At 71.1% G+C, this 56,827-nt stretch carries 50 protein-coding genes, 1 pseudogene and 1 riboswitch (2 of these 52 cut by a window edge); of the genes and pseudogenes, 33 read left to right on the top strand and 18 right to left on the bottom strand.

Annotation, left to right across the window (positions count from 1 at the left end; translation table 11 throughout):
* Window positions 1–107, bottom strand: partial view of a tyrosine-type recombinase/integrase gene (locus tag ACIQJT_RS24450; protein ID WP_402646750.1) — the 5' portion only. It extends 1,051 nt beyond the left edge of the window; only the first 107 of its 1,158 coding nucleotides appear in the window; the start codon lies at window positions 105–107; the stop codon falls past the left edge of the window.
* Window positions 108–236: 129 nt separating this feature from the next.
* Here ACIQJT_RS24450 and ACIQJT_RS24445 point away from each other — a divergent pair.
* The 3 genes and pseudogenes from ACIQJT_RS24445 to ACIQJT_RS24435 all read left to right on the top strand — a co-directional run.
* A pseudogene (locus ACIQJT_RS24445) lies at window positions 237–713 on the top strand (DNA-processing protein DprA); the annotation flags it as partial.
* Window positions 714–956: 243 nt separating this feature from the next.
* Window positions 957–1,799: an RNA polymerase sigma factor WhiG gene (gene whiG / locus ACIQJT_RS24440; RefSeq protein ID WP_053848449.1), complete on the top strand. Its 843-nt coding sequence runs from the start codon at window positions 957–959 to the stop codon at window positions 1,797–1,799.
* A 105-nt stretch (window positions 1,800–1,904) separates the two neighbouring features.
* Complete coding sequence (locus tag ACIQJT_RS24435) at window positions 1,905–2,462, top strand: TetR/AcrR family transcriptional regulator (RefSeq protein WP_402647028.1); 558 nt, start codon at window positions 1,905–1,907, stop codon at window positions 2,460–2,462.
* 46 nt (window positions 2,463–2,508) lie between these two features.
* On the opposite strand, the gene ACIQJT_RS24430 is transcribed toward ACIQJT_RS24435, so the two are convergent.
* Entirely contained in the window at window positions 2,509–3,156 is a 648-nt protein-coding gene (locus ACIQJT_RS24430) for a murein hydrolase activator EnvC family protein (protein ID WP_402646747.1), read from the bottom strand.
* 271 nt (window positions 3,157–3,427) lie between these two features.
* Here ACIQJT_RS24430 and rpsB point away from each other — a divergent pair, with 271 nt between their 5' ends.
* From rpsB to ACIQJT_RS24405, 5 genes are all read left to right on the top strand, one after another.
* Entirely contained in the window at window positions 3,428–4,330 is a 903-nt protein-coding gene (gene rpsB / locus ACIQJT_RS24425) for a 30S ribosomal protein S2 (RefSeq protein WP_365460613.1), read from the top strand.
* Between the two features lie 134 nt (window positions 4,331–4,464).
* Entirely contained in the window at window positions 4,465–5,301 is an 837-nt protein-coding gene (gene tsf, locus ACIQJT_RS24420) for a translation elongation factor Ts (protein ID WP_402646742.1), read from the top strand.
* A gap of 188 nt (window positions 5,302–5,489) precedes the next feature.
* A complete protein-coding gene (gene pyrH / locus ACIQJT_RS24415) occupies window positions 5,490–6,248 on the top strand; it encodes a UMP kinase (protein WP_365460616.1) in 759 nt (252 codons plus the stop codon).
* 148 nt (window positions 6,249–6,396) lie between these two features.
* Complete coding sequence (frr, locus tag ACIQJT_RS24410; protein WP_053848470.1) at window positions 6,397–6,954, top strand: ribosome recycling factor; 558 nt, start codon at window positions 6,397–6,399, stop codon at window positions 6,952–6,954.
* Window positions 6,954–8,123, top strand: coding sequence for a phosphatidate cytidylyltransferase (locus tag ACIQJT_RS24405; RefSeq protein ID WP_053848443.1), 1,170 nt, complete (start codon window positions 6,954–6,956; stop codon window positions 8,121–8,123). The genes frr and ACIQJT_RS24405 overlap by 1 nt, the downstream gene beginning before the upstream one ends.
* 134 nt (window positions 8,124–8,257) lie before the next feature.
* Here ACIQJT_RS24405 and ACIQJT_RS24400 read toward each other — a convergent pair whose 3' ends face one another.
* Window positions 8,258–8,479, bottom strand: coding sequence for a hypothetical protein (locus ACIQJT_RS24400; RefSeq protein WP_063790271.1), 222 nt, complete (start codon window positions 8,477–8,479; stop codon window positions 8,258–8,260).
* Between the two features lie 156 nt (window positions 8,480–8,635).
* Here ACIQJT_RS24400 and rlmN point away from each other — a divergent pair, with 156 nt between their 5' ends.
* From rlmN to ACIQJT_RS24375, 5 genes are all read left to right on the top strand, one after another.
* Window positions 8,636–9,742: a 23S rRNA (adenine(2503)-C(2))-methyltransferase RlmN gene (gene rlmN / locus ACIQJT_RS24395; RefSeq protein WP_365460618.1), complete on the top strand. Its 1,107-nt coding sequence runs from the start codon at window positions 8,636–8,638 to the stop codon at window positions 9,740–9,742.
* Between the two features lie 23 nt (window positions 9,743–9,765).
* Window positions 9,766–9,873: riboswitch (TPP riboswitch) on the top strand.
* Window positions 9,870–10,943: a thiamine ABC transporter substrate binding subunit gene (locus ACIQJT_RS24390; RefSeq protein ID WP_402646737.1), complete on the top strand. Its 1,074-nt coding sequence runs from the start codon at window positions 9,870–9,872 to the stop codon at window positions 10,941–10,943. (Overlaps the previous riboswitch by 4 nt.)
* 44 nt (window positions 10,944–10,987) lie before the next feature.
* Complete coding sequence (locus ACIQJT_RS24385) at window positions 10,988–12,589, top strand: ABC transporter permease (RefSeq protein ID WP_402646734.1); 1,602 nt, start codon at window positions 10,988–10,990, stop codon at window positions 12,587–12,589.
* Window positions 12,589–13,614, top strand: coding sequence for an ABC transporter ATP-binding protein (locus ACIQJT_RS24380; protein ID WP_402646731.1), 1,026 nt, complete (start codon window positions 12,589–12,591; stop codon window positions 13,612–13,614). Before ACIQJT_RS24385 ends, ACIQJT_RS24380 begins: the two co-directional genes overlap by 1 nt.
* Window positions 13,615–13,638: 24 nt before the next feature.
* Window positions 13,639–14,415 carry a maleylpyruvate isomerase family mycothiol-dependent enzyme gene (locus ACIQJT_RS24375; protein ID WP_402646728.1) on the top strand — a complete coding sequence of 259 codons (777 nt, stop codon included), beginning with the start codon at window positions 13,639–13,641 and terminating at the stop codon, window positions 14,413–14,415.
* 62 nt (window positions 14,416–14,477) lie between these two features.
* Here ACIQJT_RS24375 and ACIQJT_RS24370 read toward each other — a convergent pair whose 3' ends face one another.
* The 7 genes from ACIQJT_RS24370 to ACIQJT_RS24340 form a co-directional block, all read right to left on the bottom strand.
* A complete protein-coding gene (locus ACIQJT_RS24370; RefSeq protein ID WP_402646725.1) occupies window positions 14,478–15,176 on the bottom strand; it encodes an LAETG motif-containing sortase-dependent surface protein in 699 nt (232 codons plus the stop codon).
* Window positions 15,177–15,317: 141 nt separating this feature from the next.
* A complete protein-coding gene (locus ACIQJT_RS24365) occupies window positions 15,318–16,439 on the bottom strand; it encodes an LOG family protein (protein ID WP_365460628.1) in 1,122 nt (373 codons plus the stop codon).
* A gap of 37 nt (window positions 16,440–16,476) precedes the next feature.
* A complete protein-coding gene (locus ACIQJT_RS24360) occupies window positions 16,477–16,896 on the bottom strand; it encodes a VOC family protein (protein ID WP_402646722.1) in 420 nt (139 codons plus the stop codon).
* 85 nt (window positions 16,897–16,981) lie between these two features.
* Entirely contained in the window at window positions 16,982–18,337 is a 1,356-nt protein-coding gene (locus tag ACIQJT_RS24355; protein ID WP_402646719.1) for a hypothetical protein, read from the bottom strand.
* On the bottom strand, window positions 18,319–19,059 hold the full coding sequence (locus ACIQJT_RS24350) for an ABC transporter ATP-binding protein (RefSeq protein ID WP_402646716.1): 741 nt from the start codon (window positions 19,057–19,059) through the stop codon (window positions 18,319–18,321). Before ACIQJT_RS24350 ends, ACIQJT_RS24355 begins: the two co-directional genes overlap by 19 nt.
* A gap of 190 nt (window positions 19,060–19,249) precedes the next feature.
* Entirely contained in the window at window positions 19,250–20,614 is a 1,365-nt protein-coding gene (locus tag ACIQJT_RS24345) for an aspartate aminotransferase family protein (RefSeq protein WP_365460636.1), read from the bottom strand.
* 19 nt (window positions 20,615–20,633) lie between these two features.
* A complete protein-coding gene (locus ACIQJT_RS24340) occupies window positions 20,634–21,176 on the bottom strand; it encodes an Lrp/AsnC family transcriptional regulator (protein ID WP_365460638.1) in 543 nt (180 codons plus the stop codon).
* 182 nt (window positions 21,177–21,358) lie between these two features.
* Here ACIQJT_RS24340 and ACIQJT_RS24335 point away from each other — a divergent pair, with 182 nt between their 5' ends.
* The 3 genes from ACIQJT_RS24335 (at window position 21,359) to ACIQJT_RS24325 (ending at window position 24,049) form a co-directional block, all read left to right on the top strand.
* The gene (locus ACIQJT_RS24335) at window positions 21,359–22,798 is read left to right on the top strand and encodes a gamma-aminobutyraldehyde dehydrogenase (RefSeq protein ID WP_402646712.1); all 1,440 of its coding nucleotides are present in this window, start codon (window positions 21,359–21,361) and stop codon (window positions 22,796–22,798) included.
* 239 nt (window positions 22,799–23,037) lie between these two features.
* On the top strand, window positions 23,038–23,463 hold the full coding sequence (locus ACIQJT_RS24330) for an SRPBCC family protein (RefSeq protein WP_402646709.1): 426 nt from the start codon (window positions 23,038–23,040) through the stop codon (window positions 23,461–23,463).
* Between the two features lie 58 nt (window positions 23,464–23,521).
* Window positions 23,522–24,049 (top strand): hypothetical protein, encoded by a 528-nt coding sequence (locus tag ACIQJT_RS24325; protein WP_402646706.1) that lies wholly within the window; start codon window positions 23,522–23,524, stop codon window positions 24,047–24,049.
* Here the strand turns inward: ACIQJT_RS24325 and ACIQJT_RS24320 are convergent.
* Both ACIQJT_RS24320 and ACIQJT_RS24315 read right to left on the bottom strand, forming a co-directional pair.
* Window positions 24,042–25,241 carry a serine hydrolase domain-containing protein gene (locus tag ACIQJT_RS24320; protein ID WP_402646703.1) on the bottom strand — a complete coding sequence of 400 codons (1,200 nt, stop codon included), beginning with the start codon at window positions 25,239–25,241 and terminating at the stop codon, window positions 24,042–24,044. The two genes, ACIQJT_RS24325 and ACIQJT_RS24320, sit on opposite strands and share 8 nt — an antisense overlap.
* Before the next feature lie 185 nt (window positions 25,242–25,426).
* Window positions 25,427–25,825, bottom strand: a complete 399-nt coding sequence (locus ACIQJT_RS24315) for a winged helix-turn-helix transcriptional regulator (RefSeq protein WP_402646700.1) — start codon at window positions 25,823–25,825, stop codon at window positions 25,427–25,429.
* 81 nt (window positions 25,826–25,906) lie between these two features.
* Here ACIQJT_RS24315 and ACIQJT_RS24310 point away from each other — a divergent pair, with 81 nt between their 5' ends.
* Window positions 25,907–26,500, top strand: coding sequence for an NADPH-dependent F420 reductase (locus ACIQJT_RS24310; RefSeq protein ID WP_402646698.1), 594 nt, complete (start codon window positions 25,907–25,909; stop codon window positions 26,498–26,500).
* Here the strand turns inward: ACIQJT_RS24310 and ACIQJT_RS24305 are convergent.
* Together ACIQJT_RS24305 and ACIQJT_RS24300 are read right to left on the bottom strand one after the other, a co-directional pair.
* Complete coding sequence (locus ACIQJT_RS24305; protein WP_365460650.1) at window positions 26,497–27,192, bottom strand: glycerophosphodiester phosphodiesterase; 696 nt, start codon at window positions 27,190–27,192, stop codon at window positions 26,497–26,499. The two genes, ACIQJT_RS24310 and ACIQJT_RS24305, sit on opposite strands and share 4 nt — an antisense overlap.
* A gap of 76 nt (window positions 27,193–27,268) precedes the next feature.
* The gene (locus tag ACIQJT_RS24300; RefSeq protein WP_402646694.1) at window positions 27,269–28,309 is read right to left on the bottom strand and encodes an adenosine deaminase; all 1,041 of its coding nucleotides are present in this window, start codon (window positions 28,307–28,309) and stop codon (window positions 27,269–27,271) included.
* Window positions 28,310–29,089: 780 nt separating this feature from the next.
* Between ACIQJT_RS24300 and ACIQJT_RS24295 the strand changes: the two genes are divergently transcribed.
* On the top strand, window positions 29,090–29,746 hold the full coding sequence (locus tag ACIQJT_RS24295) for a DUF4190 domain-containing protein (RefSeq protein ID WP_402646691.1): 657 nt from the start codon (window positions 29,090–29,092) through the stop codon (window positions 29,744–29,746).
* Window positions 29,747–29,789: 43 nt separating this feature from the next.
* Here the strand turns inward: ACIQJT_RS24295 and ACIQJT_RS24290 are convergent, their stop codons facing one another.
* Complete coding sequence (locus ACIQJT_RS24290; RefSeq protein WP_402646688.1) at window positions 29,790–30,359, bottom strand: NADAR family protein; 570 nt, start codon at window positions 30,357–30,359, stop codon at window positions 29,790–29,792.
* Window positions 30,360–30,570: 211 nt separating this feature from the next.
* Here ACIQJT_RS24290 and ACIQJT_RS24285 point away from each other — a divergent pair, with 211 nt between their 5' ends.
* The 8 genes from ACIQJT_RS24285 to ACIQJT_RS24250 all read left to right on the top strand — a co-directional run bounded on the left by ACIQJT_RS24285 (window position 30,571) and on the right by ACIQJT_RS24250 (window position 40,240).
* Complete coding sequence (locus ACIQJT_RS24285) at window positions 30,571–32,106, top strand: gamma-aminobutyraldehyde dehydrogenase (RefSeq protein ID WP_365463323.1); 1,536 nt, start codon at window positions 30,571–30,573, stop codon at window positions 32,104–32,106.
* A gap of 54 nt (window positions 32,107–32,160) precedes the next feature.
* Window positions 32,161–33,408 carry a PotD/PotF family extracellular solute-binding protein gene (locus tag ACIQJT_RS24280; RefSeq protein WP_402646685.1) on the top strand — a complete coding sequence of 416 codons (1,248 nt, stop codon included), beginning with the start codon at window positions 32,161–32,163 and terminating at the stop codon, window positions 33,406–33,408.
* Window positions 33,405–34,571: an ABC transporter ATP-binding protein gene (locus ACIQJT_RS24275; protein WP_280849047.1), complete on the top strand. Its 1,167-nt coding sequence runs from the start codon at window positions 33,405–33,407 to the stop codon at window positions 34,569–34,571. Before ACIQJT_RS24280 ends, ACIQJT_RS24275 begins: the two co-directional genes overlap by 4 nt.
* Window positions 34,571–35,500 (top strand): ABC transporter permease, encoded by a 930-nt coding sequence (locus ACIQJT_RS24270; protein ID WP_365463317.1) that lies wholly within the window; start codon window positions 34,571–34,573, stop codon window positions 35,498–35,500. The genes ACIQJT_RS24275 and ACIQJT_RS24270 overlap by 1 nt, the downstream gene beginning before the upstream one ends.
* Window positions 35,501–36,301, top strand: a complete 801-nt coding sequence (locus tag ACIQJT_RS24265; RefSeq protein WP_365463314.1) for an ABC transporter permease — start codon at window positions 35,501–35,503, stop codon at window positions 36,299–36,301. It abuts the gene before it with no gap.
* A gap of 36 nt (window positions 36,302–36,337) precedes the next feature.
* The gene (locus ACIQJT_RS24260) at window positions 36,338–37,756 is read left to right on the top strand and encodes an NAD(P)/FAD-dependent oxidoreductase (RefSeq protein ID WP_402646680.1); all 1,419 of its coding nucleotides are present in this window, start codon (window positions 36,338–36,340) and stop codon (window positions 37,754–37,756) included.
* Window positions 37,757–37,875: 119 nt separating this feature from the next.
* Window positions 37,876–38,331: a hypothetical protein gene (locus ACIQJT_RS24255; RefSeq protein ID WP_365463308.1), complete on the top strand. Its 456-nt coding sequence runs from the start codon at window positions 37,876–37,878 to the stop codon at window positions 38,329–38,331.
* Window positions 38,332–38,434: 103 nt separating this feature from the next.
* Window positions 38,435–40,240: a chitinase gene (locus ACIQJT_RS24250; RefSeq protein WP_402646676.1), complete on the top strand. Its 1,806-nt coding sequence runs from the start codon at window positions 38,435–38,437 to the stop codon at window positions 40,238–40,240.
* On the opposite strand, the gene ACIQJT_RS24245 is transcribed toward ACIQJT_RS24250, so the two are convergent.
* Both ACIQJT_RS24245 and gabT read right to left on the bottom strand, forming a co-directional pair.
* A complete protein-coding gene (locus ACIQJT_RS24245; protein WP_365463341.1) occupies window positions 40,228–41,034 on the bottom strand; it encodes a phosphatase PAP2 family protein in 807 nt (268 codons plus the stop codon). The two genes, ACIQJT_RS24250 and ACIQJT_RS24245, sit on opposite strands and share 13 nt — an antisense overlap.
* Before the next feature lie 223 nt (window positions 41,035–41,257).
* Window positions 41,258–42,592: a 4-aminobutyrate--2-oxoglutarate transaminase gene (gene gabT / locus ACIQJT_RS24240; protein ID WP_402646673.1), complete on the bottom strand. Its 1,335-nt coding sequence runs from the start codon at window positions 42,590–42,592 to the stop codon at window positions 41,258–41,260.
* Between the two features lie 252 nt (window positions 42,593–42,844).
* Between gabT and ACIQJT_RS24235 the strand changes: the two genes are divergently transcribed.
* From ACIQJT_RS24235 to ACIQJT_RS24225, 3 genes are all read left to right on the top strand, one after another.
* Complete coding sequence (locus ACIQJT_RS24235) at window positions 42,845–44,980, top strand: ATP-binding protein (protein WP_402646670.1); 2,136 nt, start codon at window positions 42,845–42,847, stop codon at window positions 44,978–44,980.
* Window positions 44,981–45,091: 111 nt separating this feature from the next.
* On the top strand, window positions 45,092–46,744 hold the full coding sequence (locus tag ACIQJT_RS24230; protein WP_402646667.1) for a PucR family transcriptional regulator: 1,653 nt from the start codon (window positions 45,092–45,094) through the stop codon (window positions 46,742–46,744).
* Window positions 46,745–46,838: 94 nt separating this feature from the next.
* Entirely contained in the window at window positions 46,839–48,284 is a 1,446-nt protein-coding gene (locus ACIQJT_RS24225; RefSeq protein WP_402646664.1) for an aldehyde dehydrogenase family protein, read from the top strand.
* Between the two features lie 98 nt (window positions 48,285–48,382).
* Here the strand turns inward: ACIQJT_RS24225 and ACIQJT_RS24220 are convergent, their stop codons facing one another.
* A complete protein-coding gene (locus ACIQJT_RS24220) occupies window positions 48,383–51,238 on the bottom strand; it encodes a glycoside hydrolase family 3 C-terminal domain-containing protein (protein ID WP_402646661.1) in 2,856 nt (951 codons plus the stop codon).
* A gap of 327 nt (window positions 51,239–51,565) precedes the next feature.
* Between ACIQJT_RS24220 and ACIQJT_RS24215 the strand changes: the two genes are divergently transcribed.
* The 4 genes from ACIQJT_RS24215 to ACIQJT_RS24200 all read left to right on the top strand — a co-directional run.
* On the top strand, window positions 51,566–53,257 hold the full coding sequence (locus ACIQJT_RS24215) for an extracellular solute-binding protein (RefSeq protein ID WP_402646658.1): 1,692 nt from the start codon (window positions 51,566–51,568) through the stop codon (window positions 53,255–53,257).
* Window positions 53,257–54,306 (top strand): ABC transporter permease, encoded by a 1,050-nt coding sequence (locus ACIQJT_RS24210; RefSeq protein WP_402646656.1) that lies wholly within the window; start codon window positions 53,257–53,259, stop codon window positions 54,304–54,306. Before ACIQJT_RS24215 ends, ACIQJT_RS24210 begins: the two co-directional genes overlap by 1 nt.
* Window positions 54,303–55,229 carry a carbohydrate ABC transporter permease gene (locus ACIQJT_RS24205; protein ID WP_365463282.1) on the top strand — a complete coding sequence of 309 codons (927 nt, stop codon included), beginning with the start codon at window positions 54,303–54,305 and terminating at the stop codon, window positions 55,227–55,229. The genes ACIQJT_RS24210 and ACIQJT_RS24205 overlap by 4 nt, the downstream gene beginning before the upstream one ends.
* Before the next feature lie 126 nt (window positions 55,230–55,355).
* Window positions 55,356–56,827 carry the 5' portion of a 1,4-beta-glucanase gene (locus tag ACIQJT_RS24200; RefSeq protein ID WP_402646654.1) on the top strand. It continues 721 nt past the right edge of the window, so the window shows 1,472 of its 2,193 coding nt (coding positions 1–1,472); the start codon lies at window positions 55,356–55,358; the stop codon falls past the right edge of the window.

Below are 56,827 nucleotides of genomic sequence, written 5' to 3'. Positions count from 1 at the left end.
AGAAGGTGCCGGAGCCATTGGTCGACGATCGGAACTACGTGGAAGTGGTCGTCGACCACCGTCCAGTAGCGGACACCGGACGGCATCTTCACGGGGAAGGCCCGCATGTGTACCCCTTGCGCTGAAGCGAATGCAACGATCCGCCACAGAGCCACACCCCTACAGATCGAAGCCGCGAGGCTCAACGAGGGGAGTCAGAGCAACGTCACACCACGGCGGCCGTTCCCCCAAAGAACGCCGCCCTCACCCGCGGCACCGTGGTGGTCGAGGCCGCCCACCGCAGCGGCTCCCTGGTCACCGCCCGCGCGGCACAGCGTCTGGGCCGGCACACGATGGGGGTGCCCGGGCCGGCCACCAGCAGCCTGTCCGCCGGGGTGCACGAGCTGCTGCGCGGGGACGCCACGCTGGTCACGGACGCCGCGGAAGTCGTGGAGCTGGTCGGCGACATGGGGGAGCTGGCGCCCGACCGGCGCGGACCCGTGCTGCCGCGCGACCTGCTGGAGCCGGCGGCGCGCAGGGTCCTGTCCGCGCTGCCCGGACGGCGGGAGGCAGGCGCGGACGAGATCGCACGCGGTGCGCAGACGACGCGGGACGACGCCGTCGCGAGACTGTACGAACTCCGTGCACTTGGTTACGTCGAACGACACGGCGACGGCTGGAAGTTGACACGCCAGGCGATGATCTCCGTCCGGGGCGGCCGCAGCCCGTGCTGACCGAGCGTGTTCGGCCGTCCGGGCTAACCCCGACACCCTTGGGAAATCTCGCAGTTGGGGTGTTCCGTTGATCACACAGAGCGACGAATCCGCCTCGCGGAAGCGGCCCGCGGAACGCGTCCGCGCGCGGGTCCCGGCACGCTGTTTGCGCACTGCGACGCTTCAGTCACGCTACGCTCACGGGGATTCCGACGCACTTCACGTACAACGCGTACTTCACGGCAGAACGGCACAAGGCGACGAATGCCCCAGCACACTTCCGGGTCCGACCGGGCGGCGATCCCCGCGGCCGCCCGTGACGGTGGCAGCGTGCGGCCGCCCGCTCCCTCCACGCTCGAGGAGCTGTGGCGGTCGTACAAGGCCACGGGAGACGAGCGGCTGCGAGAGCAGCTCATCCTGCACTACTCACCGCTCGTGAAGTACGTCGCCGGGCGGGTGAGCGTGGGCCTGCCGCCCAATGTCGAGCAGGCGGACTTCGTCTCCTCGGGGGTCTTCGGGCTCATCGACGCGATCGAGAAGTTCGACGTCGACCGGGAGATCAAGTTCGAGACGTACGCGATCACCCGGATCCGGGGCGCGATGATCGACGAACTGCGGGCGCTGGACTGGATCCCGCGGTCCGTGCGGCAGAAGGCGCGCAACGTCGAGCGGGCGTACGCGACCCTTGAGGCGCGGCTGCGGCGGACGCCGACGGAGGGCGAGGTGGCCGGCGAGCTGGGCATCGCGGTCGACGATCTCCACGCGGTCTTCAGCCAGCTGTCGCTGGCCAACGTGGTGGCGCTGGAGGAGCTGCTGCACGTCGGCGGCGAGGGCGGCGACCGGCTCAGCCTCATGGACACGCTGGAGGACACCGCCGCGGACAACCCCGTGGAGGTCGCCGAGGACCGCGAGCTCAGACGGTTCCTGGCGCGCGCCATCAACACGCTGCCCGAGCGGGAGAAGACCGTCGTGACCCTCTACTACTACGAGGGCCTCACGCTCGCCGAGATCGGCAACGTGCTGGGGGTGACCGAGAGCAGGGTCAGCCAGATCCACACCAAGTCCGTGCTCCAGTTGCGGGCGAAGCTGGCCAGTTTCGGCCGCTGACCTGGCCTGACGGGCTCCCGGCCGGGGTTGGTCGCAGGGAGTGACTCCCGTCGGCACCGGTCCGTCCGTACAGTGGTTGACGTGCCAAGGATTCGAGCGGCCTCCGTGGCCGAGCACCGGTCGATGCAGCGAGCCGCCCTGCTGGACGCGGCTCGCTCTCTGCTGTCCGAGGGCGGTACGGAGGCGCTGACCTTCCCGGCCCTCGCCGAGCGGACGGGACTCGCGCGGTCGTCCGTGTACGAGTACTTCCGGTCGCGCGCCGCCGTGGTCGAGGAGCTGTGCGAGGTCGACTTCCCGGTGTGGGCCGCGGAGGTGTCGGCCGCGATGGAGCGGCAGCCCTCGCCCGAGGGCAAGGTCGAGGCGTACGTGCGACAGCAGCTGGCGCTGGTGGGCGACCGGCGGCACCGGGCCGTCGTCGCCATCTCCGCGAGCGAGCTGGACGCGGGGGCGCGGGAGAAGATCCGGGCGGCGCACGGGGGCCTGGTGGCGATGATCGTCTCGGCGCTCGAGGAGATGGGGCACGCGCAGCCCCGGCTCGCCGCGATGCTGGTGCAGGGGGTCGTGGACGCGGCGGTGCGGAGGATCGAGCTGGGGGCGGCGGAAGAGCCCTCGGCGATCACCGAGGCCGCGGTCTCCATGGCGCTGCGGGGCGTGCGGGGCTGAGCGCGGGGTGGGCCCGCTCGCCGGCGCTCGCCTGGTGCCACAGTGCTCACCTGCGCCACCCCGGCGGCACCACAGCCCGCAGCTGCGGCAGCGGAACCCCCAGGACGGGGAGCAGCCTCGACGGCCCCCTGCGCAGGAGCCAGGGCGGTAGCAGGGACAGGGGGTCCAGGTAGGTCTCGCCCCGTCTCAAACCCCAGTGGACGCAGGCAGTCGTGCAGTGGGAGCCCGTCGGGTCCACCGTGCCGATCACCTCGCCCGCCTCCACCTCGGCGCCCTTGTCCACCGACGCCGTCACCGGTTCGTAAGTCGTGCGGAGGTCCGTCCCCGTCAGTGCCACGGACACCGCTCCCTTTCCCGCCACCCGGCCCGCGAAGGAGACCCGGCCCGCCGCCACCGCCCGAACCGGGGTGCCCGCGGGTGCCGCCAGGTCCACGCCCCGGTGACCGCGGCCGTACACCGTCGCCGGGGGTTCCCAGCCACGCAGGACCGCGGGGCGGGAGCCCACCGGCCAGGTGCGCCCCACCACCGGCACCGAGGTGTCCGTGCCCGCCGGCTCCAGCGGGGTCGCCGGGGCCGGCGGGCGCGGCGGCAGCACCGCCAGGACCAGCAGCACTCCCAGCACCGGCAGCAACCCCAGCGCCGCCAGGACCGGCGGCAAGCCCGGCCCGTACCCCGCACATCGTTTCGCTCGCATCCCCGAACCGTGCCGCAACCGGCCGCGGAACGGCGGGGACCTGTGGAGTACTTGCGGGTTGTGGACAGCGGCGTCACCCGGTGCCCCGCCGGTCCCGTACACTTCTTCTGGCGATCCGGGTCACCGGGTCGACTTCGCACGCCCCGACATCAGGCCGTCAGCGGTCGGTGTCAGCGCCTCTCGGTCCTTTGCGGCAAGGCGCGTCGCGGGCGTCAGGCGCGGGAGCCCTCCGGTTCCCGCGGTACAACCGAGAAAACCAAGGAGAACGGCCATGGCCGTCGTCACGATGCGGGAGCTGCTGGAGAGCGGCGTCCACTTCGGTCACCAGACCCGTCGTTGGAACCCGAAGATGAAGCGCTTCATCTTCACGGAGCGCAACGGCATCTACATCATCGACCTGCTCCAGTCGCTGTCGTACATCGACCGCGCCTACGAGTTCGTCAAGGAGACCGTCGCCCACGGCGGCACGGTCATGTTCGTCGGCACGAAGAAGCAGGCGCAGGAGGCCATCGCCGAGCAGGCCACCCGCGTCGGCATGCCCTACGTCAACCAGCGCTGGCTGGGCGGCATGCTCACCAACTTCTCGACCGTCTACAAGCGTCTGCAGCGCCTCAAGGAGCTCGAGCAGATCGACTTCGAGGACGTCGCCGCCTCGGGTCTGACCAAGAAGGAGCTCCTGGTCCTCTCGCGTGAGAAGGCCAAGCTCGAGAAGACCCTCGGTGGTATCCGCGAGATGCAGAAGGTGCCCAGCGCCGTCTGGATCGTGGACACCAAGAAGGAGCACATCGCGGTCGGCGAGGCCCGGAAGCTCAACATCCCGGTCGTCGCCATCCTCGACACCAACTGCGACCCCGACGAGGTCGACTACAAGATCCCGGGCAACGACGACGCGATCCGCTCCGTCACCCTGCTCACCCGCGTGATCGCCGACGCCGTCGCCGAGGGCCTCATCAGCCGCTCGCGCGTCGCCACCGGTGACAAGGGCGAGAAGGCCGCGGGCGAGCCGCTCGCCGAGTGGGAGCGCGACCTGCTCGAGGGCGGCGAGAAGAAGGCCGAGGAGGCGCCCGCCGCCGAGGCGCCCGCCGCTGCCGAGGCCCCGGCCGCCGAGGCTCCGGCCGAGGCCGCTGCCGAGGCCCCCGCTGAGGCTCCCGCCGCCGAGGCCGAGCAGGCCTGATCAGTCAGCGTTGACGGCGGGAGCGGCCGACATCCGGTTCGCTCCCGCCGTTCACCCATAGGTTCGCGATCCACACCTTCCCGTGGATCGTGGATCGGGCAGATCTCCCGACTTCGAGAAAGATTCACAGACTCATGGCGAACTACACCGCCGCCGACGTCAAGAAGCTCCGTGAGCTCACCGGCGCCGGCATGATGGACTGCAAGAAGGCGCTGGACGAGGCCGAGGGCGACGTCGAGAAGGCCGTCGAGGCGCTCCGGATCAAGGGCCAGAAGGGCGTCGCCAAGCGCGAGGGCCGCTCCGCCGAGAACGGCGCCGTGGTCTCCATCATCGCCGACGACAACTCCTCCGGCGTCCTCGTCGAGCTCAAGTGCGAGACCGACTTCGTCGCCAAGGGCGAGAAGTTCCAGGCCGTCGCCGACAAGATCGCGCAGCACGTCGCCGCGACCTCCCCGGCCGACCTGGAGGCCCTGCTCGCCTCCGAGATCGAGGTCGGCAAGACCGTCCAGGCGTACGTGGACGAGGCCAACGCCAACCTCGGCGAGAAGATCGTCCTGGACCGCTTCGCGCAGTTCGCCGACGGTTACGTAACCGCGTACATGCACCGCACGATGCCCGACCTGCCCCCGCAGATCGGTGTCCTCGTCGAGCTGGACAAGCCGGACGCCGAGACCGCGCGCGGTGTCGCCCAGCACATCGCCGCCTTCGCGCCGAAGTACCTCTCCAAGGAGGACGTGCCGGCCGAGGTCGTCGAGTCCGAGCGCCGCATCGCCGAGGAGACCACCCGCGCCGAGGGCAAGCCCGAGGCCGCGATCGCCAAGATCGTCGAGGGTCGCGTCAACGGCTTCTTCAAGGACGCCACGCTGCTCGGTCAGCCGTACGCGCTCGACCCCAAGAAGTCGGTCCAGAAGGTCCTGGACGAGGCCGGTGTCACCCTGAAGCGCTTCACGCGCATCAAGGTCGGCATCTGAGTCCGTACCGCGAGCGACGCGCGGGCCCTATAGGGTCGTCAGCAGTCGTCCGGTACGCCGCCACGCACGCGCGTGGCGGACGACAGCAGATCTGACGAGGAGGCCATTGCCGCGCATGGGATGCGAACCAGTTCCCACCGGCAGTGGCCTTCTTCGTATGTGCAACAGGTGAAAGAGGCGGGATCCCCATGACCACCAAGGCCCAGAAGAGCGACGACGGCAAAGTACGCGGCCGGTTTCTGCTGAAGCTGTCCGGAGAGGCGTTCGCCGGTGGCGGGGGCCTGGGTGTGGACCCCGACGTGGTGCACAAGATCGCCCGCGAGATCGCCGCCGTCGTCCGGGACGGCGCCGAGATCGCCGTCGTCATCGGCGGCGGCAACTTCTTCCGGGGTGCCGAGCTCCAGCAGCGCGGCATGGACCGGGCCCGCTCGGACTACATGGGCATGCTCGGCACCGTGATGAACTGCCTCGCCCTCCAGGACTTCCTGGAGAAGGAGGGCATCGACAGCCGGGTGCAGACCGCCATCACCATGGGCCAGGTCGCCGAGCCGTACATCCCGCTGCGTGCCGTGCGCCACCTGGAGAAGGGCCGCGTGGTCATCTTCGGCGCCGGTATGGGCATGCCGTACTTCTCCACCGACACCACCGCCGCGCAGCGCGCCCTGGAGATCGACGCCGAGGCGCTGCTCATGGGCAAGAACGGCGTGGACGGGGTCTACGACTCCGACCCGAAGGCCAACCCCGACGCCGTCAAGTTCGACGCCCTCGGCTACGGCGAGGTCATCACCCGTGACCTCAAGGTCGCCGACGCCACCGCCATCACGCTGTGCCGCGACAACAAGCTCCCGATCCTGGTGTTCGAGCTCCTGGCGGAGGGAAATATCGCGCGAGCCGTCAAGGGTGAGAAGATCGGCACGCTTGTGGGTGAGCAGGGCAGCCGGGACTGACCCGGGGATGTCCCCGGTCCCTGACCGGGGGATGGACAATGTCCTGCCGGTCGGGAACCGTGCAGGAAGAAGACGCGACGCAGCCGGCCGCCGCCCCCACGCACATGGAACAGCAGCCGGGCCTACTCAAGACACGCAGGAGCAAGTGGTGATCGAAGAGACCCTCCTCGAGGCCGAGGAGAAGATGGAGAAGGCCGTCGTGGTCGCCAAGGAGGACTTCGCCGCGATCCGTACCGGGCGGGCGCACCCGGCGATGTTCAACAAGATCGTGGCCGACTACTACGGCGCGCCGACGCCGATCAACCAGTTGGCCTCGTTCTCCGTGCCGGAGCCGCGCATGGCCGTGGTGACCCCGTTCGACAAGTCCGCGCTGCGCAACATCGAGCAGGCGATCCGCGACTCCGACCTGGGCGTCAACCCGAGCAACGACGGCAACATCATCCGAGTGGTGTTCCCCGAGCTCACCGAGGAGCGCCGCCGCGACTACATCAAGGTCGCCCGGGGCAAGGCCGAGGACTCGCGCGTGTCCATCCGCTCGGTCCGCCGCAAGGCCAAGGACGCGATCGACAAGCTCGTCAAGGACGGCGAGGTCGGCGAGGACGAGGGCCGCCGTGCGGAGAAGGAGCTCGACGACGCGACGCACAAGTACGTCGCTCAGGTGGACGAGCTCCTCAAGCACAAGGAAGCGGAGCTTCTCGAGGTCTGATGAACGACTCTTCCTGGGCGACGCCGCCCCACGCCGGGTACTGGGGGCCGTCCGACCAGGGGCCTGTCCAGGGGGCCGCCCCGGCGGGTCCCGCGTACGATGCGCATGACGCGCAGCACACTCGGCCCATGCCCATCGTGCCCGACGGACCCGCCGTACCCCCGTACGGCGACGCCCAGGATGACGACCGGGGGGCCGCTCGGCTGAGTGGTCCCTTGTTCCGCGACGAGGCGTCCCGCCACGGGACGTTCCGTGAAGACACCGCATCGGCGCAGCCCTACGCGGCGGCACCGCAGACGCAGAATCCGGAGCCCATGCCCGACTCCTCGCAGCCGGCGCCCGCGCCGCAGAAGAAGAGCGCGGGGCGGGACCTGGGTGCGGCCATAGGGGTCGGTGTCGGACTCGGCGTCGTGATCATCGCGTCGCTGTTCTTCGTCAAGGCCGCGTTCGTCGGCGTGATAGCGGTCGCCGTCGTGGTCGGGCTGTGGGAGCTGACGAAGCGGCTGGAGGAACGCAAGGGCATCAAGGCGCCGCTCGTGCCGCTGGCGCTCGGCGGGGCCGCGATGGTCGTCTCGGGGTACGTCCGGGGCGCGGAGGGCGCGTGGGTCGCCATGGCGCTCACGGCACTCGCGGTCCTGGTCTGGCGGATGACGGAACCGCCGGAGGGTTACCTCAAGGACGTCACGGCGGGCGTCTTCGCGGCGTTCTACGTCCCGTTCCTGGCCACCTTCGTCGCGATGATGCTGACGGCCGAGGACGGGGCCGCACGCGTCCTGACCTTCCTGCTCCTGACCGTCGTCAGCGACACCGGCGCCTACGCGGTCGGCTGGCGCTTCGGCACCCACAAGCTCGCGCCGCGCATCAGCCCCGGCAAGACCCGGGAGGGCCTGGTCGGAGCGGTGGCGTTCGCGATGGCCGCGGGTGCGCTGTGCATGGAGTTCCTGATCGACGACGGCGCGTGGTGGCAGGGCCTGCTGCTCGGGCTGGCGGTCGCGGCCAGCGCGACGCTGGGTGACCTCGGCGAGTCGATGATCAAGCGGGACCTCGGCATCAAGGACATGGGCACGCTGCTGCCGGGCCACGGCGGCATCATGGACCGCCTGGACTCCCTGCTGCCGACGGCGCCGGTGGTGTGGCTGCTGCTGGTGCTGTTCGTGGGCTCGGGCTGACTCCGTCCGTACTGCTCTTTGGCCCCCGCCCTGTTCTCAGGGTGGGGGCCGCGTCGTCAGGCCCGTCTTCCCCGGGGAGAGCGCCCGCGCCTCGGCGGTACTGCGACGCCCGGCAGACCGGCACCGGCGAAGGCCTACGCGAACGGGGACAGCCCCTTGCTCTCCAGGTGAGCGAGCAACGCATCCAGGCATGCGTCCGGCCTGGCCAGATCGGCACGGAAGAAGGAGTCCTCGCCGAGGGCCCCTCCGCTGACGATGACCATCCATGCCGCCCGGCGCTCCACCATGCGGTCACCGTCGACCTTGAACACGGTCGTGACGCCGCGCTCGGCCAGCCACTCCATCAGTTCGAGCATGTCCACCCGCACCCCTCCGGAGCGATCATCCCACCCGCGGGCACGCCCCTCGGGCCGTCCGAGCCGGCCAACGCCGACGGTCCGCACCCCCAGGTGACCACCCCCACCCCGCTCCGGCCCGGGCTCCCCGCATTGATCTGCCACACTGGAAGGGTTATGCCTGCACCCGGAGAACTCACTTTCGTCGCCCCCCGCGGAGCCAAGAAGCCGCCGCGGCACCTTGCTGATCTCACTCCTGCCGAGCGCAAGGAGGTCGTGGCGGGGATCGGGGAGAAGCCGTTTCGCGCCAAGCAGCTCTCGCAGCACTACTTCGCTCGGTACGCGCACGACCCGGCGGAGTGGACGGACATCCCGGCCGGTGCGCGCGGCAAGCTCCAGGAGGCGCTGCTTCCCGAGCTCATGACCGTCGTACGGCATCTGTCGACCGACCAGGGGACCACGCGCAAGACGCTGTGGCGGCTGTTCGACGGGACGCTCGTGGAGTCGGTGCTCATGCGGTACCCGGACCGGGTGACCATGTGCATCAGCTCGCAGGCGGGGTGCGGGATGAACTGCCCCTTCTGTGCCACCGGGCAGGCGGGGCTGGACCGGAATCTGTCCACCGCCGAGATCGTCCACCAGATCGTGGACGGGATGCGGGCGCTGCGGGACGGAGAGGTTCCGGGCGGGCCCGCGCGGCTGTCCAACATCGTCTTCATGGGCATGGGTGAGCCGCTCGCCAACTACAAGCGGGTCGTCGGAGCCATCCGCGCGCTCACCGATCCCGCCCCCGACGGGCTCGGGCTCTCCCAGCGCGGCATCACCGTGTCGACGGTGGGGCTCGTGCCCGCCATCCAGCGGTTCTCCGACGAGGGCTTCAAGTGCCGGCTCGCGATCTCCCTGCACGCGCCCGACGACGAGCTGCGCGACACCCTCGTCCCCGTGAACACGCGGTGGAAGGTGCGCGAGGTCCTCGACGCCGGGTTCGAGTACGTCGAGAAGTCCGGGCGGCGGCTCAGCATCGAGTACGCGCTCATCCGGGACATCAACGACCAGGCGTGGCGCGGGGACCGGCTCGGGCGGCTGCTCAAGGGCAAGCCCGTGCACGTCAACCTCATCCCGCTGAACCCCACTCCGGGGTCGAAGTGGACGGCCTCCCGGCCCGAGGACGAGAAGGCGTTCGTCGAGGCCATCGCCGCCCACGGGGTGCCGGTGACCATCAGGGACACCCGTGGGCAGGAGATCGACGGGGCCTGTGGTCAGCTCGCCGCCACCGAGCGGTAGTCTGACGTCCGTACGTACATCTTCATATCCGACAGGGGAGCGCGACAGCGCTGAGAGTGCGGCGATCGGGCCGCAGACCCTCTGAACCTCGCCCAGGTCATTCTGGGTAGGAAGTTCGGTCATCACCGTGAACAACAAGAAGTTCTTCGCTGCCGTCGTCGGCCTCGGCCTTGTCACGCTGTCCGCGTGCGGGTCCTCGTCCGACGACGACGACACCGGCTCCGAGTCCAAGACCGTCACCCTGGTCAGCCACGACTCCTGGGCCGTCTCCAAGAACGTCCTCGCCGACTTCGAGAAGAAGTCCGGCTACAAGGTCAGGGTCCTGGAGGACGGCGACGCCGGGCAGGCCGTCAACAAGGCCATCCTCACCAAGGACAACCCGCAGGGCGACGTCTTCTTCGGCGTCGACAACACCCTGCTCTCCCGCGCGCTCGACAACGGTCTCTTCCAGCCGTACGAGGCCAAGGGCGCCGACACGATCAAGGCGGGATACCGCGTCGACGGCGACAAGGTCACGCCCGTCGACACCGGCGACATCTGCGTCAACTACGACAAGGCGTACTTCACCGAGCACAAGCTCGCGCCGCCGACGTCGTACGACGACCTGGTCAAGCCCGCCTACAGGAACCTCCTCGTCACCGAGAACGCCTCCACCTCCTCGCCGGGTCTCGGCTTCCTGCTCGGGACCGCCGCGAAGTACGGGGACGACGGGTGGGAGGGCTACTGGAAGAAGCTCAAGGCCAACGGCGTCAAGGTCGTCGACGGCTGGGAGCAGGCATACAACGAGGAGTTCTCCGGGTCGGCCGGAGGCAAGAAGGCCAAGGCCGACCGGCCGCTCGTCGTCTCGTACGCCTCCTCGCCGCCCGCCGAGGTGATCTACGCCGATCCGAAGCCGAAGACCGCGCCCACCGGGGTCGTCGACGGCACCTGCTTCCGGCAGACCGAGTACGCCGGACTGCTGAGCAACGCCGAGAACAGCAAGGGCGGCAAGGCGTTCCTGGACTTCCTGCTCACCAAGGAGTTCCAGCAGGACATGCCGCTCAACATGTTCGTGTACCCGGTCGTCGAGGGCGCCCAGGTGCCCGCCGAGTTCACGCAGTACGGTCCGCAGGCCAAGGATCCCGAGACCATGGACCCGGCGAAGATCGCCGACCACCGTGACGACTGGGTCAAGTCGTGGACCTCGCTGGTTCTGAAGTAGGGCCCCGCAAGCCGTTCCACAACGCGGCGGCGCGGCTCGGTCTGATGGCCGTGCCCGTCGCGTTCTTCGCCGTCTTCTTCGCCTACCCCGTCGCCGCGATCGTCACCCGGGGGCTCAAGACCGGCGGGACCTGGCAGTTCGGCAGGATCACCGAGGTCCTCGCCCAGCCGGACATCCGGCACGTGCTGTGGTTCACCACCTGGCAGGCGCTCGCCTCCACGGCGCTTACGCTCCTGATCGCGCTCCCCGGCGCGTACGTCTTCGCGCGCTTCGACTTCCCCGGCAAGCAGGTCCTGCGGGCCGTGGTCACCGTCCCCTTCGTGCTGCCCACGGTCGTCGTCGGTACGGCCTTCCTGGCGCTCGTCGGCCGGGGCGGACCGCTCGACGAGTGGTGGGGCGTACGGCTGGACACCACCGTGTGGGCGATCCTGCTCGCGCACGTCTTCTTCAACTACGCGGTCGTCGTACGGACCGTCGGCGGACTGTGGGCGCAACTGGACCCGCGCCAGGAGGAGGCCGCGCGGATGCTGGGCGCGTCCCGGCTCAGGGCCTGGCGGACGGTCACCCTGCCCGCCCTCGCACCCGCCGTGGCCGCCGCCGCGCTGATGGTCTTCCTGTTCACGTTCACCTCCTTCGGAGTCGTGCAGATCCTCGGCGGGCCGACCTTCTCCACCCTCGAAGTGGAGATCTACCGGCAGACCTCCGAGATCTTCGACCTGTCCACGGCCGCCGTGCTGACGCTCATCCAGTTCGTCGCGGTGGGCGCGGTCCTCGCCGTGCACGCGTGGACCGTGCGGCGCCGGGAGACCGCGCTGCGGCTCGTGGACGCGTCCGTGACCGCCCGGCGGCCGCGCGGGGCGGGGGAATGGGGGCTGCTGGCCGCCGTCGTGGGCTGTGTCGCCGTACTCCTCGTGCTGCCGCTCGCGGTGCTGGTGCAGCGGTCCCTCGACGCCCCCGACTTCGGCTACTACCGGGCGCTGACCCACGGCGACGGCGGGGTCTTCCTCGTCGCGCCGATCGAGGCGGTCGGGAACTCCCTGGAGTACGCCCTCGCCGCGACCGGCATCGCGGTGGCGGTCGGGGGGCTCGCCGCGGCCGCGTTGACACGGCGGGACGCGGGGCGGTTCGTACGGGGCTTCGACGCGCTGCTGATGCTGCCGCTCGGGGTGTCCGCGGTGACCGTGGGCTTCGGGTTCCTGATCTCCCTGGACGAGCCGCCGCTGGACCTCAGGCAGTCCTGGATCCTGGTGCCGCTCGCGCAGGCGCTGGTCGGGGTGCCGTTCGTGGTGCGGACCATGCTGCCCGTGCTGCGGGCCGTGGACCACCGGCTGCGGGAGGCCGCCGCCGTGCTCGGGGCCTCGCCGTGGCGGGTGTGGCGGGAGGTCGACCTGCCCATGGTGCGGCGGGCGTTGCTGATCGCGGCGGGCTTCGCCTTCGCCGTGTCGCTGGGCGAGTTCGGGGCGACCGTGTTCATCGCGCGGCCCGACAACCCGACCCTGCCGGTCGCCGTGGCCCGGCTGCTCGGGCGGGCCGGGGACCTCAACTACGGCCAGGCGATGGCCCTCTCGACGATCCTGATGGTGGTGTGCGCGGTGGCGCTGCTGGTGCTCGAACGGCTGCGGACCGACCGGACCGGGGAGTTCTGATGCTGCTGAGCCTTGCGGACGCGACGGTCCGGTTCGGCGGGCGGGCCGTCCTCGACGGGGTCGGTCTGGACGTCGCCGAGCACGAGATCGTGTGTGTGCTCGGGCCGAGCGGGAGCGGGAAGTCGACCCTGCTGAGGGCCGTGGCCGGGCTCCAGCCGCTGGACTCCGGGCGGGTGTTGCTCGACGGGCGCGACCAGGGCGGGGTGCCCGCGCACAAGCGGGGGGTGGGACTGATGTTCCAGGACCACCAGCTGTTCCCGCAGCGGGACGTGGGTGCCAACGTGGCCTTCGGACTGCGGATGCACGGGGTGTCCAGGGCACAGCAGGACGAGCGGGTACGGGAGTTGCTCGCCCTCGTCGGTCTTCCTGGCGCTCCCCGGCGGGCCGTCGCCTCGCTCTCCGGTGGTGAGCAGCAGCGGGTCGCGCTGGCCCGGGCGCTCGCCCCCCGGCCCCGGCTTCTGATGCTCGACGAACCGCTCGGGCAGTTGGACCGGTCGCTGCGGGAACGGCTCGTCGTCGAACTGCGGGAGTTGTTCGGGCGGTTGGGCACCACCGTGCTCGCGGTCACCCACGACCAGGGGGAGGCCTTCGCGCTCGCCGACCGGGTCGTGGTGATGCGGGAGGGCCGGATCGCCCAGTCCGGCACGCCTCTGGAGGTGTGGCAGCGGCCGGCGGACGAGTTCGTGGCCCGCTTCCTCGGCTTCGAGAACGTCGTGGAGGGGACGGTGACGGGCGAGGCTGCGGACACGCCGTGGGGCAAGGTGCCGGTGCCCTCCGGAGCCGCCCAGGGGGCCCGGAGCGTGCTGGTGCGGCCCGCGGGGGTACGGCTCGTGGCCGCCGACGAGGGACTGCGCTGCACGGTCGCCGCGCGCACCTTCAAGGGCACGCACGTCGCCGTCCACCTGCACCCCGTGCGAGGCGACGGGCCGCGGCTGGAGGCCGCGTGTGCGCTGCGGGAGGCGCCGGAGGTGGGGGACGAGGTCGGGGTGGGGTTCGACCCGGCCGAAATCGTGGTGCTGGACTGACGGGGGCGGGCCTAGGGTGCGGGCATGACGCCGCTCCCGCACGACCGCTACTGCGACGAGATCGCCCACCAGGTGGGTCTGCTGAGGGCCGTGGTGACCTCCGGTGCCGATCTGTCCGCGACCGTCCCGACCTGCCCGGACTGGTCGCTGGAGCAACTGGTGCGGCACACCGGTGGTGCCCTGCGCTGGGTGGAGCTGATGGTGCGGACCCGGGCGCGGGCGGAAGTGCCCGAGGACCGGGTGCCCTCGGGTGAGGGGCCGAAGGACGTCGGCGCTCTCGACGCGTGGCTCGACGAAACCGGCGAGATGCTCGTCGCCGCGCTCCGGGAGGCCGGCCCGGACGCCCCCGTGTGGTCCTGGGCCGGCCTTCCCACGTCGGGATTCTGGGCCCGTCGGATGACCCACGAGCTGACCGTTCACCGCGCCGACGCCGCACTCGCCGCCGGGCACCCCTACGAGGTCGCCGCGGACATCGCCGCCGACGCCGTCGACGAGTGGCTCCAGATCGTGGAGTTCGCGCAGCGGACCGTGCCGGACGACGCGGCGGGGGAGCTGCGCGGCCCCGGGCGCAGTATCCACCTGCACGCCACCGACGGAACCTGGGGAACGGTGGTCGAGCTCACCGAGGACGTCATCGTCTGGCGGCACGGGCACGAGAAGGCGACCGTCGCCCTGCGCGGGCCACTGACCGCCGTCCTGCTCGCCTTCTACCGCCGACTGCCGCTGGACAGCCCCGAGTTGGAGATCCTGGGGGACCGGGAGCTGCTCGAGTTCTGGCTGGAGCGGGCCACCTTCGGGTGACAGCGCGGCTGTGGCCCGCCCCCGGACCGGGGACGGGCCACAGCTGTTGTTCAGGTACGGCGTCAGCGGCTGCCGGCGCCGCGGCGGCGCAGGCCGAAGAACACCGCGCCGCCGCCGAGGGCGACGAGGGCGATGGCGATGCCCGCGATCAGGCCGGTGTTGGAGTTCGCACCGGTCTCGGCGAGGTTGGAGTCGCCGGCCGCGGGCGACGGGGCGTTGCTCTCGGCGGGCGCCGGGGCGGTGGTGCCCTCGGAGGCCGACGGGGTCGGGGTCGGGGACTCCTCGGCCGGGGTGCTGGCGGAGTCCGACGGCGTGGGCGTGGGCGTCGGGGTCGGCGTGTCCTCGGTCTTGCAGGCGGTCGCCGGGGTGGTCAGGTTGGGCTTGATGTCCTCGCCCTTGATGTAGGGCAGGGCCTCGACGTGGATGCGGTACTCGGCGTTGGGCGCCCAGTCCTCCGCGAAGGTGATGGTGGTGCCCTCCTTGGAGCCCTTCACCTTCTGCTCGCCGACCTTCTTGGCGTCGGCGCCGTTGTTCTGCAGGTACACGGAGACGGTGGCCTCGACACCGGCCCTGTCCACGTCGGTGACGGTGATGACACCCTTCTCGCCGTCACACTTGGCCTCGGCGGAGAACTCCTTGATGTTGCAGGCAAGGGCGTTGCTGGAGGCGCTGAGCACGATCGCCGTCGAGGCGGCGGCGACGCCGAGGAAGCGCGCGGCGCGGGAGGTGCGGCGGGATATGGGCGTGAATGCCACGTTCATCCTTCACGGGGTGCGCAAATGCGGGGGGTTGACGAGGTGGTGATGTGACATCACCATCCCCAGGAGTCTCACAGGTCTATAAGCGCTGCATAAGAAGTGTCAACGTGTAGGCGCCTTACAGCCGTTGGCTTTGCCTTCTTATTACCCGGCGAGACGTTTCAGCGCCGCCGGAGCGTCCTCGATCCGGTCAACAAGGGCGATTCGGGCCTCCATCGACCGCTCCCGCGCGAGCGCCTGGAGCAGCGGCCAGGTGGGCAGCTTCTCCGTCCAGTGCGCGCGGTTCACGAGCACCATCGGAGTCGGTTCGCCGCGCGACTCGTAGTAGTTGGGCGTCGCGTTGTCGAAGATCTCCTGCACGGTGCCGGCGGCGCCCGGCAGGAACACCACACCCGCGTTGGAGCGGGCCAGCAGGCCGTCCTCGCGGGTGGCGTTGGCGAAGTACTTGGCGATGTGCGAGGCGAAGGCGTTCGGCGGCTCGTGACCGTAGAACCAGGTCGGGATGCCGACGGAAAGGCCGCCCCGGGGCCGGCGGGCGCGGACCTCGAAGGCGGCGCGCGCCCAGTCGGTGATCGAGGGCGTGAACGATGGTGCCGTGGCCAGGAGTCGGCACGCCTCGTCGAGCGCGGCGTCCTCGAAGGGGGCCGTGTAGGCGCCGAGGTTGGCCGCCTCCATCGCGCCCGGTCCGCCACCGGTGGCCACGGTGAGCCCGGCGCGGGCCAGTTCGCGGCCGAGGCGGGCGGCACCGGCGTACTCCTCGGTGCCGCGGGCCATCGCGTGGCCGCCCATCACCCCCACGACCCGCGCGCCGCGCAGGAGTTCGTCGAGGGCGTCGGAGACGGCGTCGTCGTGGATGGAGCGGAGCATCGACGCGTATATGTCGCCGTCGGCCTTGGTCCGCTGGAACCAGGCGTAGGCGAGGGCGTCGGGAGTCTGCTCGTAGCCCTTCTCCAGCCCGTCGAACAACTCGTCCGGGGAGTAGAGCAGTCCGCGGTACGGGTCGAAGGGCAGGTGCGGGACGGGCGGGAAGACCAGGGCGCCGTCCGTGCGGAGCTTCTCCGCCGCGCTCTCCCGCATCGGGCAGCCGAGGAAGACGGCGCCCGCGGTGTCGGTGGCCAGCAACTCCCTTGTGCGGTCCGTCAGATCGACGGACTGGACCCGGAAACCGGCCAGGGTGCCGCGGGCCGGTACGACCGCGTCGAACTCCTCGAGCGTCTCGATCTCACGGTCGTCGTGGTGTGCCGCGTGGGCGGGGCTCGTCTGCACCCGCCCATGCTCGCACGCCGGCTCCCGGCCCCGGGGATCAGCCCTGGATCGCCGCCGGGTCCATCCACACGACCTCCCAGCCGTGGCCGTCGAGGTCGTTGAAGGAACGGCCGTACATGAAGCCCTGGTCCTGCACGTCGTCGTTGGCCGTACCCCCGGCGGCGACGGCCTTCTCGACCAGCTCGTCCACCTTCGCGCGGCTCTCGGCGCTCAGGCAGAGCAGCACCTGGCTGGTCTTCGTCGCGTCCGCGATCTCCTTCTTGGTGAACGTCGCGTAGAACGGCTTCGTGAGCAGCATGACGACGATCGTCTCGCTGATCACGACGGAGGCCGCCTTGTCGTCGCTGAACTGTTCGTTGAGCGGGTAACCGAGCTCCGTGTAGAACTTCTTCGAGGCGTCGAGGTCGTTCACGGGCAGGTTGACGAAGATCATCTGCTGGTACGCCGGCGTGGTCATCGGAGTCTCTCCCATCGGGTGCGTGCTGTACGCGGGGGTAGACGGACGAGCGCGGCACAACTCATCGCTGCCGCGGGATTTTTCTTCAGCCGGTCAGCGGCAGGGCCGCCAGCTCGGCCACGACCAGGGTCAGCGGGCCGAAGAGGGCGAGCAGGGCACCGGCGCGCAGGGCGGCCGCGCTGCGGAGCATGGTCGCGGGGGCGCCGAGGCGGACGAGCGCGGCCGTGGTGTCCGACCTGGCCTGCTTCGCCTCCACGGCGGCGGTGAGCAGCGTGGCGATCGTGCAGCTCGACACGAGCAGCAGGCCGAGGGTGGTGAGGGGTCCCATCTCGGGACCCGTGGGGTCGTACAGCGTGGCCATGGCATAGGCGCCGGAGGCCACCGCGCAGACGATGCCCAGGGGGCGGCCGATACGGGTGGCCTCGGCCATGAGGACGCGTCCGGCGAGGAGGCGGAGGGCGCCGGGCCGGGTGGACTGGAGGAGCCGGCCGCACAGGTGGGTGAGCCCGGGGCCGGCGACGGCCAGGCCCGCGGCGGTGAGCAGCCAGCCGACGAGGACGGAGGGCGTGCCCGCGAGGCCGCCGGGCAGAGGGGTGGCGGGGGTGCCGCCCTGACGGTTGGCGTAGGCCTCCACGGCCAGGCCCGCGGCGAGCACCGCGATGCCCCAGGGGAGGCCCTTGGGTGCCTCCCGGGGGGCGGGCAGGACCGCCGGGCTCTCGGTCCGGTCGTCCTCGGCGGGGGCCGCCACGGCGGTGTTCCCGCCCGTCTCCGCGGCCGCCGGGGATGCCTCGCGGCCGGCGGCGGGCTCCCCTGCGGTCCGGCGCGCGCGGAGGCGGCCGTACGCCCCGAAGGGTTCCCTCGCCGTCGTCCTGCCGTACGCGCCGAAGCGGCCGTACGACCTCGCCTCCCGCTTCGCCGTGGCCGGTCTGTCGTCCCGTGGCCGCAGGACGAGTCCCACCGTCACCGACGCGATCGCCGGGACCAGGCCCAGCAGGGTCAGGGCCGCCGGCAGCGGCAGGGGGGCGTCCGCCGCCAGGAAGTCCGCAGCCGCCCCGTCGAAGGGCATGCCGGTCAGGTCGCCCCGCAGGTGGAGGAAGAAGAGCAGCGCCAGCATCGAGCCGAGGGTGCAGGACAGGGCCGTCGTGGTGGCGGTGACGGCCATCAGGCGGCCCGGGCCGAGACCGATCGCCGAGAGTCCGGGGCGGGGCCGGGTGCCCGGGTCGGTCCGGGCGACCGCCAGGGCGAAGTGGACCGTCGCGGCCAGCGGAGTCAGGCACCACGCCAGGCGGAGCACCGCGCCCGAGGGGTCCTCGGGATGGCTGATCGCGTGGCCGAGGGTGCACAGCAGGAGGAAACCCGTGCCCGCCGAGGCGAGCGCCACCAGGAGGCGGCGCAGGTGCACGGCGGGACGGGCGCCCCGGGTCAGACGGAGAGCGAGCACGCGCTGCGGCCTTCCGAGTCGGCCATCGGGGGCAGGTGCACGGTGTTCACCCGGCGTCCGTCCAGGAGGGTGACCGTGCGGTCCGCCAGGGCTGCGGTGTCGGGGTCGTGCGTGGCCAGGACCACGGTGATGCCGTGGGAGCGGGCCGCCGTGGTGAGCGTGCGCAGGACGTGCGCGCGGTCCGCCCGGTGCAGCGGGGCCGTGGGTTCGTCCGCGAACAGCACCGACGGGGCCGGGGCCAGGGCGCGGGCGACGCAGACGCGCTGGCGTTCGGACTGGGTCAGCTCGTGCGGGCGGCAGCGGGTCCGGTCGCCGATGTCGAGGCGCTCCAGCCACTCCAGGGCGGCCGTCCGGGCGCGCCGGCGGCCGGTGCCGCGCAGCATCAGGGGGAGGGCGGCGTTCTCCCAGGCGTTGAGCTCGGGGACGAGCGCCGGGGCCGGGTCGATCCAGCCGAAGCGGTCGCGGCGCAGGCGCTCCCGGGTCATCGGGCCCATGGTGTGCACGGGCACGCTGTTGAACCAGACCTCGCCGCGCTGGGCCGGGGCGAGTCCCGACAGGCATCTGAGCAGGGCGGTCTTGCCGCTGCCGCGCGGCCCGCCGACGGCGAGGATCTCACCCTCGCGCACGCCCAGGGAGACGCCCTGGAGCGCGGGCGAGCCGTCGCGGTGGGTGAAGTGCAGGGAGCGTGCCCAGAGCACATCGTTGTCCGGCGGGGCCTCCATGGGCGTACACCTCGTTCTGGTCCGTTGTGCCTTGCAATCCCCCGAGCGGGGGAACGAAAGCAGGGCCGATCGGTTACCAGGCACGCTAAGGAGGCGGGGGCGGGACGTCGTACAGCACACGGCCCGGGGTGCGCCCCTGTCACTCGGACGGGGGCACCCCGGGTCGTACAAGCGGCTGAACCGCCGAGTGCTAGAGCTTCGTCCAGGCCTCGGTGAGGGTCGCGCGCAGGATCTGCTCGATCTCGTCGAAGGTCCTCTGGTCGGAGATCAGCGGCGGGGCGAGCTGGACGACCGGGTCGCCGCGGTCGTCGGCACGGCAGTACAGGCCGTTGTCGAAGAGGGCCTTCGACAGGAAGCCGTACAGGACGCGCTCGGTCTCCTCGTCGTTGAAGGACTCCTTGGTGGTCTTGTCCTTCACCAGCTCGATGCCGTAGAAGAAGCCGTTGCCGCGGACGTCGCCGACGATCGGCAGGTCGTGCAGCTTCTCCAGCGTCGAGCGGAAGGCGCCCTCGTTGTCGAGGACGTGCTGGTTGAGGTTCTCGCGCTCGAACAGGTCGAGGTTGGCGAGACCGACCGCGGCCGAGACCGGGTGGCCGCCGAAGGTGTAGCCGTGCAGGAAGGTGTTGTCGCCCTTGTAGAACGGCTCGGCCAGGCGGTCGGAGATGATGCAGGCGCCGATCGGGGAGTAGCCCGAGGTCATGCCCTTGGCGCAGGTGATCATGTCCGGGACGTAGTCGAACTTGTCGCAGGCGAACATGGTGCCGAGGCGGCCGAAGGCGCAGATGACCTCGTCCGAGACGAGCAGCACGTCGTACTGGTCGCAGATCTCGCGCACCCGCTGGAAGTAGCCGGGCGGGGGCGGGAAGCAGCCGCCCGCGTTCTGCACCGGCTCCAGGAAGACCGCGGCGACGGTGTCCGGGCCCTCGAAGAGGATCTGCTGCTCGATCTGGTCGGCGGCCCAGCGGCCGTACGCCTCGGGGTCGTCGCCGTGGATCGGGGCGCGGTAGATGTTGGTGTTCGGCACCTTGTGGGCGCCGGGGACCAGCGGCTCGAAGGGGGCCTTGAGGGCCGGCAGACCGGTGATGGACAGGGCGCCCTGCGGGGTGCCGTGGTAGGCGACCGCGCGGGAGATCACCTTGTGCTTGGTCGGCTTGCCGGTGAGCTTGAAGTACTGCTTGGCGAGCTTCCAGGCGGTCTCGACCGCCTCACCGCCGCCGGTGGTGAAGAAGACCTTGTTCAGGTCGCCGGGCGCGTGCTGCGCGAGGCGCTCCGCGAGCTCGACGGCCTTCGGGTGGGCGTAGGACCACACCGGGAAGAACGCCAGCTCCTGCGCCTGCTTGAACGCGGTCTCGGCGAGTTCCGTGCGGCCGTGGCCGGCCTGGACCACGAACAGGCCCGCGAGACCGTCGAGGTAGCGCCTGCCCTTGTCGTCGTAGATGTAGGTGCCCTCGCCCCGGACGATGGTCGGGACCGGGGAGTTCTCGTACGAGGACATGCGGGTGAAGTGCATCCACAGGTGGTCGTACGCGGTGCGGCTGAGGTCCTTGGAGCTCACGGTTATCGGGTCCTCACGGTTATCGGGTTCCCCACATGTAGGTCTGCTTCTTGAGCTTCAGGTAGACGAAGCTCTCGGTGGAGCGCACTCCGGGGATGGCCCGGATGCGGCGGTTGATGACCTCCAGCAGGTGGTCGTCGTCCTCGCAGACGATCTCCACCATCAGGTCGAAGGAGCCGGCGGTCATCACGACGTACTCGCACTCGGACATGGCGGTCAGCGCGTCGGCCACGGACTCGACGTCGCCCTCGACGTGGATGCCGACCATCGCCTGGCGCCGGAAGCCCACGGTGAGCGGGTCCGTGACGGCGACGATCTGCATCACGCCCTGGTCGAGCAGCTTCTGGACGCGCTGGCGCACGGCCGCCTCGGACAGGCCCACGGCCTTGCCGATCGCGGCGTACGGGCGGCGGCCGTCCTCCTGGAGCTGCTCGATGATGGCGAGGGAGACGGCGTCCAGGTTCGGGCTGCTGCCGTTCCTGGACTCGCTCCTGGTCTCGCTCCTGGACTCACGGGAGTCCCTGGGGTCTGCGCTTCGACTGGCCACGAGCTCACTGTGCACGACGTCTCGTCGGTTTCGCAAGGTCGGGGCGATGAAATTCGTTGTTTACGTGACTGAGACCTGCGGATTTCGCAGCCTTGGCGGGATCGGGGGTGTTGAAAACGTGGGCCTGGCGATTAGGGTGGGTGTCTCAGTGAGTGGACAGTTTCAACCCCCAGCTTCAACCCCCCAGGAGGTCGGCAGTGAGCACCGAGCTGCGTCGTCTGCGCAACTACATCGACGGTGAGTTCCGGGACGCCGCCGACGGGCGGACCACCGAGGTGGTCAACCCCGCGACCGGCGAGGCGTACGCGACCGCTCCGCTGTCCGGGCAGGCGGACGTGGACGCGGCGATGGCCGCCGCTGCCGCCGCCTTCCCCGGCTGGCGCGACACGACTCCCGCCGAGCGTCAGAAGGCCCTGCTGAAGATCGCCGACGCGTTCGAGGAGCGGGCCGAGGAACTCATCGCGGCCGAGGTGGAGAACACCGGCAAGCCGATCGGGCTCACGCGGTCCGAGGAGATCCCGCCGATGGTCGACCAGATCCGCTTCTTCGCCGGTGCGGCGCGGATGCTGGAGGGACGGTCGGCCGGTGAGTACATGGAGGGCCTGACCTCCATCGTCCGCCGTGAGCCGGTGGGCGTCTGCGCGCAGGTCGCGCCGTGGAACTACCCGATGATGATGGCCGTCTGGAAGTTCGCACCGGCGATCGCGGCCGGCAACACGGTGGTGCTGAAGCCGTCGGACACGACCCCCGCGTCGACCGTGCTGATCGCGGAGATCATCGGCGGGATCCTGCCGAAGGGCGTCTTCAACGTCGTCACCGGCGACCGCGAGACCGGGCGGCTGATGGTCGAGCACCCGACGCCGGCCATGGCGTCCATCACCGGGTCGGTGCGGGCCGGCATGTCGGTCGCCGAGACCGCGGCCAAGGACCTCAAGCGGGTGCACCTGGAGCTGGGCGGCAAGGCCCCGGTCGTCGTCTTCGAGGACACCGACATCGCGAAGGCCGTCGAGGACATCTCCGTGGCGGGCTTCTTCAACGCCGGGCAGGACTGCACGGCGGCCACGCGGGTGCTGGTGCAGTCGTCGATCCACGACGAGTTCGTCGCCGCGCTGGCCAAGGCCGCCGCCGACACGAAGACCGGGCAGCCGGACGACGAGGACGTGCTCTTCGGTCCCCTCAACAACCCGAACCAGCTCAAGCAGGTCTCCGGGTTCATCGAGCGGCTGCCGGCGCACGCCAAGGTCGAGGCCGGCGGTCACCAGGTCGGTGACAAGGGGTACTTCTACGCTCCGACCGTCGTGTCCGGGCTCAAGCAGGACGACGAGATCATCCAGAACGAGGTGTTCGGGCCCGTCATCACGGTCCAGTCCTTCACGGACGAGGAGCAGGCCGTCTCGTGGGCCAACGGGGTCGAGTACGCCCTCGCGTCCTCGGTGTGGACCAAGGACCACGGCCGCGCGATGCGGATGTCCAAGAAGCTGGACTTCGGGTGCGTGTGGATCAACACGCACATCCCGCTGGTCGCCGAGATGCCGCACGGCGGGTTCAAGAAGTCGGGCTACGGCAAGGACCTGTCGGGATACGGGTTCGAGGACTACACGCGGATCAAGCACGTGATGACTTCGCTGGACGTGTAGGTCCTTCGACGGCAGACGCGTGTGGTTCTTCGGCCGCGGGCGCGTGGGGGCTGGGCGTGCAGTTCCCCGCGCCCCTGGGGCGCTGCGCCGATCGTGTGAAGGCGGGCGGGCCGAGGGCGGTGGCCTTGTCGCGTCGGGGTGCCGTCCTCCCCGCCGTGTGTGCCGTCCCGACGGGGGTATCCGCTTCGCACCCCTAACCGCCGGGTCGGCTCCCGGCTGATCGGAAGGAGAGGTACCGCATGTCCGCGTCCCTCGTGGAAACGGTCGATCTCGAGGCTCCCGTCGCTGTCGCCTGGGCACTGTGGAGCGATGTGACCCGGTGGCCGGCCTTTCTGAGCCACGTACGCCTGGTGGAGCGCATGGACGAGCGCCGTTTCGCCTGGCAGCTCCAACTGCCCGGCGCCGACAAGAACTTCGTCGCCGAACTCACCGAGGTCGTCCCGGAGGACCGCATCGCCTGGCGCACGGTGGAGGGGGTGCACCACGCGGGCGTGGTCACCTTCCACCGGCTCAGTGACACCACGAGCCGGGTGACCCTCCAGATCGAGTACGACCCGAAGGGGTTCGTCGAGCACCTGGGCGCACTGACCAACCTCGACTCGGCGCTCGCCAACTACGACCTCGGTGAGTTCCAGAAGCTGGCCGAGACGGCGGCGGCGACCTGACACCGGACTCTGCCCGGAATGTTTTGAACGTGTTCAACTCCAGGCGTACGCTGCTGCCATGAGCGACAGAGCCGCCCAACTCAGGGGCATCCGCGCATGGCTGGCCTTCTTCGTCGTCTGCCTGGTGCTCAGCGGAGCCACGGCCTTCCCGCTGGTCCACGAACTGCGCTGGGCCGAGGAGGCGTTGCGGCACCTCCCCGCGCCGGACGCGCTCACGGACTGGATCACGCGCGTCCGGCTCGGGCTCGACACCGCCGACTCCGACCACCCCTTCCTCCTCTACGGCACGGACTGGCTCGCCTTCGCCCACCTGGTCATCGCGGTGGCCTTCTACGGCCCCTACCGCGACCCGGTCCGCAACATCTGGGTCGTGGAGTTCGGGATGATCGCCTGCGCCGGGATCGTCCCGCTCGCCCTGATCTGCGGACCGATCCGGGGCATCCCGGTCTGGTGGAGCGTGATCGACATGGCGTTCGGGGTCCTCGGAGTGCTCCCGCTGTACGTCGTGCGGCGGCGGATCAAGCGGCTGGAGGCGCTCGCCCCGTACGGCTCGGCACCCGCCACCGCCGCCGTGCCCGCTACCTGAGCGCCGCCGTGATGATCCGGCCGACGACCGGGTTCGCGTCCTCGCTCTTCGCGTCCGTGGAGTTGACCGAGTACACGAGCGTGCGGCCCAGGTCGCTGGTGGCGGCGATCGCCGAGTTGTAGCCGTACCGGCCACCGGACTTGACCCAGTAGACCTGCCCGTCGGACTCGAAGCGCTGGAGACCGCCCGCGCTGTAACTCGCGCCGGGGATGCGGGTGGGGACCGAGAACACCTCCCGCAGGTGCGACCGCGGCACGATCCGGCCCCGGAAGAGGCCGGTGAGCAGCCGTTCCAGATCCGCGGTCGTCGAGATCATGTCCCCCGCCGCGAACCGGTCCGCCTGGTTCCACTCCGTGACGTCCAGGAACTCCGTCGTCCCGTCGGCCCCCGTCACCGCCTGGTAGCCACGGTTGTGCGGGCCGAGGATGCGCGGGTCGGTGTCGGGGAAGTACGTGTCCCGCATCCCGGCCGGCGCGAGCACCAGCCGGCTCACCTCGGAGGCGTACGACCGCCCGGTCACGCGCTCGATCAGCAGTCCCAGGAAGGTGTAGTTGATGTTGAGGTAGTGCTGCTGCCTCCCCGGGCGGAACTCCGGCCTCTTCGCACCCGCGGACGCGGCCACCCGCTGGGGGCTGAGCGTGTCGAAGCGGTGGGCGTACAGCTCCTCGAAGGTGGTGCCGAGACCGTCGCCCGCCGGGATGCCGCTGGTGTGGTCGAGCAGGTGCCGTACGGTCACCTTCCCGAACCGCGCGCCGAGGAGGTCGGGCAGGTGGGCCCGGACCGGCGTGTCCAGGCCGATCCGGCCCTCGGCCGCCAGCCGCAGTACGGCGGCCGCGGTGACCACCTTCGTCGTCGAGCCGGCCCGGAAGCGGGCGTGCGGATCGGCGGGCCGCCCACTCTCCAGGTCGTGCACGCCCGAGCTGCCGTGCCAGCGGCCGCCGGTGCCGCCGACCCGGACCAGGGCCGCGGTGGCGTCCGCGTCCGGGAGCCCCGCGAGGGCCGCGCGCAGCGCGTCGGCGTCCGGCGCGGTCGGCCGGTGCCCGGAGGGGTGGTGCGTGGAGGGGCGGTTCTCGGCGGGGCTGTTCTCGGCGGTGCGGTGCGTGGTCGCCGTCGCGGAGGAGGCCGGCAGGCCGGCGGTCAGGGGGACGGCGAGGGCACCGGCGAGGATGCTTCTGCGGCGGATGTCACGCATGGGGGCGGCTCCTGGGGACGGGGGATGCGTGTGATCATCCTGCGGGGGCTGCCGAGCCGGCCGGATCGTCACCGAGGAGGGCCCTGCCCCTGGCGGAACCCCGATCAACTTCCGTTGCTGGCGGGTGTGTTGTCGGGGAGTCCCCCTAGGGGCGAAGGTGTTGCAGCGGAGGCCGTGCGCCGAGGCTACGGGCCGGTCCGCGACGCCGGCGGTGACGGCGCCCCGGGTGCGGCGCCCTCCCGGCGTTCCTGGGCGTCCAGCACCTCGTCCCCGTGGTCGTGCGCCCAGACGCCGAACGCCTCGATGGGCGCGAGCAACGTCTGCCCCAGGGAGGTCAGTTCGTACTCCACGCGGGGCGGGGAGCCGCCGTAGGCCCGCCGGGCGACCAGGCCGTTGAACTCCAGTCGCCGCAGGGTCTCCGTCAGCACCTTCTGACTGATCCCGCCGATGCGCGCCCGCAGTTCGCCGGGGCGGGCGGGGCCGTCCTTGAGAGCCCAGATCACCACGGGATTCCAGGTGTTGGAGACCAGGTCGAAGGCGAGGCGGGTGCGGCAGTCGGCGAGGAAGGCGAGGTCGGTGGTCACGTACCGAATGGTGCCCGAGCGGCTTCCTACTGTCGTACCCGTTCCCGGGAAACGGGAGTTCGCGGAGACGGAGGAGACGTCATGCGGGTGGGAGTCATCGGCCGGGGCGGTATGGCGGACGCGCTGGGCACGCAGTGGCGGCGGGCCGGGCACGAGGTGGTCACCGGCAGCCGCTCGGGCGGGCTGCGCGAGGCGGCGGAGGCCGGCACGGACGCGGTGCTGCTCGCGGTGCCGTACGAGGTGGTGGTCGACGTGGTCGGCGGGCTGGCGGAGGTGCTCGCGGGGAAGGTGCTGATCGACTGCACCAATCCCGTCGGCCGCGACTTCGGACTGCTCACGTCGGGCGGACCCGCGGCGGCCGAGCGCATCGCCTCCGCCGCCCCCTCGGCGCACGTCGTGAAGGCCTTCAACCTGTGCCACGTCGACGTCTGGCGGCTCACCCCGCCCGTCTTCGACGGCCGCCCCCTCGCGGTGCCGCTGTGCGGGGACGACGAGGGGGCCCTGAGCGTCGTACGACGACTCGTCCGCGACCTGGGCTGCGAGCCGCTGCACGCCGGGGGGCTGGACCGGGCCGGGCTCCTGGAGGCGACCGCGGCGCTGCTGATCCGGCTGTGGGTGGGGGAGGGGGCGGACGCGCAGGCGATCTCGCCGCCGCTGGCGTACTCCGGGGTCTAACCGCCGTTCGCCTGTGCCCTCAGGGCACACAGCACGTCCACCCGGTTCGTCGTGATCGAGTCGACGCCCATGCCCGCGAGACGGCGCATCGAGCGGCGGGTGTCGGGGGTCCAGACGGAGATCAGGTAACCGTCCCGGTGGATGCGTTCGGCGAGGTCCCGGTTCATCAGGGTGAAGCGGTAGTTGAGCCAGCGGGGCCCGACCGCGTCCAGCAGGGCGGGGCGCGGGGGCGCCGTGGACGTCCAGGTGAGCGCGATCTCCGCGGCCGGGTCGGCCGCGCGGACGGCGAGCATGGCGGGGGCGCCGGCGCAGTAGTAGACGCGGTCCTGGGCGCCGCACTCGCGCACCACGTCGACCACGCGCCGGGCGACCCGTACCTCCCGGGTGCCGGGCAGGTCGAGCATCAGGCGGTGGCCGTCGGTGGCTTCGAGGGCCTCCGCGAGGGTCGGCACCCGCCCGTCCGTGAGCCCCCGCACCTCGTCCGCCGACAGGGACAGCAGGGGGCGGTCGTGCTCCCACAGCCGCTTCAGCGTGCCGTCGTGGAGCAGCACCGGTACGCCGTCCCTGGTGAGCCGTACGTCGACCTCCACCGCGTCCGCGCCCCGGTCGAGCGCGGAACGCAGGGAGTCGATCGTGTTCTCACGGACGCGGTAGGGGTCGCCGCGGTGTGCCACGGCCGTCAGCTTCTGCATGCGGCCATTGTGGGGTGCGGGGGGTGACGGGGTGGAGGAGTGGCCGGTGGGGGCGTGGCCGGTGCGGGGGTGTCCGTCAGGGGGCGAGCCAGGTGGTGGTGTAGGTGTCGATCTCGTCCTTGATCCTCGTCTTGCCGGGCTCGTCGAGGAACGACGCGTCGACCGCGTTCTTCGCGAGTGCGGCCAGGCCCCGCTCGTCGAGGTCGAGGAGGCGTGCCGCCACCGCGTACTCGCTGTTCAGGTCCGTGCCGAACATCGGCGGGTCGTCCGAGTTGATCGTGACGACGACTCCCGCCTTCACGAACTCCTTGACCGGGTGCTCGTCGAGGGTGCGGACCGCTCGGGTCGCGATGTTGGAGGTGGGGCACACCTCCAGCGGGATGCGGTGCTCGGCGAGGTGGGCGAGGAGCGCCGGGTCCTGGGCGGAGCTCGTGCCGTGGCCGATGCGCTCGGCGCGCAGGTGGGTGAGGGCGTCCCACACCGTCTCCGGGCCGGTCGTCTCGCCGGCGTGCGGGACCGAGTGCAGGCCCGCGGCGATCGCCCGGTCGAAGTACGGCTTGAACTGGGGGCGGGGGACGCCGATCTCGGGCCCGCCGAGACCGAAGCTCACCAGGCCCTCCGGGCGGAGGCGGTCGTCGGTGGCGAGCCTCGTCGTCTCCTCGGCGGCCTCCAGGCCGGCCTCGCCGGGGATGTCGAAGCACCAGCGCAGGACCGTGCCGAACTCCGACTCCGCCGCCTTGCGGGCGTCCTCGATCGCCTCCATGAACGCGCGCTCGTCGATACCGCGGCGGGTCGAGGAGAACGGGGTGATGGTCAGCTCCGCGTATCGGACCTGCTGGCGGGCGAGGTCCCTCGCGACCTCGTAGGTGAGCAGCCGTACGTCCTCGGGGGTGCGGATCAGGTCCACGACGCTGAGGTAGACGTCGATGAAGTGGGCGAAGTCCGTGAAGGTGAAGTAGTCGACGAGCGCCTCGGGGTCGGTGGGGACCTTGGAGTCGGGGTGGCGGGCGGCCAGTTCGGACACGATGCGGGGGGAGGCGGAGCCGACGTGGTGGACGTGGAGTTCGGCCTTGGGCAGGCCGGAGATGAAGGTGTGCAGGTGGTCGGTGGTCGTCATGGGGCCTCCCCTTGCTGGGCGCCGGGCACGGGGGTGACTGTGCGGGGCTGTCCTGTGTGGTGCGGTGCGGTGCGGCGTGGTGCGGCGTGGTGATCGGCTGATCGATGCGGAACATGTTAGGCGGGTGGGGGCGGGCGTTTTCGCGCAGTTCCCCGCGCCCCTGATGCCTGCGGCGCAGCCGCCTGTTCGGTGGGGGCTTGTGTAGCGCCTTGGGTTCGGTGGGTGGGTCGGTGCCGGGGTGGGGGGTATCCGTCCTCGGTCCGGCGGCTCGGCTGCTTGAGCAGTTCTCGGCAACGGACGCCGGCCGCTGCGGGCGGACACCCCCCACCCCGTCCCCTCACCGCCGTACGCGACCAACGGCCCGCTGGGGCGCGCGGTGCGGCGAACGGTCCGTCGTTGGCGCCGGTGACTGCACCCACCCAGGGGCGCGGGGAACTGCGCGACCGGCCACGGCGGGCCCGCAGCCGCTCGACGACGTTCCGTGGGGCGCGGTAGGACGTCCGGTCCGTCGTGGCGCCGGTGACTGCGGCTACTCAGGGGCGCGGGGAACTGCGCGACCAGCCCCCACCGGCCCGCACCCGCCCGACAGCCGAACTGGGCACGTCCTGGCGCAGGTGACTGCAACCCCCTAGGGGCGCGGGGAACTGCGCGACCAGCCCCCACCGGCCCGCACCCGCCGCACAACCGCACTCGGCACCCCCCTAGGCGCCCGGCCCAAGCCCAGCGCAGCGGTTCCGCTCACGTAACATGGCCGCACGGACGACCTAGGGGGACGTGGACATGGCGGACGGAACGCAGTCGGGTGGGGAGAGGGATCCGTGGGCGCCGCCGGAGAGTGGGCCCTCGTTGGAGAAGAGCCCCTCGCCCGGGCCGCCGCCCTCGCCCTCCGTGCATGACCAGGCGACCGTGACGTCCGTGCCGAACGACGGCTACGGGTTCCCGCCGCCCGCCGCGGGCCCCGCCCCCGCTCCCGGATACGGCTACCCCGGCGGGCCCGCCCCGGTGCCGCCCCCGCCGATCGGACCCGAGGGTCCCGGTGCTCCGGTCGGCTACGGCTATCCCACCTATCCGCCGGGTCCGCAGGGGTACGGCGGCTGGGCCCCGCCGATGCCGCCGCAGAACGGCATGGGCGTCGCCGCGATGGTGCTGGGCATTCTGTCCTGCGCGCTGTTCTGCATGTACGGCGTCCTCTCGCTGGTGCTCGGGGTGCTCGCCATCGTGTTCGGGATCAAGGGGCGCAAGCGGGCCGAGCGGGGCGAGGCCACCAACCACGGGCAGGCGCAGGCCGGGTTCATCATGGGGATCATCGGGACGATTCTCGGCGTCGCGGTGATCGTGCTGCTCGCCATCGGCATCACCGCCGCCATCAACTCGGAGGACGACCCCGACTACTACGACGGCTCCCTCGGCGCGGTGGCGACCGTACAGGTGGGATAGCGCCCGGAGCGGAGACAGGGGGCCACCGGACCGGTGGCCCCCTTCATGCGTTTCTGAGGCGGGCTCTGGCCTCCATGAGTGCGAAGCCGAGGAGGTTCGGACCTCGCCAGCGCTCGGGGTCGCCCGCCGCCTCGTCGTCCGCGGCGAGGCCGATGCCCCAGACCCGGTCCACCGGGCTGGCCTCCACCAGTACCCGGTCGCCGGTGTTCAGCAGGAAGTGCCGCAGGTCCTCGTGGGCCGCGAACTTGTGGACGCTGCCCTCGACGACGATGCCGAACCGCTCGCGCCGCCAGACCTGCTCGTCGAAGCCGCGGACCGAGCGGCCCGCAGCCTTGGCCTGGGACGGGTGTCCGGCGGCCACGATGCGGCGCTCGGCCTCCGGGTCGTCGAACAGGCGCGCCTTGCCCGCCATCATCCAGTGCTCGGCGGTCGCGTAGGTCACCCCGTCCACCACGAACGGCGACGGCCACCACTGGCTCAGACAGCTCGCGCCGACCCGGCCGTCCGGACGCGGGCGGTGGCCCCAGAAGTACAGAAACTTGAGCTTGGCTCCGGCCCGGACCTGTCTGACCAGGGCATCCTGTGAATCGATCTTCCCCGTGACTCTCCCCATGCACGCGAGTCTGGCAGGAACCACTGACACTCCGTCCTTCCTTTTCCGGGGCGACTCGACACCTGGTCGACAGATTCCGTCGCGTAACCGAAAGGCAACAACGGAATCACTTGTAGGAGTGTCATTGCTCTGTCAGGATCGGCACTCAAATCGAGCTGGAGCTACGCCACCCGCCCGCGGCAGCCGTGGGATGACGGCGGAGGAGAGCGACATGCACAACCCGGGCAGTGCCATCCCGGACCGGTTCGCGGCCCAAGAGCGGTTCGCGGCGGGTGCGCAGTTCATCGGAGGACGTCTCACCCAGGGGACCTCCGGTCATACGCACGCGGTCGTGGATCCCGCGAGCGGTGAGGAGGTCTTCACCTACGAGCCGGCGGGCGTCGAGGACGTGGACGCCGCCGTCGCCGCGGCCCGGGCCGCCTTCCCGGAGTGGGCGGCCCGTACTCCGGGCGAGCGGTCCGACGCTCTGCACCGGTTCGCCGCCGTGCTCGCCGACCGTGCCGAGGACTTCGCCCGCGCGGAGTCGCTCCAGTGCGGGAAGCCGCTGAAGCTGACCCGGGAGTTCGACGTTCCGGGGACCATTGACAACACCGCCTTCTTCGCGGGTGCGGCCCGTCATCTTCAGGGGCAGTCCGCCGGGGAGTACTCCGGGGACCACACGTCGTACGTGCGGCGGGAGCCGATCGGGGTGGTCGGGTCCATCGCGCCCTGGAACTATCCGCTCCAGATGGCCGCCTGGAAGATCCTCCCGGCCATCGCGGCGGGCAACACCATCGTTCTGAAGCCTGCTGAGATCACTCCGCTGACCTCTCTTCTCTTCGCCCAGGCCGCCACCGACGCCGGGATCCCGGACGGTGTCGTCAACATCGTCACCGGGACCGGGAAGGAGGCGGGGGAGCGGCTGGTCGGGCACCCGGACGTGGCCATGACCTCGTTCACCGGGTCGACGGCCGTGGGGAAGCGGGTCGCCGAGATCGCCACCGCCACCGTCAAGCGACTCCATCTGGAACTCGGCGGCAAGGCTCCCTTCCTCGTCTTCGACGACGCCGACCTGGAGGCCGCCGTCAACGGGGCCGTGGCGGGCGCCCTCATCAACACCGGGCAGGACTGCACGGCCGCCACGCGCGCGTACGTGCAGCGGCCGCTGTACGAGGCGTTCGTGGAGCGCACCGCCGCGCTGATGGAGACCGTACGGCTCGGCGATCCCTTCGCCTCCGGCACCGATCTCGGGCCGCTCATCTCGCACGTGCAGCGGGACCGGGTCGCCGGGTTCGTCGACCGTGCGCGGGCCTACGCGCGCGTGGTGACCGGTGGCGAGGCGCCCGGGGGCGAGCTCGCCAAGGGCGCCTACTACAGGCCCACGCTCGTCGCCGACGCCGCCCAGGACAGCGAGATTGTCCAGTCCGAGATCTTCGGGCCGGTCCTCGTGGTCCTGCCGTTCGACAGCGACGACGAGGGCATCCGGCTCGCCAACGACACCCCCTACGGGCTCGCCGCCTCCGCCTGGAGCCGGGACGTCTACCGGGCGAACCGGGCCACGCGGGAGATCAAGGCCGGGTGCGTGTGGGTCAACGACCACATCCCGATCATCAGCGAGATGCCGCACGGCGGCTACAAGGCGTCCGGCTTCGGCAAGGACATGTCAGCGTACTCGTTCGAGGAGTACACCCAGCTCAAGCACGTTATGTTCGACAACACGGCGGTCGTCAGGAAGGACTGGCACCGCACGATCTTCGGGGACCGATAGCCGTACAGGCCGCCCGACCCGCGGCCGCCCACTTTCCCGAAAGGGCACCAGCGCATGGAGCAGTACGAGCCCGACCGCCTGTCACCGGCCCAAGTGGCCGCCATGCGGCGCAGCTTCCGCAACGGCCGGGCCGCGATGACCCGGCGGTCCCTGTTGCGCGCCTCCGCGGGCGGCGCGCTCGCGGTCGGCGGCCTCGGCGCGCTGAGCGCCTGCGGCATCCCCGCGGCCGGCAACACCCAGGGCGGGGTCTCCGCGGAGGACCACTCGGCCGAGGAGAAGACCGTCAACTTCTCCAACTGGACCGAGTACATCGACGTGGACGAGAGCGAGAAGCACCACCCCACGCTCGACCAGTTCAAGAAGCAGACCGGCATCTCGGTCAAGTACACCGAGGACATCAACGACAACGTCGAGTTCTTCGGCAAGATCAAGCCGCAGTTGGCGGCGGGGCAGGACACCGGGCGCGACATCATCGTGCTCACCGACTGGCTCGCCGCGCGCCTCATCCGGCTGGGCTGGGTCCAGAAACTGGACGCCTCCAACCTGCCCCACGCGTACGCCAACCTGTCCGCGCAGTTCCGTGATCCCGACTGGGACCCGGGACGGGCGTACTCCTACGTGTGGCAGGGCATCTCGACCGTCATCGCCTACAACAAGAAGGCGCTCGACGGCCAGGAGGTGCAGTCGGTCTCCGACCTGCTCGACAACCCCAGGCTCAAGGGCCGGGTCGGCTTCCTGTCGGAGATGCGCGACAGCGTCGGGATGACCCTGCTCGACATGGGCAAGGACCCCGCGAACTTCACCACCGACGACTACGACGCGGCCATAGCGCGCCTCCAGAAGGCCGTCGACAAGGGCCAGATCCGCCGCTTCACCGGAAACGACTACACCTCCGACCTGACCAGCGGCGACTTCGCGGCCTGTGTCGCCTGGGCCGGTGACGTCGTCCAGCTGAAGGCGGACAGCCCGGACATCGACTTCGTCATCCCGGACAGCGGGTACATGACGTCGACCGACAACATGCTGATCCCCAACAAGGCCCGTCACAAGACGAACGCCGAGCGGCTCATCGACTTCTACTACCAGCCCCGGCAGGCCGCCGAGCTCGCCGCGTACATCAACTACGTGTCTCCCGTCGACGGTGTGAAGCCCGAGCTGGAGAAGATCGACCCGGATGCGGCGAACAACCCGCTGATCATCCCCGACAAGGCCATGGCCGCGAAGTCCCACGCCTTCCGCTCGCTGAGCTCGAAGGAAGAGACGGCCTTTGAAGAGAAGTTCGCGAAGCTGACTGGGGCGTGATCACCGTGACGAACAAGAACACCGAGGGCAGCGGCGACGTCCGCCTCGCCGGCATCAGCAAGACGTACGACAACGGCTTCACCGCCGTACAGCCGCTGGACCTGACCGTGCCCCAGGGCTCCTTCTTCGCCCTGCTCGGAGCCTCCGGCTGCGGCAAGACCACCACCCTGCGCATGATCGCCGGTCTGGAGGAGCCCACGACGGGCACCGTGCACCTCGGCGACCAGGAGGTCACCCGGCTGCCCCCCTACAAGCGCCCGGTGAACACCGTCTTCCAGTCCTACGCCCTCTTCCCGCACCTCGACATCTTCGAGAACGTCGCCTTCGGCCTGCGCCGGCGCGGCATCAAGTCGGTCAAGAAGCAGGTCGAGGACATGCTGGAGCTCGTCCAGCTCGGGGAGCAGGCCCGCAAGAAGCCGCACCAGCTCTCCGGTGGCCAGCAGCAGCGCGTCGCCGTGGCCCGGGCGCTGATCAACACGCCGAAGGTGCTCCTCCTCGACGAGCCGCTCGGCGCCCTCGACCTGAAGCTGCGGCGCCAGATGCAGCTGGAGCTCAAGCGCATCCAGACCGAGGTCGGCATCACCTTCGTGCACGTCACGCACGACCAGGAGGAGGCCATGACCATGGCCGACACGGTCGCCGTGATGAACGCGGGCCGCGTCGAGCAGCTCGGCTCGCCGACCGACCTGTACGAGAACCCGCAGACCACCTTCGTCGCCAACTTCCTCGGCACCTCCAACCTCATCGAGGCCGAGGTCGACTCCAAGAGCGGCGGCGAGATCGTGCTGAAGGCGGGCGGCGGGAAGCTGGTCCTGCCCGAGGCGCGCTACTCCGGGCCCACCGCGACCGGTGGCAAGGTGCTCGTGGGCGTGCGTCCCGAGAAGATCTCCCTCACCCACGCGGACCAGGCCGGGGAGATCCCCGTGGGCCGCAACCGGATCACCGGGAAGATCGCCGACTCCTCCTTCATCGGCGTCTCCACGCAGTACGTCATCGACAGCCCCGTCTGTCCCGAGTTCGAGGTCTACGCCCAGAACATCGACCGCGACGACCGGCTGGTGCCCGGTGCCGAGGTCGTCCTGCACTGGAACCCGGCGCACACCTTCGGACTGGACGCCGCCCAGGACATCGACGCCGGCATCCAGGAAGAGGCGACGGTCTGATGGCGACGCTCACCGAGGCGCCCCCGCCGCTCTCCCCGACCGCGCCCGCGAAGAAGCCGCCGCGCAAGAGGGGCCGCTTCACCCCGTACTGGCTGCTGCTCCCCGGCATCCTGTGGCTGCTGGTCTTCTTCGCGCTGCCGATGATCTACCAGGCCTCCACGTCCGTGCAGACCGGCTCCCTGGAGACCGGCTACAAGGTCACCTGGCACTTCGCCACCTACTGGGACGCCCTGTCCGAGTACTGGCCGCAGTTCCTGCGCTCGATCCTGTACGCCGGTGCCGCGACGATCCTCTGCCTGGTGCTGGGGTATCCGCTGGCGTACCTGATCGCCTTCCGCGCGGGACGCTGGCGGAACCTGATCATGGTCCTGGTGATCGCGCCGTTCTTCACCAGTTTCCTGATCCGCACCCTCGCCTGGAAGACGATCCTCGCGGACAGCGGTCCCGTCGTCGGCGCCCTCAACACGCTGCACGTCCTGGACGTCACCAACTGGCTCGGCTGGACCACCGGCGACCGCGTCCTGGCCACCCCGCTCGCGGTGGTCTGCGGTCTGACGTACAACTTCCTGCCGTTCATGATCCTGCCGCTGTACACCTCGCTGGAACGCATCGACGGGCGGCTGCACGAGGCGGCCGGCGACCTGTACGCCAAGCCGGTCACCACCTTCCGCAGGGTCACCTTCCCGCTGTCGATGCCGGGTGTGGTCTCCGGGACGCTGCTGACCTTCATCCCCGCGGCCGGCGACTACGTCAACGCCGACCTGCTCGGCTCCACGGACACCCGCATGGTCGGCAACGTCATCCAGACGCAGTTCCTGCGCATCCTGGACTACCCGACGGCCGCGGCCCTCTCCTTCATCCTGATGGCCGCGATTCTCTTCATGGTCACCTTCTACATCCGTAGGTCCGGCACGGAGGATCTGGTTTAAATGACCTTCGTCAACTGGCTCAAGCGTCATCTCGTCGTCATCGCGGGACTGGTCACGCTCGGATATCTCCTCCTGCCGAACGTCGTCGTCACGGTGTTCTCCTTCAACAAGCCGAAGGGGCGCTTCAACTACGAGTGGCAGCAGTTCTCCACGGACGCCTGGAAGGACCCCTGCGGGGTCGCCGGCATGTGCGGCTCGCTCTCCGTCAGCCTCCAGATCGCGTTCTGGGCGACGATCGGCGCCACCGTCCTCGGCACACTGATCGCCTTCGCGCTGGTCCGCTACCGCTTCCGCGCCCGCGGCGCCGTGAACTCGCTGATCTTCCTGCCGATGGCGATGCCGGAGGTCGTCATGGCGGCCTCGCTGCTCACCCTGTTCCTCAACATGGGCGCGCAGCTGGGCTTCTGGACCATCCTCATCGCCCACATCATGTTCTGCCTGAGCTTCGTGGTGACGGCGGTCAAGGCGCGCGTGATGTCGATGGACCCACGGCTGGAGCAGGCCGCGCAGGACCTGTACGCCGGTCCTTTCCAGACCTTCGTCCGGGTCACCCTGCCGATCGCCGCCCCCGGAATCGCCGCGGGCGCGCTGCTCGCCTTCGCGCTCTCCTTCGACGACTTCATCATCACCAACTTCAACGCCGGCTCGACCGTCACCTTCCCCATGTTCGTCTGGGGTTCGGCACAGCGCGGAACGCCCGTGCAGATCAACGTCATCGGCACGACCATGTTCCTCGTCGCCGTCCTCCTGGTGCTGACCTCCATGGTCGTCAGCAACCGCCGCAACAGGCAGAAGGCATAGCCCTTTTCGCAGAACCCTCTGTAGGGAGTTGAAATCATGGCCCCGAGCGCCATGAGCCGTTGGACGAAGGCACTTTCCGAAGCCCAGCCGGTCCCGTACTGGCTGGACGACCCCGGCAGGCCCCACCCCGAGCCCGCCCTCACCGGCGCCGAGACCTGCGACCTGCTGGTCGTCGGCGGCGGCTACAGCGGGCTGTGGACCGCGCTCAACGCGAAGGAGCGCGACCCCGGGCGGGACGTCGTCCTGCTGGAAGGCCGTGAGGTGGGCTGGGCCGCCTCCGGCCGCAACGGCGGCTTCTGCGCCGCCTCCCTCACCCACGGGCTGCCCAACGGGCTGACGCGCTGGCCCGACGAGATCCACCGGCTTCAGGAGCTGGGCGCCCGCAACCTCGACGAGATCGAGAAGGCGGTCGCCCGGCACGACCTGGACTGCGAGTTCGAGCGCACCGGCGAGATCGACGTGGCGACCGAGACCTACCAGGCCTGGGAGCTGCGCGACTGGTACGAGGAGCTCCAGGAGAAGGGCCTCGCCGACGGGATCGACTTCCTCGACGCCGACGCGGTGCGCGAGCAGGTCGCCTCCCCGACCTTCGAGGCGGGACTGTGGGACCGCCGGGGCGTGGCCATGCTCAACCCGGCCAAGCTCGTCTGGGGTCTGAAGCGGGCCTGCCTGAGACTCGGCGTCCGCGTCTACGAGCACACACCGGCCCTGGACCTGAAGCCCTACGGCGCCGGCATGGCCGTCCGCACGCCGTACGGTTCCGTGCGCGCCCGCAAGGTCGCGCTCGGCACCAACATCTTCCCCAACCTGGTCAGGCGGGTCCGGGCGTACACCGTCCCGGTCTACGACTACGCGCTGATGACCGAGCCGCTGAGCGGGGAGCAGCTCGCGTCGATCGGCTGGAAGAACCGGCAGGGGCTCGGGGACAGCGCCAACCAGTTCCACTACTTCCGGCTCTCCGCCGACAACCGGATCCTGTGGGGCGGTTACGACGCGGTCTACCCGTACGGCGGGCGGGTGCGGGCCGAGTACGACGACCGGCCGGAGACGTACGCCAAGCTCGCCGGGCACTTCTTCACCTGCTTCCCGCAGTTGGAGGGGGTGCGCTTCACGCACGCGTGGGGCGGCGCGATCGACACCTGCTCACGGTTCTCCGCGTTCTACGGCACCGCCCACCAGGGCAGGGTGGCGTACGCGGCGGGCTACACGGGGCTCGGCGTCGGGGCGACCCGGTTCGGCGCGGACGTGATGCTGGACCTGCTGGCGGGGCAGGACACGGAACGGACGCGGCTCGAGATGGTGCGCAAGAAGCCGCTGCCCTTCCCGCCGGAGCCCTTCGCCTGGACCGGCATCGCCCTCACCAAGTGGTCGCTGGCGCGCGCCGACTCGCACGGCGGGCGGCGCAACCTGTGGCTGCGGACCATGGACAAGCTCGGTCTGGGATTCGACAGCTGAACGGTCGTAGGTGATCTGATTCACTCCAACGAGTGGTCAGAACCCGCGTAATGGCCGCCGGGAAACCTCCTCTCCCTCGTGACGCGAACAGCGTCGACGAGAGAGCAGGAGGTCTTCTCATGACAGGGGCGAAGACGGCGGTCGAGTGGCTGGCATCCGTCGCACCGGATCCCGAGGCCTGCCGCTGGGAGTGGGAGCGCAACCCCCTCGGGGTGGCGCTGCTCCCGGCCGGCAAGGCCTGGGACGTACTGATCCTGCCGGGCGAGCTCGGCTATCCGACCCTCGACGTCCTCACCCGCATCCTCGACCGGCTCGGCCCGGTGCTCGTGGACTTCGGCGACGCCCGCATGGGGTTCTTCGTGCCGCCGGGCACCGCGGCCCGCTGGCTCGGCACCGGCATCCGTACGGCCGGCGCCGGCACCTGGATCGTCGTGCCGTACCCGGGCCGGGTGGCCGGAGGGGGCGTGCGCTGGCTGGTTCCGCCGGACGGCTCCGGCGTCCTCGTCGACCCCGCCCTGCTCGAACTGGCGATGCACGAGGCGGCGGCGGGCCTCGCGACGGAGGGCGACGGCTGAGGGGTGAGCCGGTGATGGCGACGGGAGGTCTTGACAACCCGGATTGGTCTGGACCAAGTTGGGCGCGCTCCACCCTCCAATTCCCCCCTGCCCGGAGGCCCTTGTGGAACGCACCGGACCCATCCGAACCGTCAGACCCGTCCTCGCCGCCCTGACGGCCGTCCTGCTGGCCCTGTCCGGCATCACCGCGCTCTCGTCGGCCGCCCGTGCGGCCGACGCGGACCTGATGCGCAACGGAGGCTTCGAGGCGGGACTCGACGGCTGGACCTGCTCCGCGGGCACCACGGTCAACAGCCCTGTGCACAGCGGGAGTTCGGCGCTGCGGGCGACCCCGGCCGGCAGCGACTTCGCCCAGTGCGCCCAGACCGTGACCGTGCGGCCCGACGCGCAGTACACGCTCGCCGGACACGTCCGCGGCTCCTACGTCTACCTCGGCGCGAGCGGCACCGGCACCACCGACGTCTCCACCTGGACCCAGTCCGCCCCCGACTGGCAGCGGCTCACCACGACCTTCCGCACCGGACCGTCCACCACCAAGGTCACCGTCTACACGCACGGCTGGTACGGGACGGGCGCGTACCACGCGGACGACGTGTCCCTCACCGGGCCGGGCGTCGACGTCGGTCAGCCGCCCGCCACGCCCACGGGCCTGAGGGCGGGCGCGGTCACCTCCTCCTCCGTGACCCTGTCCTGGACGGCGGTCACGGGAGCCACGGCCTACGCCGTCTACCGGGACGGCGCCAAGGTCCAGACGGTGAGCGGGCCCTCGGCGACCGTGAGCGGGCTCGCGCCCTCGACGGCGTACGGCTTCCAGGTCGCGGCGGTCAACGACGCGGGGGAGTCGGCGAGGTCGGGCGCGGTCAGCGTGACCACGGCCGCGGGCGCTTCCACCGGCCTCCCGGCCCACGCCCTCGTCGGCTACCTCCACGCGAGCTTCGCCAACGGCGCCGGCTACACCCGCCTGGCCGACGTCCCGGACAGCTGGGACGTCATCGACCTGGCCTTCGGCGAACCCACCTCGGTCACCTCCGGCGACATCCGCTTCACCCGCTGCCCGGTCACGGAATGCCCGAACGTCGAGTCCGACGCCGACTTCAAGGCGGCGATCAGGGCGAAGCAGGCGGCGGGCAAGAAGGTGCTCATCTCGATCGGCGGCCAGAACGGCCAGGTCCAGCTGACCACGACGGCGGCCCGGGACGCCTTCGTCTCCTCGGTCTCCTCGATCATCGACACCTACGGCCTCGACGGCCTGGACGTCGACTTCGAGGGCCACTCCCTGTCGCTGAACGCCGACGACACGGACTTCAGGAACCCGAAGACCCCCGTGGTCGTGAACCTGATCTCGGCGCTGAAAACACTGAAGGCGAAGTACGGGTCGCGCTTCGTGCTGTCGATGGCCCCGGAGACCTTCTTCGTGCAGATGGGCCACCAGTACTACGGCACCGGCAAGTGGGGCGGCCAGGACCCCCGCTGCGGCGCCTACCTCCCCGTGATCCACGCCCTGCGCGACGACCTCACCCTGCTGCACGTCCAGGACTACAACTCGGGGCCGATCATGGGCCTCGACAACCAGTACCACTCCATGGGCGGCGCGGACTTCCACATCGCCATGACCGACATGCTCCTCACCGGCTTCCCGGTGGCCGGCGACCCCGCGAACGTCTTCCCGCCCCTGCGCCCCGACCAGATCGCCATCGGCATGCCCGCCTCCACGAACGCGGGCAACGGCTACGTCCCCCCGGCGGAGGTCACCAGGACCCTCGACTGCCTGACCAAGGGGACGAACTGCGGCTCGTACGCCACCCACGGCACCTGGCCCGCCCTGCGCGGCCTGATGACCTGGTCGATCAACTGGGACCGCTACTCCGGCGGGGAGTTCCAGAGGACCTTCGACGGCTACTTCGGCTGACGCTTCGGGCCGTATCGCCTCACGACCGTCACGAGCAGCGAAAGGAGCAGTGCGGACAGGCACCAACTGGCCAGGACGTCGAGGGGCCAGTGGTAGCCGCGCCGGACCAGGCCGTAGGAGACGGCGAGGACGAGGAGGGCGCAGACGAGGGTGAGGGCCCGGCGGGAGCGGGGGGTGCGGAGGAGGGGAAGGAGGAAGAGGGTCGCGGTGCCGTAGGCGACGGCCGCGGTCGCGGTGTGACCGGAGGGGAAGTAGCCGGTGCCCGGGGGGACCACGGGGGTGCCGGAGCGGTCGGTCCAGATCTTGAGGGGGACGACGACCGCCGGGACCAGGGCCATCAGGAGGGCACCAGCGGTGGCCGGGAGCCACCAGCGGTCCGTGCCGCTGCGCCGGTGCCGCCAGGTCACGTACGCCAGCGCCACCACCAGGAGGGGTACGGCCACCTGGACGTTGCCCAGGTCGGAGAGGCCGCCGCCGATGCGGTCCGGGTGGACCAGGGCGGCACTGACCCGTTCGTCGGCACGCAGAAGCGGCCCGTCCTCGACGACCTGCCAGGTGATCAGGGCGAAGAGGAGGGCCGGGATTCCGAGAAGGAGGGTGAGGAAGGCCGGCCGCCCCGGAACAGGGGGGGTGGTTCCGGGGCGGCCGATCAGATCGGTTCGTCGGCCGCCCCGGGGGGTTTGGGGCGGGCGACTGTCCGATCGGTGAGGAGATCCGGAGCCGGAGGCTCCACTCGTGTGCGCGAGGGCACGACCAGGTCGAAGCTGGGGAGGCCCCGGCCTGGTGTCGCCCACAGTCCCCTGTGGGCGGGGTGTATCTCTCATCTGGGTAGAACCTACGGCAGGGCGGCGGCGTACGACAGGCGGATTCCCGTCCTCACCAACACCTCGCACACCTTCTTCACACCCTCTGCCGCTAGTCACCGCAGCCCCGCAATCCCAAGGGCCGCCAGGGCTGTGGCGGCCCGGGTCGGAAGGGGTGAGTCCGCTTCCGACCTGCCGCGATGCCCCGGTGGCGTCAGATGCGGGCGAACGCCTGCTCGATGATGTCGAGGCCCTCGTCGAGCAGGTCCTCGCCGATGACGAGCGGGGGCAGGAAGCGCAGGACGTTGCCGTAGGTGCCACAGGTCAGGACCAGCAGGCCCTCCTGGTGGCAGGCCTTGGCGAGCGCGGCGGTCGCCTCCGGGTTCGGCTCCTTGGTCGTACGGTCCTTGACGAGCTCGATGGCGATCATGGCGCCGCGGCCCCGGACGTCGCCGATGACGTCGAACTTGTCCTGCATGGCGGTCAGCCGGGCCTTCATCGTGGCCTCGATCGCCTTCGCCCGTGCGTTGAGGTCGAGCTCCTTCATCGTCTCGATCGCGCCGAGCGCGCCGGCGCAGGCGACCGGGTTGCCGCCGTAGGTGCCGCCGAGGCCGCCCGCGTGCGCCGCGTCCATGATCTCCGCGCGGCCGGTGACGGCGGCGAGCGGGAGACCGCCGGCGATGCCCTTGGCGGTGGTGATGAGGTCCGGGACGATGCCCTCGTCCTCGCAGGCGAACCACTGGCCGGTGCGGCAGAAGCCGGACTGGATCTCGTCGGCGACGAAGACGATGCCGTTGGCCTCGGCGAACTCGCTGATCGCCGGCAGGAAGCCCTTGGCCGGCTCGATGAAGCCGCCCTCACCGAGCACCGGCTCGATGATGATCGCGGCCACGTTCTCCGGGCCGACCTGCTTGGTGATCTGGTCGATGGCCTGGGCGGCGGCCTCGGGGCCGGCGTTGTCGGGGCCGGTGGGCCAGCGGTAGCCGTAGGCGACCGGGACGCGGTAGACCTCGGGGGCGAAGGGACCGAAGCCGTGCTTGTACGGCATGTTCTTCGCGGTCAGCGCCATGGTGAGGTTGGTGCGGCCGTGGTAGCCGTGGTCGAACACGACGACGGCCTGGCGCTTGGTGTACGCACGGGCGATCTTGACGGCGTTCTCGACCGCCTCGGCGCCGGAGTTGAACAGCGCGGACTTCTTGGCGTGGTCACCGGGGGTGAGCTCGGCGAGGGCCTCGGCGACCTCCACGTAGCCCTCGTACGGGGTGACCATGAAACAGGTGTGGGTGAAGTCGGCGAGCTGGGCGGAGGCCCGGCGCACGACGGCCTCGGCGGAGGCGCCGACGGACGTCACGGCGATGCCCGAACCGAAGTCGATCAGCCGGTTCCCGTCGACGTCCTCGATGATCCCGCCGCCCGCGCGCGCCGTGAAGACGGGCAGCACGGACCCCACACCCTGCGCGACCGCGGCGACCCGGCGGGCCTGCAGCTCCTGCGACTTGGGTCCGGGGATGGCGGTGACGACGCGGCGCTCCTGCGAAAGTGCGGTCATGAGGGGCTCCTGGGGTGTTGCGGGCGGAGATGTCGCGGACTCTGTCCAGTCTTTTCTCGCAGGCTAGGACGGGGGACGGGGGGTGGGCATGCTCCATGTGGGCGTTGTCGCGGGACCGGGTTGTCCATGGTGGACATGGCCGGTTTCGGGGACGGTGTGACGGCTCGGCCCCGCAATCGGTGAACTCCCCTTGCGGGCGGGTTAGATTGGCCGCTGACGGTGGACGGAACGGCTGGTCAGGGAGCAGGGGCGATGGACAGCGACGGGACGCAGGACGCGCGGGGTACGCATGCGAATCCTGTGCCGCGGGCACGGGGGGCGATGCCCCCGATGCCGTCCCGGGCGCCCGAGGTGCCTCCGCAGTCGCCCGGCTCGGCGTTCCTGAGCTGGCTGCGGGCCCCGCGCCCCGAGGCCGCGCCCGGTGTGTGGCGGTTCGGCCACCGGGTCCGGCCGGAGGAGGAGCCGGAGCGGATTCCGACGCAGCAGCTGTTGACGGGCGCGGTGATCGCGTTCCTCGTCGGCTGGCTCGTCTGGTCGCTGCTCCAGAACGGCTATGTCGGCAGCTGGTGGTGGGTTCCGCTGCTTCTGGTCACCCCGGACTCCTGGCGCGGCGCCGACGGCGCCCTCGGCCCGACGGGCACCGCCTTCCTGTACCGGGGCTACGAGGTGCTCGTCGCGCTGATCATCATGGTCGTCGTGGGCAAGCTCGGCCGCTGGGGCGAGGTCTGGCGCCGCTTCGGCCCCCCCGCCTGGCGTCCGGCCGTTCCCGCCCACGAGCCGCCGCCCACCCCGGAACAGGACCCCGCCGAGTACCCCGAGCTGCGTGCCGCCGGTGCCGTCGACGCCGCGGAGCGGCTGGCCGCCGAGGCCAGGGCCGGGTTGATGCGGGACGTGGACCACGCACGGATCGCGCGGGCCTGGCAGGGGGTGCGCAGTGGCCGGTTCAGCCTCGCCACGTTCACCAGTGCCGTGCTCCAGGAGGGCGCCGCCGCCTGTGTGCACCCCTCCGGGGAGCGGGACCTGCCCGCGCGGCTCGCCCCGCACGATCTCCTCACGGGCCAGGTACGGCTCGGGACCACCGCCGACGACGCCCGCAACCCGTACGCCTACCGGGGGGCGGGGCTGGGGCTCGGGCCCGAGCTGCTCGGGACCTCGCTGCTCGCCGTCGGCCCGGCCGGTTCCGGGAAGACCGGGACCGTCGTCAGGCCGATCGCCGAGTCGCTGTGCCTGCACGCGCTCGCCGGGCGGGCCGCCGTCGTGGTGGTCGGTGCCGCGGGCGCGGGGCTCGGACCGGCCGACGCCTACGACGTCGTCGTACAGATCGGGAACCCGGAGTCGGTGTACGACCTCGACCTGTACGGCGGGACGACCGATCCGGACGAAGCCGCCGCCGTGCTCGCCGAGGCGCTCGTGGGGGACCTCGCCGAGCCTCATCAGGGCGGCGACACCCGGCGGTCCACCACCGTGCTCGCCCAGCTGCTCGGGCCGTTCCGGGGGGTCCACGGCCGCTTCCCCTCCGTACCGGAGCTGCGGCGGTTGCTCGACGGCGCGCCCGGGCCGCTGGCCGCGTTGCGCAAGGGCCTGGAGGACTCCGGGCAGGAGTCGCTGCTGCGGGAACTGGATGCCCGCGAGCGGCAGACGGGGCACCCCGGGGACGTGGGGGGCATCCTCGCGGACCGGGTCGCGCTGCTCGACCGGCCCGCCTTCGCCACGTTCTTCCAGAGCGCGGACCCAGACTCGACCGGCGGGTCGCGGCCGTTCTCGCTGAAGGCCCTCGACCATCCCGTGCGGGTCCGGATCGACCTGCCCCAGCGCGGGCACGCCGACGCCTCCCGGATCCTGGCCCGGCTGGTGCTCGCGCAGTTCACCGCGAGCGTCGCGGTGCGCGAGGACCGGTCGCTGTTCGCCTGCCTGGTCCTCGACGACGCCACCGGGGTCGTGACGCCCGAGGCCGTGCGGGGCGTGCAGCGGCTGCGGTCCGGCAACGCCGGTGTCGTGCTGACGCTGCGCACGCTGGACGACGTGCCGCGGCCGCTGCGCGGTCCCCTGCTCGGCGCCATCGGGTGCCGGATGGCGCTGTCCGGGCTCACCCCGTGGGACGGGCAGGACTTCGCCGAGGTGTGGGGCAAGGAGTGGATCGAGGCGCGGGACGTCACCGACCGGCAGATCATCGCCGAGACCCCGGCCGGCAAGGCGCTGCACGCGGTGCGCCGGGTCATCACCGGCAAGGCGCCGACCGCGCGGGCGGTGACGGTACGGCAGGTCGAGCGGGAGCGGTGGTCGGCGTCCGAGCTGGCGCACGGGGTGCCGCCCGGGCACGCGGTGCTGTCGCTGACCACGGTGACGGGGGAGCACGCGCCGCCGCTGCTGGTGGACCTGCGCGGATGACGTGACCTGAGGACCGTACGGTGAGGCAGAATCGTCACAGGCCGTTCGTACACGGCGGCCAAAAGATCGCAGCGACCGACGATCACTGCTCCCCGAAGCCCTGAAGGCCCCATGCCCCCCACCCTCGCCTCGCTCGTCCACCACTCCGCGCTCAAGCTGACCGTGCGGGCGGCCGAGGACCGGCTGGACGTGCCCGTCCGCTGGGCGCACGTCAGCGAGCTCGCCGATCCCGTCCCCTACATGGAGGGCGGCGAGCTGCTGCTGATCACCGCGCTCAAGCTGGACGCGGAGGACCCGGAGGCCATGCGGCGGTACGTGAAGCGGCTGGCCGGGGCCGGGGTGGTGGGACTCGGGTTCGCCGTCGGCGTCAACTACGACGAGATCCCCGCCGCCCTGGTCGACGCCGCCCGCGAGGAGGGGCTCCCGCTGCTCGAAGTGCCCCGCCGCACCCCCTTCCTCGCCATCAGCAAGGCCGTGTCCGCGGCGATCGCGGCCGACCAGTACCGGTCCGTCACCGCGGGCTTCGCCGCCCAGCGCGAACTGACCAGGCAGGCCCTGACCGACGGCCCCGAGGGGCTGCTCGCCGCGCTCGCGTCCCAGGTCGACGGCTGGGCGGCGCTCTACGACGCCTCGGGCGCCGTCGTCGCCGCGGCACCCGAGTGGGCCGGCCGCCGTGCGGCGCGTCTGACCGCCGACGTGGAGCGGCTGCGGGAACGGCCCGCGCCCGCCTCCTCGGTGGTCGGGGGCACCGCCGACAACGACGACCGCGTGGAGCTGCACTCCCTGGGCACCGGCAGGCGCCCGCGGGCCGCGCTGGCGGTGGGGACGGCTGCCGCGCCCGGTACGGCGGAGCGGTACGCGGTGCACTCGGCGATCGCGCTGCTGACGCTCACCACCGAGCGCTCCCGCTCCCTGCACGCCGCCGAGCAGCGGATCGGCACGGCCGTACTGCGGATGCTGCTCGCGGGGGAGCCGGAGCACGCGCGCACGGTCGCGGGCGACCTGTACGGCGGGCTCCTGGACGCGCCCTTCCGGCTGGTCGTGGCGGAGACGGTCGCCGCGTCGTCCGTGCGGATCGCCGCCGACGGCCCCGCCCGGGTCCCGTCCGCCGCCGCGCTCGCCGCGGCCGCCCACACGAACGGCGATCCGCTCGGGACGCTCACCGAGATGGTGGAGTCGGCGGCGGCCCGCGCCGGGGAGAGCGTGCTCGCGGTGCCGGAAGGGCAGCGGCTGGTGGTGCTGGCCGCGGACGGCGGGGCCGCCGTCACCGCCTGCGCGGAGTACGCCGTGGCACTGGAGGCCGCGCGGACGCGGGAGCAGACGGGCGCCGCGGACGAGGCCGAACTGGTCGTCGGCGTCTCGGCCCCCGCCGGACCGATCGCCGCCGCGGCCGCCTACAAGCAGGCCGAGCAGGCGCTCTCGGTGGCCCGCCGGCGCGGCCGGGTGTACGTCGAGCACGAGCAGCTCGCCTCCGGGTCGGTGCTGCCGCTGCTCGCCGACGACGCGGTGCGGGCCTTCGCGGACGGGCTGCTGCGGCCGCTGTACGAACACGACGCGACCGGCCGGGGCGACCTGGTCGCCTCGCTGCGGGCCTGGCTGTCCCGGCACGGCCAGTGGGACGCGGCCGCCGCCGACCTGGGCGTCCACCGGCACACCCTGCGGTACCGGATGCGCCGGGTGGAGGAGATCCTGGGCCGCTCCCTGGACGATCCGGACGTCCGCATGGAGCTGTGGCTGGCGCTGAAGACGGCGTCGGCGGATTAGCCCCGGCCCGGGGTGCCGAACCGGAGTGTCCGGGGGCGTCACTGCTACACCCCGGACAACTTCGATCCCGACCTCCCGGCCCTACCGTGGGGGCATGACTTCCACCCACGCCTTCTGGCTCGCCGGCCGCCAGGTCACCGGCGAGGACACCTTCGACGTCACCTCCCCGTGGGACGGCCGGCTCGTCGGCAGGGTCGCCGTGCCGGACGACGCGCAGATCGAGGAGGCCGTGGCCGCCGCGTACGCCGTACGGGACGAGTTCGCCGCCACCCCCGCGCACGTCCGCGCCGCCGCCCTCGACCACGTCAGCCGCAGGCTCGTCGAGCGCACCGAGGAGATCGCGCAGCTGATCTCCGCCGAGAACGGCAAGCCGGTCAAGTGGGCCCGGGGCGAGGTCGGCCGTGCCGTCTCGGTGTTCCGGTTCGCCGCGGAGGAGGCCCGGCGCTTCAACGGCGGTGAGGCCCAGCGCCTCGACACCGACCTCGGCGGCCAGGGCCGTCTCGCCCTGACCCGGCGCTTCCCCAAGGGGGTCGTGCTCGGGATCGCGCCCTTCAACTTCCCGCTCAACCTCTGCGCCCACAAGGTCGCCCCGGCGATCGCGGCCGGTGCGCCGATCATCCTGAAGCCGGCCCCGGCGACCCCGCTCTCCGGGCTGGTCATCGGCGAGCTCCTCGCGGAGACCGAGCTGCCCGCCGGCGCGTGGAGCGTCCTGCCCGTCCCGAACGACCGGATGCCCGCCCTCGTCCAGGACGAGCGGCTGCCCGTGATCTCCTTCACCGGCTCCGAGAAGGTCGGCTACGCGATCATGGACTCGGTGCCGCGCAAGCACTGCACGCTGGAGCTGGGCGGCAACGGCGCGGCGGTCGTGCTCGGCGACTACGCCTCCGACGCCGACCTCGACTGGGCCGCGACCCGCATCGCGACCTTCTCCAACTACCAGGGCGGCCAGTCCTGCATCTCCGTGCAGCGGGTGATCGCCGACGCGTCGGTGTACGACCGGCTGCTCCCGCGGATCGTCGCCGCCGTCGAGGCCCAGGTCACCGGTGACCCGGCCGACGACAAGACCGACGTGGGCCCGCTGGTCAGCGAGGACGCGGCGGTACGGGTCGAGGCCTGGGTGAAGGAGGCCGTCGAGGCGGGCGCCACCCTGCTCACCGGCGGCGACCGGGACGGCGCCTCCTACGCGCCGACCGTCCTCGCCGACGTCCCGGCCGACACCACGATCTCCTGCGAGGAGGTCTTCGGACCCGTCCTCACGGTGCAGAAGGTGGACGGCGAGGCCGAGGCGTTCGCCGCCGTCAACGACTCGAAGTACGGCCTCCAGGCGGGCGTGTTCACCCACGACCTCCAGGCCGCCTTCCGTGCCCACCGGGCGCTGGAGGTCGGCGGTGTCGTCATCGGCGACGTGCCCTCCTACCGCGCCGACCAGATGCCGTACGGCGGCGTCAAGCAGTCCGGTGTCGGCCGCGAGGGCGTGCGGTTCGCGATGGACGACTACACGTACGAGCGGGTGCTGGTGCTGACCGGCCTCGCCCTCTAGCTCATGGGAACCATTTTCATATAGGCTCCCTCGAAAGGGCCCGGCACCGCTGCCTTCCGGTGCCGGGCCCTTCCTCGTGCGTCGGCCGGTCCGGACCCTCAGCCGGAGAAGCCGACGTGCGCGAGCCGCAGCGGGCCGCGCAGCCTGAGACGCACGTCCCGCACGCCCTCGGCGGCGATCCCGGCGCCGAGGACCGTGTAGTCGTACGGTCCGGAACCGGACTCCGTCACCTCCCACGTGGCCAGCACCGCGCCGCCGTCCAGCGACAGTTCGGCCGAGCCCGTGCCGGCCACCGTCACCGTCACCTCGGTGACGCCGTCCGCGAAGTCGCAGTCCCGGTAGACGAGTTCACCGGTACGGCCCTCGGCGGCGGTCACCGCGTCGCCCGCCGTCCTCGTCCGGTCGACGATCTCGACACCGCTCTGCTCGTCGAAGCCGGCGGCGTCCAGGCCCCGTCGGAGGACGGGCCGCGGGGCGCCGGGCTCCCCGTCGAGCACCACCGTGGTCCGCAGCCGGACGTCCTCGCTGGAGGCGCCGGCCAGCAGCTCGTACGGACCCGGCTCCAGCCGCCACCGGCCCTGTGCCACGTCCCAGAACGCGAAGGCGCGCAGCGGGACTTCGAAGGACAGCTCCGCCTCGGCGCCCGGGGCGAGCGTCACCCGCCGGTGGGCCAGCAGCTCGCGGCGCGGGCGGGGGAGCGCCGGGTCGATCGCGCGGGTGTAGAGCTGGGCCACCTCGTCGGCCGTCACGTCACCGGTGTTCGTGATCGTGAACGAGACGTGCAGGACCTCCTCCGTCACACGGGAGGTCAGGTCGCCGTACGAGAAGGTCGTGTACGACAGTCCGTGGCCGAACGGGAACAGGGGCGTGCCCTCGAAGTACAGGTAGGTCTGGCGGCTGCCGATGACGTCGTAGTCGAGGAGACCGGGCAGGTCGGCGTCGCTCTCGTACCAGGTCTGCGGGAGGCGGCCCGCGGGGGAGGCGTCCCCGGCCAGGACGCGGGCCAGCGCGGTGCCGGCCGCCTGGCCGCCGTGGGCCGTCCACAGGGCGGCGGCCAGGTCGGACGTGTCGACCGCGTACGGGTAGGCCGAGACCAGGGCCAGTACGGTGCGGGGGTTCGCGGCGCGCGCCGCCCGCAGCAGGCGCTCCTGGTGGGCGGGGAGCCGCAGGGAGGCGCGGTCCTCGGTCTCGCGGCCGTTGATGTGCGGGTCGTTGCCCGCGACGACCAGGACGACGTCGGCCCCGGCCGTGACGCGGGCGACCGCGTCCTCGCCGCGTTCGACGATGACCAGCTCGAACGTCTCCGGCTCCGCCCCGGGTTCCGGGTTCTCGTCGGCAACCTTCACCCCGTCCGCGGCGACTGTGACGTGGCGGCCCGTGCCGATGTGCCCGAGGAGGTGACCGCTGCCGTGCTGCTCCAGGCGGAAGGTCTCCTGGACGACCCAGCCCCCGGGCTGGTCGGCCGAGGCGCGCAGATACCCGTCCTCGGCGACGGAGAGGTAGCGGCCGTCGGGGGCGCGCAGCGTGCGGACGCCCTCGCCCCAGTCGATCATCGCGAACTCGGTGCCGGTCGCGTCGGTCGTCAGCGGGGGCAGGTCCGTGCGGCCGGCGAGGAGCGCCGGGTCCAGGGCGCCCTCGGCGCCGCGCGCCTCGTCCTCACCGTTCTCGGAGGCCGGGACGTGCAGAAACGTCCCGGCGGAGGTCCTGAGCCGGACCCGGTCCACGCCCTCCGCGAACTGCACCCGCTCGGCGCCGAACCGTTCGTACAGCCCTTCCAGCGGGGTGGAGCGGTGGATGAGCGTGCCGCTGTACCAGTCGAGCTTGCACTCGTCGGCGAGCAGTCCGACCACGGCGAGCCGGGTGTCGGGGGCCAGCGGGAGCACCCCGTCGTTCCTGAGCAGCACGATCGCCTGCTCGGCGGCCTCCAGGGCGAGGGCGCGGTGCTCCGGGGTGTCGAAGTCCCGGACGTCGGCGTGCGGGTCGTGCTCCGGGTCGAACTCGCCGAGCCGGAAGCGGACCGAGAGCTGGCGGCGCACCGCGGTGTCGATCTCGGCCTCGGTCAACAGGCCCTGTTCGAGGGCCCCTTGGATGCGCGCGATCATCCGCGAGCTGTCCGTGCCGTGGTCGGTGAAGCTGTCGACACCGGCCCTCAGGGAGGCCGCGGTGGCCTCCTCGTGGGTGTCGAAGTAGTGCTCGTGGTCGACCAGGTTGGAGGGCGCGCCCGCGTCCGAGCAGACCAGCAGCTCCTCGTCGGTCCAGGTGCGCAGGTGCTCGCGCAGATGCGGGGAGACGTGGTTGGGGCGGCCGTTGACCAGGTTGTACGCCGGCATCACACCGGCCACCGCGCCCGCCTCGACCGCCTCCCGGAAGGCGCGCAGATCGTACTCGTGCAGGACGCGTGGACGCACCGAACTCGACGAAGTGGCCCGGTCCGTCTCGTTGTTGTGGGCCAGCCAGTGCTTGAGCACCGGGGCCGTGCGCCAGTACGTGGGGTGGTCACCGCGCAGCCCGCGGGTGTAGGCGGTGGCGATGGCCGAGGTGAGCTTCGGGTCCTCCGAGTAGCCCTCCTCGTTGCGGCCCCACAGCGGATGGCGCAGCAGATTGACCGTCGGCGCCCAGATGTTGAGGCCGACCCGGTCGTCGCGGGCGCGCATCGCCCGGACCTCCTTGGACACCGCCTCGCCGACCCGCCGTACGAGATCGGTGTTCCAGGTCGCGCCGAGGCCCACCGCCTGCGGGAAGACCGTCGCCGGGCCCATCCACGCGACGCCGTGCAGCGCCTCCTGGCCGGTGCGGAACGCGGCGATGCCGAGCCGTTCCACGGGGGGCGTGAACTGGTGCAGGAACCCGGTCTTCTCATCGAGGGTCAGCCGCGACAGCAGATCGTCGATGCGCTTCGCGAAGGGCAGGTGCGGATCGCGAAACGGCGGGGTGTGCGGCGGGTGTGCGGTCACGTGGAGATCCCCTTGCGATGGATCGGTTCGATGCTTTCGAAGCGCTTCGATGCTCTTTCGACACCAGGGCGGGTGTCAAGGGATCGACACCGTCACTTCAAGTGGTGCATAAGAAAAGGTCACCTCCTGCACCTCCGAGGAATCTTGGGAACGACCCTTGTGCACCCCTGGGTGTTCACTTAACCTCACAGCAACATCGAAGCGCTTCGACTACGGATTCCGTCGCAAGGGTCGAGGCATCGCTTCAGCTCAGCCAGTTCCACTCAAGACACCGCAGCCGACGGCTCCTCCGCCGGGTGTCCTGGTGCGCCACGAAGGGTTGACGCAATGACGCCGAACGCCGCTTCCCCCTCCTCCGGTCTCTCGGGGCCCAGCCGGAGAAGCTTCCTCGCCTCGACGGCGGTCGCCACCGCCGCCGTTGCGGGAGGGATGCCGTTGCTCGCCGCCTGCGGGGGTTCGGGCGACGACAAGCGCGAGGGGGCCACCTCGGGCAAGGCCGCGGACAAGCTGCTCCCGACGTTCGTCGCCAGCACGGTCGCGGACCCGGACCTGCCGTCGAAGAACGGCTCGGCCGCCGGCTACACCGGCAAGGTCGACCTCGCCGCTCTCGGCACCTCGGTCCCGGAGAAGCTCGGCACCGGCGCCCCCTTCAAGATCATGTCGCCGTTCTGGGGCTCCCCGCCGAAGGCCGGCTGCGCCTACTACACGGCACTCGACGCGGCCGCCGGCACCAAGATCACCTGGCAGAACCAGGACGGCAACACCTACGGCCAGAAGCTCGGGGCCGTCCTCGCCTCCAGCTCCATACCGGACATGGTGGTCGTGCCGAGCTGGGAACTGGTCGGCAAGATCGCCAACGCCGTCACCGCGAAGTTCATGGACCTCGGCCCCTACCTGGCGGGCGACAAGATCAAGAAGTACCCGAACCTGGCCGCGATCCCCTCCGACGCCTGGCGCATGGGCATCTTCGGCGGCGCCCTGCGCGGCATCCCGATGCCCACCGCCACCGCGAACTGGATCGCGCCCCTGTACCGCAAGGACGTCTTCGACGAGAAGGGCTACGCGGTACCCAAGTCGGCCGACGAGTTCATGAGCTGGGCCAAGGACGCCACCAGCGCCAAGGCCAAGGTGTGGGCCTGCGACGGCAACCTGACCTGGTCGGCGTGGAGCTTCTTCGGCGTCCGCGGCTCCGGGACGAGCGGCTGGGACATCGGGTCCGACGGCAAACTGACCTACCGCATCGAGCAGCCCGAGTACCTCGAAGCCCTGGAGTGGGTCCGCAAGGTCTTCGACGCGGGCCTGGTCCACCCCGACGACAAGGCACGCTCCGGCGACGCCGGCCAGCGCTTCACCGCCGGGCAGATCCTGGTCTGGAACACCAACCTCGCCGACTGGTACGGGAAGGTCTCCGAACAGGCCCAGTCCAACCCGGACTTCCGGATCGACGCCATGGACCTGTTCGGCGCGGACGGCGGCAACCCGACGCTGTACGCCTCCCAGCCCGCCAGCATCTGGTCGCTGATCCGCAAGGGCGCCTCAAAGACGACGATCGAGAACGCGCTGGCCGCCGCCAACTTCGCGGCCGCGCCCTACGGCACCAAGGAGCGGATGCTCGTCGACTACGGCGTCGAAGGCACCCACTACACGGTCAAGGGCGGCGTCCCGGTCAAGAACGACCTGGGCAACTCCGAGGTGCTCAACGCCTGGGTGATGCTGGCCGCGCCGGCCGCCTACTACGCCCACCCCGACTTCCCCGACGTCGCCCGCAAGCAGGTCGAGTGGCAGCAGCGGATGGGCGCCTTCATGAAGAAGACGTCCACCTTCGGCATGAACATCGTCGAGCCGACCCGCTACGCCAACCTCTCCAGCCAGTTCGAGCAGCTCGAGATCGACTACGTGCGCGGCAACCGCAAGCTGTCGGACGTCCAGGCCGCCATCTCCACCTGGAAGTCCTCCGGCGGCGACAAGCTGCGCGACTGGTACAAGGAGCTCATCGACAAGAACGGCAGCGGCAACTGATGTCGCTCACGGCCGGGAGCAGGCCGGACGGGACCCGTCCCCCCGCGGCCCTGGAGGAACCGACGGCCGCGGTCGCGGCGGTGGCCGAGCGGCGGGTGCCGCGCCGGGCGAACAGGGCCGGCAGGGTTCCGCTCGGAATCCGATGGCGCCGGGACCGCACGCTCGTCCTGATGACCCTGCCGGTCATCGTCCTGCTGCTGCTCTTCAACTACGTCCCGCTGCTCGGCAACGTCGTCGCCTTCCAGGAGTACGACCCCTACATCTCCAGCAACGGCGTCACCGCCATCTTCCACAGCCCCTGGGTGGGGGTGGAGCAGTTCTCGCGGATGGTCGACGACCCGCTCTTCTGGGGCGCCGCGAAGAACACCATCGTGCTGTTCGTGCTCCAACTGGTGCTGTTCTTCCCGATCCCCATCGCCCTCGCGCTGCTCATCAACAGCGTCGTCAGGCCCCGGGTCCGGGCGGTGGCGCAGGCGATCATGTATCTGCCGCACTTCTTCTCGTGGGTCCTGGTCGTCACCGTGTTCCAGCAGATCTTCGGCGGCGCCGGCATCATCGCGCAGACCCTGGAGGACCACGGGTGGAGCGGCTTCGACCTGATGACCGACGCGGACCTGTTCAAGTACCTGGTCACCGCGCAGGCCGTCTGGAAGGACGCCGGCTGGGGGATCATCGTCTTCCTCGCCGCGCTGGCCGCCGTCAGCACCGACCTGTACGAGGCCGCCGCCATGGACGGCGCCGGGCGCTGGCGGCGCATGTGGCACGTGACGCTGCCCGCGCTGCGCCCGGTGATCGCGCTGCTGCTGGTCCTCCGGGTGGGTGACGCGCTGAGCGTCGGTTTCGAGCAGTTCCTGCTCCAGCGGGACGCGGTCGGGGTAGGGGCCAGCGAGGTCCTCGACACCTACGTGTGGAACATGGGCATCCAGAACGGCGACTTCAGCTACGCGGCCGCGGTCGGCCTCGTGAAGGGAGTCATCGGAGTGTGCCTCGTCCTGGCCGCGAACAAGTTCGCGCACCTGCTGGGCGAGCAGGGGGTGTACCAGAAATGAGCCTCAACACCCAGCTCGTCCGCAGCCTCAAGGCTCCTCCCAGGCCCGTGTGGGAGGAGGAGCCGCACAAGGCCGGACTCACGGCGAAGGGCGGCCTCCTTCTCCTGTGCTGCCTGGGAGTGCTCGGCCCGCTGTGGATCGTGATCGTCACCAGCCTCTCCCCGAAGCCGGTGATCGACCGGGCCGGCGGACTGGTCGTCGTCCCGCAGGGCATCACCTTCGTGAACTACACGGAGCTGCTCAGCGGTGGTCAGGTGAGCCGGGCGATCATGGTCTCGGTCGGGGTCACGCTCGTCGGCACGCTGTTCTCCATGGCGGTGTCGGTGCTGGCCGCGTACGGGCTGTCGCGGCCGGGGAGTCTCGGCCACCGGTTCTTCCTCATGACCATGATGGCGACCATGTTCTTCGGGGCCGGGCTGATTCCGACCTACCTGCTGGTGCAGTCGCTGGGACTGACGGACACCTATCTGTCGCTGATCCTGCCGAGCGCGGTCAGTGTCTTCAACATCCTGGTGCTGCGGGCCTTCTTCATGGGGATCTCGCCCGAACTCACCGAGTCGGCGCGGATCGACGGGGCCGGTGACCTGCGGATCCTGCTGACCATCGTCATGCCGCTGTCCCGGGCCGTGCTGGCCGTCATCTCCCTGTTCTACGCGGTGGGTTACTGGAGCGCCTGGTTCAACGCGTCGATCTACCTGAGCGACCAGGACATGATGCCGTTGCAGAACGTGCTCATCCAGCTGGTGCAGAAGCACACGGAGGCCCCCACGGGGTTGCAGCAGGCGGTGCGGACGGGGCAGTTGTCGGCGCTGGGCTTGCAGATGGCCGTGATGGTGCTGGCGTTGATCCCGGTCGCGGTGGCTTCTCCGTTCGTGCAGCGGCACTTCAAGAAGGGCATGCTCACGGGCGCGGTGAAGGGCTGACCGTTCGCCATCCCGGAGGGGTGGTTCTGACGGACGGCGGCTGCGGGTTGTTCGTGGCTGGGCGCGCAGTTCCCCGCGCCCCCAGGTAGATGTCTCCCTCCTTTCTCGATCAGCGAGGTGTGTGTCATGTGCGCATCCGGGCCCAGTCGTCGTGCCGTCCTCTCCGCGACCGCGGCCGCCGCCGCGGTCACCGCGGTGCCGGCCTTCCCGGCGGTCGCCACGGCCGCCGGCTCAGCCGGCCCCTCCTACCGCTGGCGCCAGGTCGTCATCGGCGGCACCGGCTTCGTCACCGGCGTCCTCTTCCACCCCTCCGTCCGCGGGCTCGCCTACGCCCGTACCGACATCGGCGGCGCCTACCGGTGGGACGACCGCCGTGCGCGCTGGATCCCGCTCAACGACGACCTCGGGTGGGACGACTGGAACCTGCTCGGGGTCGAGGCGATGGCCGTCGACCCCGCCCACCCCGACCGGGTCTACCTCGCGCTCGGCACCTACACGCAGCCCTGGGCCGGCAACGGGGCCGTGCTGCGGTCCGAGGACCGGGGTGCCACCTGGGCGCGGACCGACCTCTTTGTGAAGCTCGGCGGGAACGAGGACGGAAGGGGGACGGGGGAGCGGCTGCTGGTCGATCCCCGGGACAGTGACACCCTGTGGCTCGGCACCAGACACGACGGGCTGCTCAGGTCCACCGACCGGGGCGCCACGTGGGCCGCCGTCACCGGCTTCCCCGGGACTCCCACCACCAGCGGCCAGGGCGTCACCCTCCTCGTCGCCGCCGGGCGGGTCCTCTACGCCGGCTGGGGCGACTCCGACGGAAGCACCGCCAACCTGTACCGCACCTCCGACGGCACCACCTGGGAAGCCGTCCCCGCACAGCCCTCCGGCAGGAACGCCAGGGTGCCGATCCGGGCCGCGTACGACTGCCACGCCCGCGAGCTGTACGTCACCTACGCCGACGCGCCCGGGCCCAACGGCCAGTCCGACGGCAGTGTGCACAAGCTGGCCGTCGCCTCCGGCAAGTGGACCGACGTCACGCCGGCGAGGCCCGCCGGCAGCGACACCTTCGGCTACGGGGGTGTCTCCGTGGACGCCCGCCGCCCCGGCACGGTCGTCGTCTCCACCAACAACCGCTGGGCGGCCGTCGACACCCTTTACCGGACCACCGACGGCGGCCGCACCTGGACCTCCCTCAAGGACACCGCGGTCCTGGACGTGTCCGAGACCCCGTTCCTCACCTTCGGCGCCGACGCGCCCAAGTTCGGCTGGTGGATCCAGGCCGTCGCCGTCGACCCGTACGACTCGAGGCACATCGTCCACGGCACCGGCGCCACCCTCTACGGCACCCGGGACCTGAAGCACTGGGCCCCGCAGATCCGCGGCCTGGAGGAGACCGCCGTACGACAGCTGATCTCGCCGCCGACCGGGCAGGCCCACCTGCTCAGCGGTCTCGGGGACGTCGGGGTGATGTACCACGAGCGGCTGACCGCATCGCCGTCGCGGGGAATGGCCTCCAACCCGGTGTTCGGGTCGGCCACCGGACTCGCGCAGGCCGCGGGCAAGCCGTCGTACGTCGTCCGCACCGGCTTCGGCGACCACGG

It is taken from the genome of Streptomyces sp. NPDC091972 (genome assembly GCF_044756385.1).
GTDB lineage: Bacteria > Actinomycetota > Actinomycetes > Streptomycetales > Streptomycetaceae > Streptomyces.
Note: the sequence above shows the minus strand (reverse complement) of the source record. Positions and strands in the feature narration are given on the sequence as shown.

Coding starts and splice junctions, on each gene's coding strand:
- gabT (WP_402646673.1), bottom strand. CDS start 42,592: ATGACCGCACTTTCGCAGGAGCGCCGCGTCGTCACCGCCATCCCCGGA.
- ACIQJT_RS24375 (WP_402646728.1), top strand. CDS start 13,639: ATGACGCCGCTCCCGCACGACCGCTACTGCGACGAGATCGCCCACCAG.
- ACIQJT_RS24280 (WP_402646685.1), top strand. CDS start 32,161: ATGGAGCAGTACGAGCCCGACCGCCTGTCACCGGCCCAAGTGGCCGCC.
- ACIQJT_RS24325 (WP_402646706.1), top strand. CDS start 23,522: ATGAGCGACAGAGCCGCCCAACTCAGGGGCATCCGCGCATGGCTGGCC.
- ACIQJT_RS24295 (WP_402646691.1), top strand. CDS start 29,090: ATGGCGGACGGAACGCAGTCGGGTGGGGAGAGGGATCCGTGGGCGCCG.
- tsf (WP_402646742.1), top strand. CDS start 4,465: ATGGCGAACTACACCGCCGCCGACGTCAAGAAGCTCCGTGAGCTCACC.
- whiG (WP_053848449.1), top strand. CDS start 957: ATGCCCCAGCACACTTCCGGGTCCGACCGGGCGGCGATCCCCGCGGCC.
- ACIQJT_RS24385 (WP_402646734.1), top strand. CDS start 10,988: ATGGCCGTGCCCGTCGCGTTCTTCGCCGTCTTCTTCGCCTACCCCGTC.
- ACIQJT_RS24265 (WP_365463314.1), top strand. CDS start 35,501: ATGACCTTCGTCAACTGGCTCAAGCGTCATCTCGTCGTCATCGCGGGA.
- ACIQJT_RS24230 (WP_402646667.1), top strand. CDS start 45,092: ATGCCCCCCACCCTCGCCTCGCTCGTCCACCACTCCGCGCTCAAGCTG.
- ACIQJT_RS24400 (WP_063790271.1), bottom strand. CDS start 8,479: ATGCTCGAACTGATGGAGTGGCTGGCCGAGCGCGGCGTCACGACCGTG.
- ACIQJT_RS24300 (WP_402646694.1), bottom strand. CDS start 28,309: ATGACGACCACCGACCACCTGCACACCTTCATCTCCGGCCTGCCCAAG.
- ACIQJT_RS24210 (WP_402646656.1), top strand. CDS start 53,257: ATGTCGCTCACGGCCGGGAGCAGGCCGGACGGGACCCGTCCCCCCGCG.
- ACIQJT_RS24305 (WP_365460650.1), bottom strand. CDS start 27,192: ATGCAGAAGCTGACGGCCGTGGCACACCGCGGCGACCCCTACCGCGTC.
- ACIQJT_RS24290 (WP_402646688.1), bottom strand. CDS start 30,359: ATGGGGAGAGTCACGGGGAAGATCGATTCACAGGATGCCCTGGTCAGA.
- ACIQJT_RS24350 (WP_402646716.1), bottom strand. CDS start 19,059: ATGGAGGCCCCGCCGGACAACGATGTGCTCTGGGCACGCTCCCTGCAC.
- ACIQJT_RS24260 (WP_402646680.1), top strand. CDS start 36,338: ATGGCCCCGAGCGCCATGAGCCGTTGGACGAAGGCACTTTCCGAAGCC.
- ACIQJT_RS24330 (WP_402646709.1), top strand. CDS start 23,038: ATGTCCGCGTCCCTCGTGGAAACGGTCGATCTCGAGGCTCCCGTCGCT.
- ACIQJT_RS24270 (WP_365463317.1), top strand. CDS start 34,571: ATGGCGACGCTCACCGAGGCGCCCCCGCCGCTCTCCCCGACCGCGCCC.
- ACIQJT_RS24285 (WP_365463323.1), top strand. CDS start 30,571: ATGCACAACCCGGGCAGTGCCATCCCGGACCGGTTCGCGGCCCAAGAG.
- pyrH (WP_365460616.1), top strand. CDS start 5,490: ATGACCACCAAGGCCCAGAAGAGCGACGACGGCAAAGTACGCGGCCGG.
- ACIQJT_RS24430 (WP_402646747.1), bottom strand. CDS start 3,156: ATGCGAGCGAAACGATGTGCGGGGTACGGGCCGGGCTTGCCGCCGGTC.
- ACIQJT_RS24225 (WP_402646664.1), top strand. CDS start 46,839: ATGACTTCCACCCACGCCTTCTGGCTCGCCGGCCGCCAGGTCACCGGC.
- ACIQJT_RS24405 (WP_053848443.1), top strand. CDS start 6,954: ATGAACGACTCTTCCTGGGCGACGCCGCCCCACGCCGGGTACTGGGGG.
- ACIQJT_RS24360 (WP_402646722.1), bottom strand. CDS start 16,896: ATGACCACGCCGGCGTACCAGCAGATGATCTTCGTCAACCTGCCCGTG.
- ACIQJT_RS24310 (WP_402646698.1), top strand. CDS start 25,907: ATGCGGGTGGGAGTCATCGGCCGGGGCGGTATGGCGGACGCGCTGGGC.
- ACIQJT_RS24235 (WP_402646670.1), top strand. CDS start 42,845: ATGGACAGCGACGGGACGCAGGACGCGCGGGGTACGCATGCGAATCCT.
- ACIQJT_RS24205 (WP_365463282.1), top strand. CDS start 54,303: ATGAGCCTCAACACCCAGCTCGTCCGCAGCCTCAAGGCTCCTCCCAGG.
- ACIQJT_RS24255 (WP_365463308.1), top strand. CDS start 37,876: ATGACAGGGGCGAAGACGGCGGTCGAGTGGCTGGCATCCGTCGCACCG.
- rpsB (WP_365460613.1), top strand. CDS start 3,428: ATGGCCGTCGTCACGATGCGGGAGCTGCTGGAGAGCGGCGTCCACTTC.
- ACIQJT_RS24215 (WP_402646658.1), top strand. CDS start 51,566: ATGACGCCGAACGCCGCTTCCCCCTCCTCCGGTCTCTCGGGGCCCAGC.
- ACIQJT_RS24320 (WP_402646703.1), bottom strand. CDS start 25,241: ATGCGTGACATCCGCCGCAGAAGCATCCTCGCCGGTGCCCTCGCCGTC.
- ACIQJT_RS24370 (WP_402646725.1), bottom strand. CDS start 15,176: ATGAACGTGGCATTCACGCCCATATCCCGCCGCACCTCCCGCGCCGCG.
- ACIQJT_RS24380 (WP_402646731.1), top strand. CDS start 12,589: ATGCTGCTGAGCCTTGCGGACGCGACGGTCCGGTTCGGCGGGCGGGCC.
- rlmN (WP_365460618.1), top strand. CDS start 8,636: ATGCCTGCACCCGGAGAACTCACTTTCGTCGCCCCCCGCGGAGCCAAG.